The organism is Kitasatospora sp. NPDC092286 (genome assembly GCF_044755565.1).
In the GTDB taxonomy this organism is placed as follows: Bacteria; Actinomycetota; Actinomycetes; order Streptomycetales; family Streptomycetaceae; genus Kitasatospora.
Map to the genome: position 1 here is coordinate 1 of NZ_JBIVRD010000022.1, position 57,671 is coordinate 57,671.

37 protein-coding genes and 1 rRNA gene (1 of these 38 running past the window's edge) are annotated in these 57,671 nt (G+C 74.6%); 14 read left to right on the top strand and 24 right to left on the bottom strand.

Annotated elements, in window-relative coordinates; all coding sequences use genetic code 11:
• The 4 genes from rrf to ACIQIB_RS22425 form a co-directional block, all read left to right on the top strand.
• Positions 1–92: ribosomal RNA gene (gene rrf / locus ACIQIB_RS22410) — 5S ribosomal RNA — on the top strand; the annotation flags it as partial.
• A gap of 119 nt (positions 93–211) precedes the next feature.
• A complete protein-coding gene (locus tag ACIQIB_RS22415; protein ID WP_363604207.1) occupies positions 212–631 on the top strand; it encodes a helix-turn-helix transcriptional regulator in 420 nt (139 codons plus the stop codon).
• A gap of 10 nt (positions 632–641) precedes the next feature.
• Entirely contained in the window at positions 642–1,058 is a 417-nt protein-coding gene (locus ACIQIB_RS22420; protein WP_363604209.1) for a VOC family protein, read from the top strand.
• Between the two features lie 325 nt (positions 1,059–1,383).
• Positions 1,384–3,804 carry an ATP-binding cassette domain-containing protein gene (locus tag ACIQIB_RS22425; protein WP_400760009.1) on the top strand — a complete coding sequence of 807 codons (2,421 nt, stop codon included), beginning with the start codon at positions 1,384–1,386 and terminating at the stop codon, positions 3,802–3,804.
• A 328-nt stretch (positions 3,805–4,132) separates the two neighbouring features.
• On the opposite strand, the gene ACIQIB_RS22430 is transcribed toward ACIQIB_RS22425, so the two are convergent.
• The 3 genes from ACIQIB_RS22430 to ACIQIB_RS22440 are packed head-to-tail and all read right to left on the bottom strand — an operon-like array spanning position 4,133 to position 7,094.
• Complete coding sequence (locus tag ACIQIB_RS22430) at positions 4,133–5,014, bottom strand: ABC transporter ATP-binding protein (protein WP_363604212.1); 882 nt, start codon at positions 5,012–5,014, stop codon at positions 4,133–4,135.
• Complete coding sequence (locus tag ACIQIB_RS22435) at positions 5,011–6,099, bottom strand: iron ABC transporter permease (protein ID WP_363604214.1); 1,089 nt, start codon at positions 6,097–6,099, stop codon at positions 5,011–5,013. The genes ACIQIB_RS22430 and ACIQIB_RS22435 overlap by 4 nt, the downstream gene beginning before the upstream one ends.
• On the bottom strand, positions 6,096–7,094 hold the full coding sequence (locus ACIQIB_RS22440) for an iron ABC transporter permease (RefSeq protein WP_363604216.1): 999 nt from the start codon (positions 7,092–7,094) through the stop codon (positions 6,096–6,098). Before ACIQIB_RS22440 ends, ACIQIB_RS22435 begins: the two co-directional genes overlap by 4 nt.
• A gap of 88 nt (positions 7,095–7,182) precedes the next feature.
• On the opposite strand from ACIQIB_RS22440, the gene ACIQIB_RS22445 reads away from it, so the two are divergent.
• From ACIQIB_RS22445 to ACIQIB_RS22455, 3 genes are all read left to right on the top strand, one after another.
• Positions 7,183–8,133, top strand: coding sequence for an ABC transporter substrate-binding protein (locus ACIQIB_RS22445; RefSeq protein ID WP_363604217.1), 951 nt, complete (start codon positions 7,183–7,185; stop codon positions 8,131–8,133).
• A gap of 734 nt (positions 8,134–8,867) precedes the next feature.
• Positions 8,868–10,556 carry a cellulose synthase catalytic subunit gene (locus ACIQIB_RS22450; RefSeq protein ID WP_363604218.1) on the top strand — a complete coding sequence of 563 codons (1,689 nt, stop codon included), beginning with the start codon at positions 8,868–8,870 and terminating at the stop codon, positions 10,554–10,556.
• Positions 10,557–10,571: 15 nt separating this feature from the next.
• A complete protein-coding gene (locus ACIQIB_RS22455; protein ID WP_400760012.1) occupies positions 10,572–13,595 on the top strand; it encodes an acyltransferase family protein in 3,024 nt (1,007 codons plus the stop codon).
• Between the two features lie 94 nt (positions 13,596–13,689).
• Here the strand turns inward: ACIQIB_RS22455 and ACIQIB_RS22460 are convergent, their stop codons facing one another.
• Positions 13,690–13,917: a hypothetical protein gene (locus ACIQIB_RS22460; protein WP_363604221.1), complete on the bottom strand. Its 228-nt coding sequence runs from the start codon at positions 13,915–13,917 to the stop codon at positions 13,690–13,692.
• A gap of 415 nt (positions 13,918–14,332) precedes the next feature.
• Here ACIQIB_RS22460 and ACIQIB_RS22465 point away from each other — a divergent pair, with 415 nt between their 5' ends.
• Complete coding sequence (locus ACIQIB_RS22465; protein WP_363604223.1) at positions 14,333–14,536, top strand: cold-shock protein; 204 nt, start codon at positions 14,333–14,335, stop codon at positions 14,534–14,536.
• A gap of 62 nt (positions 14,537–14,598) precedes the next feature.
• On the opposite strand, the gene ACIQIB_RS22470 is transcribed toward ACIQIB_RS22465, so the two are convergent.
• From ACIQIB_RS22470 to ACIQIB_RS22530, 13 genes are all read right to left on the bottom strand, one after another.
• Positions 14,599–16,518: an APC family permease gene (locus ACIQIB_RS22470; RefSeq protein ID WP_400650345.1), complete on the bottom strand. Its 1,920-nt coding sequence runs from the start codon at positions 16,516–16,518 to the stop codon at positions 14,599–14,601.
• A 981-nt stretch (positions 16,519–17,499) separates the two neighbouring features.
• Positions 17,500–19,068: a S8 family peptidase gene (locus ACIQIB_RS22475; RefSeq protein ID WP_400760015.1), complete on the bottom strand. Its 1,569-nt coding sequence runs from the start codon at positions 19,066–19,068 to the stop codon at positions 17,500–17,502.
• Positions 19,069–19,232: 164 nt separating this feature from the next.
• A complete protein-coding gene (locus ACIQIB_RS22480) occupies positions 19,233–19,892 on the bottom strand; it encodes a DUF5825 family protein (protein WP_400760017.1) in 660 nt (219 codons plus the stop codon).
• Positions 19,873–21,852 carry a RiPP maturation radical SAM C-methyltransferase gene (locus ACIQIB_RS22485; RefSeq protein ID WP_400760019.1) on the bottom strand — a complete coding sequence of 660 codons (1,980 nt, stop codon included), beginning with the start codon at positions 21,850–21,852 and terminating at the stop codon, positions 19,873–19,875. The genes ACIQIB_RS22480 and ACIQIB_RS22485 overlap by 20 nt, the downstream gene beginning before the upstream one ends.
• 500 nt (positions 21,853–22,352) lie before the next feature.
• Positions 22,353–23,744, bottom strand: a complete 1,392-nt coding sequence (locus tag ACIQIB_RS22490) for a DHA2 family efflux MFS transporter permease subunit (protein WP_400760021.1) — start codon at positions 23,742–23,744, stop codon at positions 22,353–22,355.
• On the bottom strand, positions 23,741–24,898 hold the full coding sequence (locus ACIQIB_RS22495; RefSeq protein WP_400760023.1) for an AMP-binding protein: 1,158 nt from the start codon (positions 24,896–24,898) through the stop codon (positions 23,741–23,743). Before ACIQIB_RS22495 ends, ACIQIB_RS22490 begins: the two co-directional genes overlap by 4 nt.
• Entirely contained in the window at positions 24,895–25,881 is a 987-nt protein-coding gene (locus ACIQIB_RS22500) for a hypothetical protein (RefSeq protein ID WP_363604230.1), read from the bottom strand. The genes ACIQIB_RS22495 and ACIQIB_RS22500 overlap by 4 nt, the downstream gene beginning before the upstream one ends.
• Complete coding sequence (locus ACIQIB_RS22505; protein WP_400760025.1) at positions 25,874–26,653, bottom strand: alpha/beta fold hydrolase; 780 nt, start codon at positions 26,651–26,653, stop codon at positions 25,874–25,876. Before ACIQIB_RS22505 ends, ACIQIB_RS22500 begins: the two co-directional genes overlap by 8 nt.
• The gene (locus ACIQIB_RS22510) at positions 26,650–28,140 is read right to left on the bottom strand and encodes a class I adenylate-forming enzyme family protein (protein ID WP_400760028.1); all 1,491 of its coding nucleotides are present in this window, start codon (positions 28,138–28,140) and stop codon (positions 26,650–26,652) included. Before ACIQIB_RS22510 ends, ACIQIB_RS22505 begins: the two co-directional genes overlap by 4 nt.
• Positions 28,137–28,817: a class I SAM-dependent methyltransferase gene (locus tag ACIQIB_RS22515; protein WP_400760031.1), complete on the bottom strand. Its 681-nt coding sequence runs from the start codon at positions 28,815–28,817 to the stop codon at positions 28,137–28,139. The genes ACIQIB_RS22510 and ACIQIB_RS22515 overlap by 4 nt, the downstream gene beginning before the upstream one ends.
• A 270-nt stretch (positions 28,818–29,087) precedes the next feature.
• Complete coding sequence (gene ddaH / locus ACIQIB_RS22520; protein WP_400760034.1) at positions 29,088–29,945, bottom strand: dimethylargininase; 858 nt, start codon at positions 29,943–29,945, stop codon at positions 29,088–29,090.
• Positions 29,946–29,985: 40 nt separating this feature from the next.
• Positions 29,986–30,609 carry a response regulator transcription factor gene (locus ACIQIB_RS22525; RefSeq protein WP_400760036.1) on the bottom strand — a complete coding sequence of 208 codons (624 nt, stop codon included), beginning with the start codon at positions 30,607–30,609 and terminating at the stop codon, positions 29,986–29,988.
• Positions 30,606–31,244, bottom strand: coding sequence for a LuxR C-terminal-related transcriptional regulator (locus ACIQIB_RS22530; protein ID WP_400760039.1), 639 nt, complete (start codon positions 31,242–31,244; stop codon positions 30,606–30,608). The genes ACIQIB_RS22525 and ACIQIB_RS22530 overlap by 4 nt, the downstream gene beginning before the upstream one ends.
• A 445-nt stretch (positions 31,245–31,689) precedes the next feature.
• On the opposite strand from ACIQIB_RS22530, the gene ACIQIB_RS22535 reads away from it, so the two are divergent.
• The 6 genes from ACIQIB_RS22535 to ACIQIB_RS22560 all read left to right on the top strand — a co-directional run bounded on the left by ACIQIB_RS22535 (position 31,690) and on the right by ACIQIB_RS22560 (position 40,301).
• Entirely contained in the window at positions 31,690–34,974 is a 3,285-nt protein-coding gene (locus ACIQIB_RS22535) for a type 2 lanthipeptide synthetase LanM family protein (RefSeq protein ID WP_400760042.1), read from the top strand.
• A gap of 77 nt (positions 34,975–35,051) precedes the next feature.
• A complete protein-coding gene (locus ACIQIB_RS22540) occupies positions 35,052–35,267 on the top strand; it encodes a hypothetical protein (RefSeq protein WP_400760044.1) in 216 nt (71 codons plus the stop codon).
• Between the two features lie 146 nt (positions 35,268–35,413).
• The gene (locus tag ACIQIB_RS22545; RefSeq protein WP_400760047.1) at positions 35,414–38,335 is read left to right on the top strand and encodes an AAA family ATPase; all 2,922 of its coding nucleotides are present in this window, start codon (positions 35,414–35,416) and stop codon (positions 38,333–38,335) included.
• 214 nt (positions 38,336–38,549) lie between these two features.
• The gene (locus ACIQIB_RS22550) at positions 38,550–39,089 is read left to right on the top strand and encodes a hypothetical protein (protein ID WP_363604249.1); all 540 of its coding nucleotides are present in this window, start codon (positions 38,550–38,552) and stop codon (positions 39,087–39,089) included.
• Positions 39,090–39,091: 2 nt separating this feature from the next.
• Positions 39,092–39,472 carry a tail fiber domain-containing protein gene (locus ACIQIB_RS22555; protein WP_363604251.1) on the top strand — a complete coding sequence of 127 codons (381 nt, stop codon included), beginning with the start codon at positions 39,092–39,094 and terminating at the stop codon, positions 39,470–39,472.
• Positions 39,473–39,551: 79 nt separating this feature from the next.
• A complete protein-coding gene (locus tag ACIQIB_RS22560; RefSeq protein WP_400760048.1) occupies positions 39,552–40,301 on the top strand; it encodes a 2OG-Fe(II) oxygenase in 750 nt (249 codons plus the stop codon).
• Positions 40,302–40,464: 163 nt separating this feature from the next.
• Here ACIQIB_RS22560 and ACIQIB_RS22565 read toward each other — a convergent pair whose 3' ends face one another.
• The 7 genes from ACIQIB_RS22565 to ACIQIB_RS22595 all read right to left on the bottom strand — a co-directional run.
• On the bottom strand, positions 40,465–41,649 hold the full coding sequence (locus tag ACIQIB_RS22565; protein WP_400760051.1) for a cytochrome P450: 1,185 nt from the start codon (positions 41,647–41,649) through the stop codon (positions 40,465–40,467).
• Between the two features lie 31 nt (positions 41,650–41,680).
• Positions 41,681–43,054, bottom strand: a complete 1,374-nt coding sequence (locus ACIQIB_RS22570) for an NAD(P)/FAD-dependent oxidoreductase (RefSeq protein ID WP_400760054.1) — start codon at positions 43,052–43,054, stop codon at positions 41,681–41,683.
• Complete coding sequence (locus ACIQIB_RS22575; RefSeq protein WP_363604257.1) at positions 43,044–43,253, bottom strand: ferredoxin; 210 nt, start codon at positions 43,251–43,253, stop codon at positions 43,044–43,046. Before ACIQIB_RS22575 ends, ACIQIB_RS22570 begins: the two co-directional genes overlap by 11 nt.
• Before the next feature lie 270 nt (positions 43,254–43,523).
• A complete protein-coding gene (locus ACIQIB_RS22580) occupies positions 43,524–44,804 on the bottom strand; it encodes an MFS transporter (RefSeq protein ID WP_363604259.1) in 1,281 nt (426 codons plus the stop codon).
• 151 nt (positions 44,805–44,955) lie between these two features.
• On the bottom strand, positions 44,956–46,182 hold the full coding sequence (locus ACIQIB_RS22585) for a cytochrome P450 (RefSeq protein ID WP_363604260.1): 1,227 nt from the start codon (positions 46,180–46,182) through the stop codon (positions 44,956–44,958).
• Positions 46,179–53,534: an amino acid adenylation domain-containing protein gene (locus tag ACIQIB_RS22590; protein ID WP_400760055.1), complete on the bottom strand. Its 7,356-nt coding sequence runs from the start codon at positions 53,532–53,534 to the stop codon at positions 46,179–46,181. Before ACIQIB_RS22590 ends, ACIQIB_RS22585 begins: the two co-directional genes overlap by 4 nt.
• A gap of 18 nt (positions 53,535–53,552) precedes the next feature.
• Positions 53,553–57,671, bottom strand: the 3' portion of a protein-coding gene (locus tag ACIQIB_RS22595; protein WP_400760057.1) for an amino acid adenylation domain-containing protein. Its footprint extends 2,175 nt past the window's final position; only the last 4,119 of its 6,294 coding nucleotides appear in the window; the start codon falls outside the window, past its right edge — the gene reads right to left on this strand; the stop codon is at positions 53,553–53,555.

A 57,671-nucleotide genomic window follows, 5' to 3' on the forward strand; every position in this document is an offset into this window, starting at 1 on the left:
CGCCCGGTTACATTCCGAACCCGGAAGCTAAGCCTCACAGCGCCGATGGTACTGCAGGGGGGACCCTGTGGGAGAGTAGGACGCCGCCGAACAATTATTCCAGAGAACCCCCACCCGATTCCGGGTGGGGGTTCTCTGCGTTTACGGCCGTGTATTGCTGTGTATTTACGGCATCACGCGCAGGGCACGGCCGCTGTGGGATGGTGGGTGTGTGACGTTGGAGGACCTTGTCCGGTTGCGCCGGGCCCGTGACCTGATCGACCGTGACTACGCGGAGCCGCTCGACGTTCCGGCGCTGGCGCGTACCGCCCTCATGTCGCCGGGCCATTTCTCCCGCAGCTTCCGCGCCGCCTTCGGGGAGACGCCGTACAGCTACCTGATGACGCGCCGGATCGAGCGGGCCAAGGCGCTGCTGCGGCGCGGCGACCTGTCGGTGACGGAGGTCTGCTTCGCGGTCGGCTGTACATCGCTGGGGTCGTTCAGCTCGCGGTTCACCGAGTTGGTCGGCGAGAGCCCGAGCTCGTACCGGGCCCGCAGCCATGACGAGGGCGCCGCCATCCCGGCCTGCATCGCCAAGATCCACACACGACCGGTCAGGAATGGAGAAGCGAAACGCGTGCCCCGCCCGTAGCGTGAAGCGCATGAACATCAGACTTTCACAGTGCTTCATCGCCGTTGACGACCACGACCGGGCGCTCGCCTTCTACCGGGACGTTCTCGGCCTGGAGGTGCGCAACGACGTCAAGTTCGAGGGGATGCGCTGGGTGACCGTCGGCGCGCCGTCGCAGCCCGATGTGGACATCGTCCTCGAACCGCCCCTCGCGAACCCGAACGCCTCGTCCGCCGACAAGGCCGTCATGGCGGAGCTGCTGGCGAAGGGCCTGCTGCGCGGCGTCATCTTCAGCACCGACGACTGCGACGCCACCTTCGAGCGCATCAGCGCCGCGGGCGGCGAGGTGCTGCAGGAGCCGATCGACCAGCCGTACGGCGTCCGCGACTGCGCCTTCCGCGACCCTTCCGGTAACATGCTCCGCTTCAGCCAGCCGCGCAAGCAGTAGGCTCCGGCCCCGGGAACCGGGCGTTACCCTTGCGGCGGACCCCGCGCCGCGTGGTCGGCGCCGGAGGGGCCACGGACCGAAGGCGTGGATGCCCTGGTTCTTGTGCTGGGAGCGACCCCGGCCGGCGTCAGCCGACCGGGGTCGCGCCACCCCTGGCCGACCCCGCCGGCCGCCACCGCCGATCGGACCGCCGGCGGACCGCCGCCGCGACCGCGCCGCCGGGGGAGAAGAACGTACTGCGCGAAGCCGGCCGGATCGAGCCGGGCGACGCCGACGGAGCCGCGAAGGCGGCCTCGCGCAAGAGAGCGTAAGAGAGGGAGAGACGATGAGCAGGGCCACGAGGACGGACCCGCAGTCGCCTGTGCTGCACGGTGCCGACAGCCACGATCTGATCCGCGTGCACGGTGCGCGCGAGAACAACCTCAAGGACCTCAGCGTCGAGCTCCCGAAGCGCCGGCTGACGGTGTTCACCGGCGTCTCCGGCTCGGGCAAGAGCTCCCTGGTGTTCGACACGATCGCCGCGGAGTCGCAGCGGCTGATCAACGAGACCTACAGCACCTTCGTGCAGGGCTTCATGCCGACGCTGGCGCGGCCCGAGGTCGACGTGCTCGAAGGGCTGACCACCGCGATCATCGTCGACCAGCAGCGGATGGGCGCCGACCCCCGCTCCACGGTCGGCACCGCCACCGATGCCAACGCGATGCTGCGCATCCTCTTCAGCCGGCTCGGGCAGCCGCACATCGGCTCGCCCGGCGCGTTCGCCTTCAACGTCCCCTCGGTCCGGGCGAGCGGTGCGATCACGGTCGAACGCGGGGCCGCCAAGACCGTGAAGCAGACCTTCACCCGCACCGGCGGCATGTGTCCGCGCTGCGAAGGCCGGGGCACCGTCTCCGACATCGACCTCACCCAGCTCTTCGACGACTCCAAGTCGCTCGCCGAGGGCGCGATCACCGTCCCCGGCTACACCACGGACGGCCACTGGACCGTGCGGATCTTCACCGAGTCGGGCTTCCTCGACCCGAAGAAGCCGATCCGCGACTACACCGAGACCGAGCTGCGGGACTTCCTCCACCGCGAGCCGACCAAGGTGAAGGTCAACGGCATCAACCTCACCTACGAGGGGCTGATACCCAAGATCCAGAAGTCATTCCTCGCCAAGGACCGGGAGGCGATGCAGCCGCACATCCGGGCGTTCGTGGACCGGGCGGTCACCTTCACGGCCTGCCCCGAGTGCGGCGGCACCCGGCTCAGCGAGGCGGCCCGGTCGTCGCTGATCGGCGGGGTCGGCATCGCCGACGCGTGCGCGATGCAGATCAGCGACCTCGCCACCTGGGTCCGCGGCCTCGACGAGCCGTCGGTGGCGCCGCTGCTCGCCACCTTGCAGCAGACCCTCGACTCGTTCGTGGAGATCGGGCTGGGTTACCTCTCGCTGGACCGGCCGTCGGGCACGCTGTCGGGCGGCGAGGCGCAGCGCGTCAAGATGATCCGCCACCTCGGCTCCTCGCTGACCGATGTGACCTACGTCTTCGACGAGCCCACCACGGGCCTGCACCCCCATGACATCCAGCGGATGAACGCCCTGCTGCTGCGGCTGCGGGACAAGGGCAACACGGTGCTCGTCGTGGAGCACAAACCGGAGACGATCGCGATCGCCGACCATGTCGTCGACCTCGGTCCCGGCGCCGGTGCGGCGGGCGGCTCCGTCTGCTTCGAGGGCACCGTGGAGGGGCTGCGGGCCAGCGGCACCCTCACCGGCCGCCATCTCGACGACCGGGCCGTCTTCAAGGAGACGGTGCGCAAGCCCACCGGCACGCTGGAGATCCGCGGCGCGACGACGCACAACCTGCGCGACGTCGACGTCGACATACCGCTCGGGGTGCTTGTCGTGGTGACCGGTGTCGCCGGCTCCGGCAAGAGCTCGCTCGTGCACGGGTCGCTGGCCAATGGGTCGCCGGCCAGCGGTTCGGGGCCGGCCGGCGCGGGTGTGGTGTCGGTCGACCAGGGCGCGATCCGCGGCTCGCGGCGGAGCAACCCGGCGACGTACACCGGGCTGCTCGACCCGATCCGCAAGGCGTTCGCGAAGGCCAACGGTGTGAAGCCGGCCCTGTTCAGCGCCAACTCCGCCGGTGCCTGCCCCAGTTGCAACGGCGCCGGTGTCATCTACACCGACCTGGCCATGATGGCCGGCGTCGCCACCGTCTGCGAGGAGTGCGAGGGGAAGCGGTTCCAGGCGTCGGTGCTGGACCACCACCTCGGGGGCCGCGACATCAGCGAGGTGCTCGCGATGTCGGTGACCGAGGCCGAGGAGTTCTTCGGCGCCGGCGAGGCGCGCACGCCGGCCGCGCACACCATCCTCGGCCGGCTCGCCGACGTCGGGCTCGGCTACCTCAGCCTCGGCCAGCCGCTCACCACGCTGTCCGGCGGCGAGCGGCAGCGGCTCAAGCTGGCCACCCACATGACCGAGAGGGGCGGCGTCTACGTCCTCGACGAGCCGACCACCGGCCTCCACCTGGCCGACGTCGAGCAGCTGCTCGGTCTGCTCGACCGGCTCGTCGACTCCGGCAAGTCGGTCATCGTCATCGAGCACCACCAGGCGGTCATGGCGCACGCCGACTGGATCGTCGACCTCGGCCCCGGCGCCGGTCACGACGGCGGCCGGATCGTCTTCGAGGGCACACCCGCCGACCTCGTCGCCGCCCGTTCCACCCTCACCGGCGAGCACCTCGCGGCCTACGTCGGCGCCTGACCGGGGCCCGCACCGCGAGTGCGCGTCGCCCCGCTCCGCAGGGCCCGGGCGCGCCGGACACGGGCAAGAGGGCGGGAGCCGGCAAGAGGAGGGAGAGGGGCCCGGTGGGGGACGGCCGCCTCTCCCTCCTCGCCCGAGGGGCCTGCCCACCGCTCCGGGCACGCCGGCTCAGCCACGGCCTGCGGGCGGGGCGGCCTTGCGATGCACGCACCCCAACGCCGCACGCTGATCCGCCGAGAATTGCCAGACACGCCCTGGTGCCCCCGCACAGCCCGGGCAAGATCGCCAGGGCTGTGCGGGGAGCGGGCCGGCGCCGCCGGACGGGCCCTCAGCCGGTCGGGGCGGTGGGGCGGGAGGCCAGGCCGACGGGGCAGACGACGGGTGTGCCGTGGACCGGGTCGGTGAGGATCGCGCTCTCCACCCCGTACAGCTCGCGCACCAGGTCGGGGGTGACGATGTCGCGGGGCGCGCCCTGGGCCGCGACCCGGCCGTCGCGCATGGCGACCATGTGGTCGGCGTAGCGGCAGGCGGTGGTGAGGTCGTGCAGGACGAGGATGACGGTGCGGCCGCGGTCGGCCAGACCGCGCACCATCTCCAGCACCTCCAGGGCGTGGCCCATGTCCAGGGCCGAGGTGGGTTCGTCCAGCATCAGGATGTCGGTGTCCTGGGCGACGGCCATGGCGATCCAGGCGCGCTGCCGCTGCCCGCCGGAGAGGGTGTCCAGCGGGCGGTCGGCCAGGTCGTGCAGGTCGGCGGCGGTCAGGGCGCGCTCCACCGCCTCGGCGTCGCCGGCGGACCACTGCCGCAGCAGCCCCTGGTGCGGCTGGCGGCCGTAGCGGACCAGGTCCCGGACGGTCAGCCCGTCCGGGGCGGTGGCGGACTGCGGCAGCAGGCCGATGATGCGGGCGATCGCGCGGGTGGACAGCGAGGGCAGGGGCTTGCCGTCCAGCAGGACGGCGCCGGAGCGGGGGGCGAGGGTGCGGGCCAGGCCACTGAGCAGGGTGGACTTGCCGCAGCCGTTGGGGCCGACGATGACGGTCACCTGCCGGGACGGCAGCCGGAGGTCGAGTTCGTGCACCACGGTGGTGCGGTCGTGGCCCAGGGTGAGCGCGCTGGCCTCCAGCCGGGGGGCGGTGCCGCTGTCGGTGCTGCCCGGAGCACCCGGAGCACCCGGAGCGGCAGCGGCGTCGGTGGCGGTGGGGGCGGTCATGCGGTCCTCCGGGTACGGGTGGTGAGCAGCAGCCACAGCAGGTAGGGGCCGCCCACGACGGCGGTGACCAGGCCGACCGGCACCTCCAGCGGCGCCAGGGCGGTGCGGCCGATCAGGTCGGCGAGCAGCACGAGGACGGCGCCCGCGGCGGCCGAGGTGAGGACCGGGACCGCGCAGCGCGGTCCGGCGATCCGGCGGGCGGCCTCGGGGGCGGCCAGGGCGATCATGCCGAGCGGTCCGGCGACGGCCACGGCCAGCCCCGCGCAGACCACGGCGGTGAGCAGGACGGCGATCCGCAGGCCGCGGACCCGGACGCCCAGCCCGGTGGCGACGGCCTCGGAGAACCGGAGCAGGGCCAGCCGGCGGCCGAGCAGCACGGCCACCGGCAGGCAGACCAGCAGGCCGATGCCCAGGTAGCCGACGGCGTCGGCGTCGCGGCTGTTGAGGGTGCCCACCGTCCAGGCGAAGGCGGCGTTGGCGGAGTCGATCGCGGCCCGGGAGAGCATCAGGTCGGTGACGGCGCCGAAGACCGCGCCGATCCCGAGACCGACCACCAGGAAGCGGTAGCCGTTGCGGCCCGCGCCGCCGCCGAGCGCGAGGGCGAGCACCGCGGCGGTGGTGGCGCCGGTGAGGGCGGCGGCGGAGGGCAGCAGCTGGGTGGCGGTGCCGGTGACCGAGGCGACGGCGAAGGCGGTGGCGCCGTCGTTGAGGCCGATGGTGTCCGGGGTGGCCAGCCGGTTCTGGGCGAGGCTCTGCAGCAGACAGCCCGCGGCGCCGAGGGCGGCGCCGACGGCCAGTCCGGCCTCGGCGCGGGGCAGCCGCAGCTTCTCCACCACCAGCACGTCGCGGGGGGAGCCGTTGCCGAAGGCCGCGCGCAGGGCGTCCAGCGGGTTGAGGACGGTCTCACCGACCGCCAGATAGACGGCGGTGACGGCGACGGCGACGGCCAGCAGCGCGGTGCAGCCGAGCAGCGCGCGGACGGGGACGAGGACCGAGTGGCCGCGCACCCCGATCAGCCGGGTGCCGGGGGGTGGCGCGGACACGGCGGCCGGCCGGGGGGCGGCCGGGGCGGGGAGCGTCTTCACAGCGAGGGCAATCTGTGCGAGCGGACGACGGCGACCAGGACGGGTGCGCCGAACAGGGCGGTCATCACGCCGAGGGGCATCTCGTAGGGGCGGGCGACCAGCCGGGAGGCGACGTCGGCGGCCAGCACCACGGCCGGTCCCAGCAGGACGGACACCGCGAGCAGGCGGCGCAGGTCGGGGCCGACCAGGGCACGGGCGGCGAAGGGCACGACCAGACCGACGAAGGAGACCGGGCCGGCCACCGCGGTGGCGGCGCCGACCAGCAGGGCGACGGCGGTCATCGCGAGGGCGCGGGCCCGCCGGGGCCGGTGGCCCAGGCCGGTGGCGACGTCGTCCCCGAGGCTGAGGGCGGTCAGGGACGGGCTGACGGCCGCGGCCAGGACCAGACCGAGCAGCAGGATCGGCAGCACGGAGAGGAGTTGGTCGGTGCCGCGGCCGGCGACCGAGCCGATGGTCCAGAAGCGGATCTCGTCGGCGGCCCGCGCGTCGGCCAGCAGCAGGACGGAGGAGCCGGCGGTCAGCAGTCCGCTGAAGGCGGCGCCGGCCAGGACCAGCCGGACCGGGTCGTCGCCGGTGCCGCGCAGCCGGGCGGCGCCCAGGGCCAGCAGACAGCCGGCGGCGGCGCCGAGCACCGCGACGTACGGGCCGACGGTGGCCGCGCTGGCGCCCGACACGATGGCCACCACCACGGCGAAGGAGGCGCCGGTGCTCACCCCGAGCAGGCCCGGTTCGGCCAGCGGGTTGCGGGCGGCGGCCTGGAGGACGGCGCCCGCTACGCCGAGGGCGGCGCCGACGGCGAGGGCCACGGCGGTGCGGGGCAGTCGCAGGTCGAACACGGTGAAGCGGGAGTCCGGGTCGCCGCCGCCGAGCAGGGCGGCGGCGGCCCGGGACGGTCCGACATCGCCGGCGCCGAGCAGCAGGCTCGCCAGAACGGCGGCCAGCAGTATCGCTCCGGCCGGCAGCAGACCGCGCAGCAGGATTGATCGGAATGTCACACCGGGCCTCCCCGTCAGGGCCTGATCTATGGTTAGGCTAACCTCACAAGTGATTCGTCCATAAACTATCATTGCTCGGAGATCGCTCATGCTTGGCACCCGCTTTACGAAGTCCCTCCTCGGCGCGGCCGTGATCGGCGCCCTCTCCCTGGGCCTGACCGCGTGCGGCTCCTCAGGGTCGGGGGACTCCGCGGGTGGCAGTGGCGACTCGGCCAAGGACGGCCGCCGCTCCGTCACCACCGCCTTCGGCGCGGTGGAGGTGCCCGCCGAGCCCAAGCGGGTCGTCGCCCTCGGCGACACCCCCCTGGACACCGCGCTCTCCCTGGGTGTCACCCCCGTGGGCACCAGCGCCAGCCGCGGCGGCAACACCGCGCCCGCCTACCTGGACGCCGCGAGCATCCCGCTGGTCGCCACGGTGAAGGAGCCCAACATCGAGGCCATCCTGAACACCAAGCCGGACCTGATCCTGACCGCCGCCGGGATCGAGAAGTCCCAGTACGACCAGCTCTCCGCGGTGGCGCCCACCGTCGTGCCCAAGGCCGGCGACTGGCGGGCGGTGCTCGATGTCTACGGCGAGGCGCTGGGCCACAAGGCCGACCTGGACACCAAGCTCGACGCCCTGGACAAGCGCGCCGAGAAGGCCGGCGAGGGGAAGACCGGCTCCGCCGTGGTCATGCGATGGATGCCGAACGGCCCGATCGTGATGAACTCGGCCAACATGCCGGGTGCCATGCTCAAGAAGGCCGGCGCCACCACCCTGCCGATCGCCGACGGCCTGGGCGCCCAGCCGCACTCCGACCCGCTGTCGCTGGAGAACCTGGGCAAGGCCGACGCCGACCGCATCTTCGTCGCCACCCTCAACGCCGAGGGCGAGAAGGCCCTGGAGGCCGCCCGCAAGCAGGACGCCTTCACCCGGCTGAAGGCCGTCGGGAACGGCCAGGTCGCGGGCGTGGACGGCCAGGTGTGGAGCAGCAGCTCCGGCCCGATCGCGGTCGAGAAGGTCGTCCAGGACATCGAGAAGGCCTTCGCGGCGAAGTGACCGTGTGCGGGCGCGACCGCCCGCGCACGTACGGCGGCCCCGGCCCGACGGTCCCCGGAATCCGGGACCGTCGGGCCGGGGCCGTCGTACGTGTGGTCTCACGCGGCCCCGTCCTCGAACGGCTCAGGCCGCTTCGAGGACGATCGACATGCAGCTGCCGTGCGTGCCGTAGCTCTCCGGGAGCACGACCTCGGGGCGGGAGGTGCCCCCCCCCTCGGGTCGGCAGCGTGGGGCTGCTGCCGACGGCCACCACGGAGTCCGCTCGAACCGCTGCTCCCGGGCCCGCCCGCTCGCCTCCGTCAGCGGGCCGCCCGGCCGAATTCCCCGGCGCGGGAGATCCCGGCACCCGGATCGGGGACCCGTCGGTGCGTTCTGCCGCCCGGTCGCCGCCGCCCGGCCGGTCCGTGCCGGGCATGCCGGTCCGCCACGCCGTCCTCGGCCCGCCTCCCCCCGGACGAACCCGCTTTGACGACTTGTCCGCTCATTACCGAGCGTCAGGTCCCGGCCCCGCCGCTGCGGCCCGCAGGGCGGCCCCGCAGGGAAGTTGGACGACTGTTAACCCCCGCGCGACCTGCTGATTCCCGCCGGGCACCGGTCCGGACGGTGAAATGATCACGGAGTGTGGGCGGTCGCGGTGCCGGGGACTTCCGGCCCTGGTCCATGGTCCAATGGTCTATACCAATTGCGGTACGGTGGCCCCAGGATGCTGTCAGACACGCGGCTGTGGGGGCCCCATGACTATCCATCACCTTCCTCAACCACCTTCCGACCGGGAGCTCTACTGGTATTTCGGGCCACAGCGCCGCTGGGTGCTGATCTGCACGTCGCTCGCCTTCGTGTTCACCGCGGCGACCATGCTCACCTTCTCGCTGCGGACCCCGGCCCTGTGGGCCTTTCTCGCCGTCCTCGTGCTCAACCTCGTCGCGCTCGCGCTGTCCTCGGTCAACAGCCTGCGCCAGCGCCGGCTCACCCGGCAGTCGCACGAGGTGCTGGTCAACGCCTGGGAACCGGCGGAACTGCCGACCGTCGACCTCTATCTGCCGACCTGCGGTGAGCCGCTCGACGTCCTGGAGAACGCCTACCGCGCGGTCTCGGCCGTCGACTGGCCCGGCGCGCTGACCGTCTGGGTCCTGGACGACGCCGACCGCACCGAGGTCGCCGGACTGGCGGCCGCGCACGGCTTCGAGTACGTCGTCCGCCCCGACCGCGGACACCTCAAGAAGGCCGGCAACCTCAACCACGCGCTCACCCGGAGCAAGGCCGAGTACATCGCCATCCTGGACGCCGACTTCGCGCCCCGGCCGGACTTCCTGCGCCACCTGGTGCCGTACTTCGCCGACCCCAGGATCGGCATCGTGCAGAGCCCGCAGTGCTTCGACACCGACGAGACGATGGGCTGGATCCAGCGCGCCGCCGGTTCGGCCCAGGAGTGGTTCTTCCGCTGGATCCAGCCCTCCCGGGACGCCAGCGACGCCGCCATCTGCTGCGGCAGCAACGCCGTCTACCGGCGCTCCGCGATCGACGCCGCCGGCGGCTTCGCCAAACTCGACCACAGCGAGGACCTGTTCACCGGGCTCTCCCTCTACGAGCAGGGGTTCCGCACCCTCTACGTGCCGGTCCTGGTCGCCAAGGGCACCTCGCCCGACAACCTCGCGTCCTTCGTCAACCAGCAGTACCGCTGGGCGATGGGCAACCTGCACCTGCTCGGCACGCCCGTCCTCAAGCGGATCCGCGCGCCCTGGCGGATGCGGTTCTGCTTCTACGAGGGCGTCGTCGGCTACCTGACCACCGCCGTCAACATCTTCGCGGCCCCGCTGCCGCCGCTGGTGATGATGTTCTGGTACCCGGACCAGATCCGGCCCTGGCACGTCCTCCCGCTGCTCGCCCCGCTCTGGCTCTGGCACGTCCTGCTGCCCCGGATCAGCCGGACCCGCTGGCGGGTCGAGGTGATCCGCTCCAACGTCCTCATGAGCGTGGCCGCCGGCGCCGCCTTCTGGCACACCCTGCGCGGCCGCAGCGCCGCCTGGGTGCCCACCGGCGCGGGCCGCGCCAAGCCCGGCGGCCTGGCCCGCCAGGTCGTCCTGGTCTCGCTCGGCTGGCTCTGCGTCTCCGTGGGCGCCGCCGCCGTCGGGCTCGCCCTGGCCGTCGCCCGCAACGGCTGGCTGCCCAACTGGGGCCTCGGGCTGTACCTCGCGGTGCAGTGCCAGATCAGCCTCCCGCTGATCCGCGACCTGGTCGCCGAACTGCGCCCCGCCGACCCGGCCCGGGCCGCGGCACGCGCCGACGCGCGGGCCGCCCGCCAGGCCCGTCGCGGCATGCTGCCCAGGCGCTGGCCCGAAGCGCTGGCCGCCACCGTCACTCTCGTGCTCACCGCCCTGCTCGCCTCCGGCTGGGTCAGCCCGATGCTGCCCTGGCTGGGTTGAAAGGTCGTCACACCGATGGACTCGACCGTGGCTCCGGAGATCCGTCCGGAGACCTACACCATTCCCGGCCGCCCGCCCGGCGGTTCCGGCTCCCGGGGCTCCGATACCCCGGGCGCCGGCTCCCCGGGCCGGACGCCCCGCTCCGCGGGCTTCCGCCCCGACATCGAAGGCCTGCGCGCGGTGGCGGTGCTCGCGGTGCTCGCCTTCCACGCCTCCCTCCCCGGCCTGGCCGGCGGATTCGTCGGCGTGGACATCTTCTTCGTCATATCCGGTTATCTGATCACCGGCCTGCTGCTGCGCGAGGCGGTCACCACCGGACGGATCCGGCTGGGGGAGTTCTTCTCCCGCCGGGCCCGCCGCCTGCTGCCCTCCGCCGCCGTGGTGCTCGCCGCCGTCGCGCTGGCCGGCGCCTGGCTCACCGTCCCGCTGCGCCGCACCGACCTGGAGTACGACGTCCTCGCGGCGGCGCTGTCCGCCGCCAACTGGCGCTTCGTCGCCCAGCAGACCGACTACCTGGCGGCCGGGCGGGACCCGAGCCCGCTGCTGCACTTCTGGTCGCTGGCCGTGGAGGAGCAGTTCTACCTCTTCTGGGGCCCGCTGCTGGCCCTGGTCGTGTTCCTCGCGGTCCGGGCGGTCCGCCGCGAGCGGGCCGTCCGGCTCGCGCTGACCGCCGTCGCCGTGCTGCTGACCGTCGGCTCCTTCGCCCTGTCGCTGCACTGGACGCACGGCTCCGTCTCGCTGGCGTACCTCGGCACGCCGTCCCGGGGCTGGCAGTTCGGGGTGGGGGCGCTGCTCGCGCTGCTGCCCTGGCACCGGCTGCGCGGACCGCGCCCGCTGCGCCTGCTCTGCGGCTGGGCCGGAGCGCTGGCGATCGTCTGGTGCGTCGTCCGGTACGACGCCACCACCCCCTACCCGGGATACGCGGCGCTGGTCCCGACCCTCGCCACCGCCCTGGTCGTCCTGGCGGGCACGCCCGACCGCGACGGCGCCCCCGCCGCGAACGGCGGCGGCTTCGGGGTGGCCCGGCTGCTCGGCACCCGGGCCCCGCGCGCCGTCGGCCGCCTCTCCTACAACCTCTACCTGTGGCACTGGCCGGTGCTCGTGCTCGCCGAGGCCCGGCTCGGGACGCTCGGCTGGCCGGCCAGGACCGCGCTGACCGTGGCGGCCGCGCTGCCCGCGATGGCGGCGCTGCGCTGGATCGAGCAGCCGCTGCGCCGTAACCGCACCGTCTCCGAACTCCCCAGGCGGGGCCTCTCGCTGGGCCTCGCGGCGGTCGTCATCCCGGTGGTGCTGGCGCTGGTCGTCGGCACCGGGACGCTCCGGCTGCTCGGGCCGGCCGCCCCGGTCGACCTGCAGGGCCTGCCGCCCGGCTCGCCCGACGGCACCTCCCTGCTGGCCAGGACCGCAGGGCCGCTCAAGGGCGGTCCGGTCGTCCCGGACGCCGTCCAGGCCCGCAAGGACTTCCCGCCGGACGGCGAGTGCGAGGTCGCCCCGGAGAGCACCACCAGCCCGGCCTGCCTGTTCGGCGTGACCAGCAGCCCGGACCGGATCGTCCTGCTCGGCGACTCGCACGCCGGCCAGTGGTTCTCCCCGATGCTGGCCATCGCGGCAGAACGCCACTGGGCGCTGGAGGAGTTGGTCAAGCAGGGCTGCCCGCTGCCGGAACTGACCGTGGTCAACCCGCAGTTGGGTCGGACGTACCGGGAGTGCGACACCTGGCGGGCGAACAGCCTGGCCCGGCTGCAGAACGGCCCCAAGCCCAAGCTGATCGCGGTGGCCTCGCTCAACCGCTACACCGACGACCAGCAACTGCTGCTGGAGGCCTGGGAGAAGACGCTGACGCCGCTGCGCGCGCTCGGCGTGCCGATCGTCTACCTCCAGGACACCCCGATCCCCGGAACGGACATCCCGGCCTGCGTCTCCGGACACACCGACCACCCGGCCGCCTGCGAGTTCGACCGCGGCCGAGCCCAGTGGCCGGACCCGCTCGCCGGGGCGATCGCGGCCGGCCGGCTGCCCGGCGTGCGGACGGTCGAGGTGAACTCGGTCATCTGCCCCGGCTCGGGCCGCAGCTGCCCGGCCGTCCTGGAGCGCATCCTGCTGTACCGCGACGACGCGCACCTGACCAACGTCGCGGCCGTCGTCCTCACCCCCCGGCTGGAGCGGCTGCTCACCGAGGCCGGGGCGGTGCCCGCGCGCACCGCGCCGGGCGCCGACGGCTGGACCACGGTCCTGCGGGACGACTTCGACGGCCCGGCGGGCAGCCGCCCCTCGGCCGAGAACTGGCAGTACGACCTGGGCACCTGCTACCCGGGCTGCCCGGCGGCCCAGTGGGGCACCGGCGAGATCGAGACGATGACGGACTCGACCGCCAATGTCCGCCTCGACGGCAAGGGCGTTCTGGAGATCGTCCCCACCCTGGAGAACGGTCAGTGGAGCTCCGGCCGGATCGAGTCCCGCCGGGCCGACCTCAAGCCGCCGCCCGGAGGGGTGATGCGGGTCGAGGCCTCGATCGCCCTGCCCGACGTCACCGGGCCCGCGGCGGCGGGCTACTGGCCGGCCTTCTGGACCCTCGGCGGCGCGCTGCGCGACGGCTACACCGGCTGGCCGGCGATCGGCGAGCTGGACATCATGGAGGCCGTCAACGGCCGTGACTCCGTCTTCGGGACGATGCACTGCGGCACGCTCGACGGCGGGCCCTGCAAGGAGCCGCAGGGGCTCGGTTCAGGGGACCAGCCGTGCCCCGACTGCCGGACGGGATTCCACTCGTACGCGGTGGAGGCCGACTTGACGGCCGGCGCGGAACAGGTGCGCTGGTACCTCGACGGGCGCGAGTTCCACCGGGTGACGGCCACCCAGATGGACGCGGCCACCTGGGACCGCGCGGTGAACCACGGCCTGTTCCTGATCCTGAACGTGGCGATCGGCGGCCACCTGCCCGCCGCGCTCGGCGGGACCGCGGGACCGGCCACGGAGCCCGGTCACCCGATGCGGGTGCAGTACGTCGCCGTCTCGACCCGGGGAGGAGCCCACTCCTGAGGCCCGGTCGGGCCGGGACCCCGGAAGCGCCGTGTGCGCTCCCGGGGCCCCGGCCGTTCACGACGACCTCGGCACCCCTGCCGTAGCAGGCGCCTTAGAGCTTGAAGAGCTTGGAGTAGGGCTGGGTGATGCGCTGCTGGTGCGAGCCGAAGTCGACGAGGACGGCGGTCTGGCCGTCGCCCTCGACGGCGATGGTCCGGCCCAGGCCGAACTGGTCATGGGAGACCCGGTCTCCGACGGCGAACTCTTTGAGTGGCTCCGGAGGGGTTGGGCGGAAGGGACTGGTGGGTAGGGGGCGCCGGGGTGAGGTTGATTTCGTCATCCTGGCCAGTATGCGCCCAACTTCGGGGTTCTGGACCGTGTCTGGGCATCGATTTTCGGCGGCTCGGCGTGTCTTCGGCACCCGGTGGGGGCGGTCGTGGCCCGCACCGGCACCGGCGGCGGGCCCCGCGGAGGTCCGCCGGCAGCCCGGTGGCGGTCCGGCGGAGGTCCGTGACGGTCCGTGGCGGTCGAACCCGCGTCCTACCCGGCCGGCGCACGAAAAACGCCGTTCGGGCCCGAACCCTGCTACAGTCGTGGTAGTTGCAGTTTTGGTTCCCATGAACTCTGTGTGCGCCTGCTGATGCCTCGCAGGCGCATTTTTGTTTCCCGGTCGTTTCCCGGGACGGGTCCTCATCGCGGCGACTCGATATCCGCACAGTGCGGATTTCGAACAGTCCTTTGAAGGAGAAATTATTATGGCTACTGGCACCGTGAAGTGGTTCAACGCGGAAAAGGGCTTCGGCTTCATCGAGCAGGACGGCGGCGGCGCCGACGTCTTCGCCCACTACTCGAACATCGCTGCGAGCGGTTTCCGCGAGCTGCTTGAGGGCCAGAAGGTCGAGTTCGACCTCACCCAGGGCCAGAAGGGCCCGCAGGCCGAGAACATCCGCCCGCTGTAGTCTTTTCGGCAGCGAGCTTTCCACCGGGCCACCCGCCCGGCGGCGAGGGGCCCGTACCGCGTTCACGCGCGGTGCGGGCCCCTCGGCATGTGCGGCCCCGGCCGGACAGACCGGGGCCGCACATGGAAGGGGACGGTGGTGACCACGACCTTCGGGAGATTCCGCAGCGCCCGGCGCAGCCGCCCGGCGAGCTGGTTGTGCAGGACGCGGTGCCACCAGTGCCGGACGACGAGCTCCGGGAGGATGACGGTCAGGGTGACGTCGGGGCGCTGGCGGTGCAGGGCCTCCAGGTAGTTGACGAGCGGTGCGACGATCGCGCGGTACGGGGAGAGCATGACCTCCAGCGGCAGGTGGTCGCCCCACAGCCGCCAGTACCCGCGGAAGCGCTCGGCCTCCTCCTCGGTGGGACTGACGTGGACGGCCAGGACGGGCTGCTGGAGGGAGGCGGCGTAGGCCAGGGCGCGCATGCCGGGGAGGTCCAGGGCGGCGACCGGCACGACGGCCAGGTGGCGGATCTCCTCGGGCGCCTCCTCGTCCTCCGCCGCCCTGTTCTCCTCCTCGCCCTCCGCCGCCGGGCCGGCTCCGCGCGGCGGGCCCGGTTCGGCCGGCTGCCCGCCGGCCTGCGGGGCGAGGGTCCGCCCGGGCACCTCTACGGCGTGCGGATGCAGCGCGACGGCCTCGGCGACCTGCTCGTAGTGGTGCCGGATGCGCAGGGCGACGAACAGGAAGAGCCCGACGGCGAGCACGGCGACCCAGGCGCCCTCGGTGAACTTGGTGACCCCCGCGGTGATGAAGACGACCGCCGACAGCAGACAGCCGGTGGCGTTGAAGAACAGGCTCTTGCGCCAGTGCCGGTCGCGCAGGCGCCACCAGTGCACCACCATGCCGGCCTGCGACAGCGTGAAGGCGAGGAAGACCCCGACGGCGAACAGCGGGATCAGCGGTGCCGTCCGGCCGCCGAACGCGACGAAGATCAGCGTCGCCGCGGCCGAGAGCAGAAGGATCCCGTTGCTGAAGGCGAGGCGGTCGCCGAGCCGGAGGAAGAGCCGCGGCGCGTGGTGGTCGCGGGCCAGCAGGAACAGCACCCGGGGGAAGTCGTTGTAGGCGGTGTTCGCCGCGAGCAGCAGGATCGCCGCGGTCGCCGCCTGCGTGAGCACGTACAGGACCCCGTTCCCGAAGCTGCGGTGGGCGAGTTGGGAGAGGACCGTCTCGGTGCCGCTGGGCACGATGCCGTCGAGCCGGATCAGCGCGATGATGCCCGCGAACATGGCGATCAGCAGGCCGACCATCCAGGTCAGCGTGGTCCGGGCGTTGCGCCAGGTGACGGGGGTGAAGGCCGGGACGGCGTTGGAGATCGCCTCGATGCCGGTCATCGCGGTGGAGCCGGAGGCGAACGACCGGAGCACCAGCAGCACGCCGAGGCCCTCGGTCGCCGTCAGCGCGGGCGTCGGCGTCGGGTGGAAGCCACGCCCGCCGGCGTCGTAGAGGCCGACGCAGACCAGGGCGAGGACGGCGGCGATGAAGGCGTAGGTGGGGGCCGCGAAGAGCACGCCCGCCTGCCGGATGCCGCGCAGGTTGCCGGCGAGCAGCAGGGCGATCACCCCGACACCGATCGGGACGATGTCGGGGGTGAGGGACGGGATCGCGGAGGTGATCGCCTCGACGCCCGCGGCGATCGAGACGGCGACGGTCAGGATGTAGTCGGTCATCAGCCCGGCGGCGGCCACCAGCCCCGGCAGCCGGCCGAGGTTGTCGCCGGCGACGACGTACGAGCCGCCGCCGTGCGGATAGGCGCGGATCGTCTGACGGTACGACACTCCCACCGCCAGCATCAGGAAGGCGATGGTCGCGGCGACCGGCAGGGCGTAGCGCAGCCCGGCCGCGCCGCCGAGGACGAGGACCGCCAGCATCGCCTCCGGGCCGTAGGCGACGGAGGACAGCGCGTCGGCGGAGAGCACCGGCAGCGCCACCAGTTTGCGCATCCGCTCGTGGGCGATCGCGGTGCTCCTGAGCGGAGCCCCGAACAGCACGCGCCGCAGCCGGGAGCCGGCCCGGCCGAGCGGCGAGAACGGGACGGCATCGGCGTCCTCGGTCGCCTCGACGGCGGTGGCCGGCCCGCCGTCGAGCGGGGGGATCGGCACGAACCGGCCGAACCTGGCCGGCCGGACCTCGGTGGGGTAGCGGCCCAGGTCCGGGTCGACCGGCAGGGCGCGCTGCCATGCCTCGGGATCGCCCGCCACCCGGTCCCACTGCTCGCCGACCCGGCGCAGCACCCGCAACTGCTCCTCGTCCAGGGTCGGCAGCAGCGCGGACGGGCTGGGCGCGCCGCTCTCCCGCTCGCCGCCGTGGTTGTCGCCCCGCTGTGTATCCGTCACATCGCTCATTGTGATCGACGGGTCCCGTGCCGGAGGGATGGCGGGTTCGCGGGTCGTCGGTGGGCCGCCGGGGCCGGGTGCCCGTTGTCGGGCGCCTTTCCGGATCGCGCGGAGGAATTGTGGCGGGTGGGCCGTTTTCTGTACGTTGCGCACAGCGGAGTGTGCGCGGTGGAGTTGTGCGCGGTGCCCGCCGGAAAGGCCGACCGAATGGCGGCCGCGCGGAGTATCCTGGATTGTGCCGGGATCAATAGCCGGCAGGTCGACCGGGCGGAGGTGGATATGGGGCTACTTGAAGCAGGAGACCCGATTTCGCGGCTCGCGATCGTGAAGCCCTCACCCGGCCCTCAGGGCGGGAAGGACACAGGGACCGCCCGGGCGAGGAGCGGTGGGGGTGTGGGGTCGCCGTCTCGACCGGTGTTCGCACGGGTCTGAGGTCGTTTCCGCCGAGAGCGGTGGAAGCGGCCTTTCTGCGTTTTTTGGCGACTTTTCGCCGCCGCCCGTCTTCGGCGCGGCGGTTTTCGCATTCGGTCGGAGTGTCGCGAGGGCGCGGTCCCGCCCGGCCCCGGGTGTCGGGGCCGGGCGGGACCGTCAGAACCGCAGGGACCAGCTGTCGATGAAGCCGGGGAAGTAGCCGTAGCGGTCGGTCGCCCGCAGCTTCCACACCCCGTTGGCCGTCCGGGCGGAGGCGTCCACGCCGTAGAGGGCGGTGAGGTCCGGGCGGCCGTCCGCGATGTCCTCGTCCCGCAGCCGGTACGCCGTGCCGTCCGGGGCGATCAGGTCGATCGTGAGGTCCCCGCGCCAGCCGTGCTTGATGGCGAGGCGGACGTCCAGGTCGGCGGGCGCGTGCCCGGGCACTCCGGTGACGGTGATCGCGGACTCGACGGTGCCGTCGATGGCGACGTCGGTGCCGTTGGTGAAGAGCGGCCCGGGCGCCCGCACCGGCGCGGTGCCGGTGTAGAGCAGCCGGTCGGGCGAGCCGGGGCCCGCGTCCTGGACCGAGCCGGTGGTCGCCGCGGCGGTGAGCGCCGCCGCCACCTGGGCCGGGGTGGCGGCCGGGTGGGCGGCGAGGTGGAGCGCGGCCGCGGCGGTCACATGCGGGGTGGCCATCGAGGTGCCCGACATGGTGGTGCCGATCCCGCCGACGTCGACCCAGCTCAGGGCCGAGACGATGTCCACGCCGGGTGCGAAGAGGTCCACCAGCGGGCCGTAGTTGGAGAAGGACGCGCGGACGTCGTCCTGGTCGGTGGCCCCGACCGTCAGGGCGGTGGGCACCCGGGCGGGGGAGTGCTGGGAGGCGTCCGTGCCGTCGTTCCCGGCGGCCACGGCGTAGGTGAGGCCCGAGGCGATCGAGTTGCGTACCGCCGCGTCCAGGACTTCGTCCGGCTCGCCGCCCAGGCTCAGGTTGACCACCGCCGGCTTGACGGCGTGCCCGGTCACCCAGTCGATCCCGGCGACGACCTGCTCGGTGGTGCCGTATCCGCTGTCGTCGAGGACCCGGACGGCGACGATGGACGCGGCCTTCGCGGCCCCGAAGGTGCTGCCCGCCACCGTTCCGGCCACATGGGTGCCGTGGCCGTGCTCGTCCTGCGCCACGTTGTCCCCGTCGATGGCGTCGAAGCCGTTGGAGGCCCGGCCCTCGAACTCCTCCTGGGTGACCCGGACGCCGGTGTCGACGATGTACGCGGTCACGCCCCGGCCCGCCGTGGCCGGGTAGTCGTACCGCCGGTCGAGCGGGAGCCGCCGGTGGTCGATCCGGTCCAGCCCCCAGGACTCCGGATCGGGCTGGGTGTCGTCGGCCCGCACCCGGCGGTTCTGCGAGACCAGGGCGACCGACGGGTCCGCCGCCAGCCGGCGGGCCTGCCGCGCGGAGAGGTCGGCGGCGAACCCGTGCAGCGCCGCGTCGTACGTCCGCCGGACCGTTCCGCCGTACGAGCGGGCGAGCGCCTGGGCCGCGCTCCGGAGCGAACCGCCCGCTCCGGCCTGCTCCTTGAGGACGACCAGGTAGCTGCCCGGGACGGCGTTCGGCGACCCGGCGCCCCGGACGACACCCTCCGGGCCGGCGGCCGAGGCGGGGAACACCCCACCGGCGCCGATCGACAGGGCGGTGGCCAGGCCGAGAACGGCGCAGGCGTGGCGAAGACGACGGCCTGGACTCATCTGTTCGGTTCCCCCTCCGGTGGTGCCCCCTTCCCCTGAGCCTGATGCATCGTCAAGTCAAGTGCAAGCAAAAGGAGTTGAGGATCTTCGCGGGTCGGGGTGTCCGGGTCGGGTGGCGAAGCCTGGACTGACGGCGCAGGGCCGGGCGGGCCTGCGCGCCGGGGTCAGAGGCCGAGCGAGCCGAGGGGCCAGCGGTAGGGGCGGGTCGGCAGCCACCAGAGCCGGCCGGCGTGTTCGGCGATCAGCCGGGCGTCGGCGAGCTCCGCGCGGACGTCGTCGGGCACGGTGCCGGTGGGTGATCCCTCCAGCAACCCGGCCACGGCGGTGAGGAAGTGGGGCTCGTCGATGGTGAACAGGTCGAGCGGGCCGAAGCGGCGGTCCCTGACCTCGATGAAGCCAGGCCCGTGCCGGTAGACGCACCTGGCCGGGAAGTACCCGGCGCGCCAGGCCCCGGCGGCCTGCGGCGGCGCGCCCTCGATCCGGCTCGGCGGGTAGAGGTGGCCGAGGGCGCCGTCCGCCGCGCAGCCGTCGGCGCAGCGGGCGACCCAGTCCACCGCGAGGCCGCGGCCGGTCAGTTCGCGCAGCAGCAGGAGGGCCCGCGCGGACTCCGGGCCCGCCGTCGCGGCGCACAGGTCGACGGGGTGCGGGAGGCGGACGTGCCGCGCACCCGCGCGGTACAGGCGTTCGGCGTCCGGCCGGGCGGCGTCGGCCAGCTCCAGCCGGCCCAGCGCCATGCCGGGCAGGGTCCGGGCGGCCGGGTCGTGGTCGCGCCAGGCCTCGACGGTGATGGCCGGGCTCGGCGGTTCAGCCAACTGCGAGGGCATGGCGTGCCTCCTGCTGCTCGTTCTGCTCTGCGGACTTCTCCTCGCCGGGCCGGGCGTCGTCCAGCCGGAACAGCACCTGGCTGCCGGCCTCGACGGCCACCTGGATGAAGGTGTCGTTCTCCTGGAAGACCAGGCCCCGCCGGATCCAGTCGTCCAGCACCGCCCGTACGGTGGGCTCGTCGGTGCCCGCCCTGGCGGTCAGTGTCGCGAGGCCGCGGGGCTGGTCGAGCAGGCGGAACAGGACGAGCCGCTCGGGCGAGGACAGTTCGAGGACCGTCCAGTCGTAGGCCTGCCGGCGGCTGACCAGCACGATCCGGGTGCCCAGGTCCTGGTAGGTGAGGCGGCTCGCCGGGTACCGCTGGTGCCAGGTGTCGATCGCCGCCGACAGCTCGGCGGCCAGCGGCTCGTCGATGCCCTGCGGCGCGGCGGAGAACAGATAGGCCAGGTCGGTGAGTTCGTTCTCCGGCAGCCGGTAGATCTCGGCGTACTGCTGGGCCGGTCGCAGGTCGGGGAAGCCGAGTTCGGGCTTGTCGAAGTACGGGCTGAACCGCTCGATCGCGATCCGGGACGCCCCGGCCGGCGGTTCGAGGTGGTGCAGCAGCGGGATCTGGCGGATGACCGCCCGGTAGTCCTGGTCCGCCTCGCCGGGGAAGCCGTACAGGTAGTTCCAGCAGGAGCTGACCCCGGCGCTCTGCGCGTCGCGCAGCGCGCGGACGTTCTGGCAGCCGGTCACGCCCTTGTCCATCAGCCGCAGCACCGGGGTGCTGAGGCTCTCGATCCCCGGCTGCACCATCACCGCGCCCGCCTCGCCGAGCAGCTGGAACTGGTGGCGGCGCAGGTTGGACTTCACCTCGAAGTGCAGCCGGATGTCGTGGTCCGACTCGGCCAGCCGGCGCAGCACGGTGTCGAAGTAGCCCATGTCCAGGATGTTGTCGACCACCACGAAGTCCAGCACCTGGTGGCGCTCGGCCAGCCCGGTCACCTCGTCGTAGAAGCGGTCGGGGCTCTTGCTGCGGAACTCCATGAACGAGCCGTTGAGCCCGCAGAAGGTGCAGTGGTGCTTCTCGCCCCACCAGCAGCCGCGGGAGCCCTCGACGAGCAGCTTCGGCTGCACCCAGCGCGCCGCCGGGGAGGCGTCCAGCCGTTCGAAGAAGCCGTCGTAGGCGGGGGCCAGGATCTGGCCGGGCGCCAGCGGGCGGCGGGACATCGGGTTCGCCCGGGAGGTGCCGGAGCCGTCCCGCCAGCAGAGTCCGGGGATGCCCGCGAGCGTGTCGTCCCCGGAAGCCGCGGAAGTCCTGGAAGTCCTGGAAGTCCTGGAAGTCCTGGAAGCCCCGGCGGTCCCCGGGTCGTCCTCGGCGAGGGCGGCCAGCAGGGCCGGGAACGCCGTCTCCCCCTCGCCCCGGACGACGTGGTCGACGAACGGGAAGCTCCGGTGCAGCGCCGCGCCCATCTCGCCGTCGCAGTTGGCGCCGCCGAACACGATGCGGGTGCCCGGCGACAGCCGCTTGAGCAGCCGGGCGGCGGCCAGGCTCGCGGTGTTCTGCTGGAAGGTGGTGGTGAAGCCGACGACGTCCGGCCGTTCCCCGGCCAGGTCGGTGGCGAGCCGGGCCGTGAACTCCGGCGCGAGCCCGTGCAGGGCGGTGGTCATGGCGATCTCCGCCGCCCCGGCGCCGTTGGCGGCGAGGAAGGCCGAGAAGGCGTCGACGTCGCCGGGCCGGTCGTACAGGGCGCTGGAGAAGACCCAGTCGCCGGCGCCCTGGAAGTACGAGGAGGTCGAGTAGTAGGTGTAGTCGCCGAGGCCGAACGCCGTCCGCCCGACGACCCAGTCGACGAAGTCCAGGTTCGCGTGCCGGACCTGGACCTCGTGGCCACCGGACTCGGCGGCCGTGCGCAGGATCCCCAGCGCGAGGGAGGGGACCTCGATCGACCCCCACGGCATGTTCACGAGCAGGATCTTCATCGCCTGTTCCTCCAGGTCGAGTCGGCGCCGCTCCCGGGGCCCGGCACGGCTCCGGGCCCCGGGAAGCGACATCCGGTTCGTTCGTGTCATCGCTGGGCGGCCGGGGCCGCGTGGATCATCCAGCGGCCGCTCTCGGCGGTGCTGTCGTTCTGGACGGTGCGCTTCTTCATGGTGTTCACCTCCTTTCCGGGGATCCGCCGCGGACCGGGGCCGGCGGCGTGGTGCGGGTGGCCGGGCCTTGCCGGTGTCACCGCTGGGCGGCCGGGGCGGCCATGATCATCCAGCGGCCGCTCTCGGCGGTGCTGTCGTCGCTCTGGACGGTGCGCTTCTTCATCGGATTCACCCCCTCTCCGGGGATCCGCCGCGGACCGGGACCCGCGGCGTGGTGCGGGTGGCCGGGCCTTGCCGGTCTCACCGCTGGGCGGCCGGGGCCGCGTGGATCATCCAGCGGCCGCTCTCGGCGGTGCTGTCGTTCTGGACGGTGCGCTTCTTCATGGTGTTCACCCCCTCTCCGGGGATCCGCTGCCGACGAGGACCCGCGGCGTCGTCCGGGCGGCCAGGAAGGCCAGCCCGCCGACGGACGCCGCGGAGGCGAGGAGGACCAGCGCGAGCCGTACCGAACCGGCGGACGGCGTGGTCCGGACGAGCGGTCCGACGACGGCGGCGCCGGCCATCGAACCGACCTGCATGGCCGTGCCGAGCACCCCGGAGGCGGCTCCGCTCAGCCGGGCGGGCACGTCGTGCAGTGCGGCGGTCACCAGCGGCGTGAGCAGGAAGGCGTTGCCGGCCCCGATCACGCACATCGGTGCCACGAACTCCGGCCACCGCGCGCCGGTGCGCATCGCGGCGGCGGCCCACAGCATGCCCGCCACGGTCGCGCCGAGCCCGCCGAGCACCAGCAGCCTGCCCTCGACCCTGCCCGAGAGCCGGCCGGCCACCGGATTGAGGAGCATCGAACAGGCCGAGGCCGGCACCAGGACCAGCCCGGCCAGCAGCGCGCCGTAGCCCGCCACCGACTGGAAGTAGATCGACAGCAGCACCACCAGCCCGGTCACCGTGGTGGCGACGACCGCCCCGCAGGCGGTCATCCGGGTGAAGGCCCGGTCGGCGAAGAGCGCGAACGGCACCAGGGGCGCGTGCTCCTGCCGTCGCCGCTGCTGCGCCACGAAGCCGGCCGACAGCGCGGCCCCGGCCGCGAACAGCGCCCAGATCCAGCCGCTCCACCGGTACTGCGCGCCCTGGGTGACCGCGAAGCTCAGGCAGAGCAGCGCGGCCGCCGCGAGCGCCGCCCCCGGCAGGTCCGGCCGCTGCCCGCCGGTCGGCCGGGCGTCCGGGATCGCCAGCCGCCCCAGCACCATCGCGGCCACCCCGACCGGGACGTTCACCAGGAAGACCCACCGCCAGTCGAGCGCGCCGACCAGCACGCCGCCCACCACCGGTGCCGCCACCGCGGCGACGCCGCCGACCGCGCCCCGGACCCCGAAGGCCGTACCGCGGCGCTCGGCCGGGAAGTGCCGCACCAGCATCGCCATGGTCTGCGGGGAGAACAGGGCCGCGCCGACGCCCTGGAGCACCCGGGCCGCGATCAGCTGGCCCGGCGACCGGGCCGCCCCGCAGGCCAGGCTGGCGACGGTGAAGACCGCCAGCCCGGTCAGGAAGACCCGGCGGTGCCCGAACTGGTCGCCCAGCCGCCCGCCGGTGATCAGCCCGGCGGCCAGCGCGAGGAGGTAGCCGCTGAGCGCCCAGACCGCCTCGCCGAGCGAGGCGCCGAGCTGCTCGCGGATCCGCGGGATCGCGACGGTGACCACCAGCGCGTCCAGCTGCGCCAGGAAGAAGGCCACCGAGACCACGGTCAGGACGGCCCAGGGCCGGCCCCGGACGGCGGTCGTCACGGCTGCCGCCAGATCATCGGCGGCACCTTGCCGGTGCGCTCGACCCGGGTCAGCCGGTCGACGCGGGCGACCGCCAGCGCCTCCGGGTGGTGCAGGGCGATGCCGAACAGCCGGGCGGACCCGTCCAGCAGGTGCTGCCGCAGCGCGGCCGGCTCGGCGGTGCCGGTGAAGTGCACCGCCAGCCGGCGCACCCCGTGCCAGGACTCCTCCTCGCGGACCAGTTCGAGCTGGGCCTGCGCCACCCCGGGCAGCGCCGTGGCCAGTTCGATCAGGTCGCCGATGGCCAGCAGGCTGCCGTGCAGCTTGAACGTGTCGTCGGCGCGGCCGAGCACCCGCAGGCCGTCGGGCCGCCCGCACCGGCAGTGTGCCGGGGCCAGCCGGTCGCCCAGCCGGTAGCGGGTCACCGGGACCGTCCAGCCCTCGCCGGCCCGGCTCAACAGGGCTCCCTCGTCGTCGGGTTCGATGATCTGATCCGGCATCAGATGGAGCGTCCGCAGGTCGCAGGCCGGTGTGTTGGTGGCGATCACATAGGTCTCCACCGCGCCGTAGTTGCCCCAGAACCCGGCCTCGGGGAAGGCGGCGCGCACCGTCTTCTCCGCGGCCTCCGTCCACGGCTCCGCCATCCAGATCACGGTGCGCAGCGGCAGGCTCCGGCCCGCGTCGAGCACGGCCTGCGCCAGGTCGGTCAGCGCGCTCGGCGTGGCCGCCACCGCGTCCACCCCGAGGCTCTCGAACGCGTCGAGCCAGTAGGCGAGTTCACCCGCCTCCAGCGGTCCGCTGGGCACCACCCGGCAGCCACTGCGCTCGGCGAGGGCCTGCATGTAGTAGTGCGAGGCCCACATCCGGCCCGGGGTGAACAGGTTCAGCAGGACGCTCTCGGGCCGCAGCGGACGCCACTCGCGGAGCAGCCGGCCGACCGCCTGGTCGTACGACACATAGGTGATCTTGGGCGGGCCGGTGGTGCCGCCGCTGGACAGGACGATCGATCCGGTGGGCGCGGTCAGCCGGCGGGAGACCTCGAAGATCTCGGCCGGGCCGGTCACCACGAGGTCCGCCAGGCTCCCGGCGGTCGCCGGCACCGGCGCCCCGCCGTGCTGCTCCAGCTCGCGGGCCTGGTCCAGCACCCGCTCCCAGGGCAGCTCGCCGATGGTCACGACGCCACCGCCGTCCTGGCCGCGTGGCCCGCGAGGTAGGCCCGGAACCGGTCCTCGACCATCTCGGCGGCGACCCGGTCCGACTCCTCGTCCAGGCCGAACGCGGCCCCGCCGTCGAACTCGACCTCGGAGAGCCACTCCCGCTCGCCGTCGGAGATGAAGTCCACCGTGAAGTACGGGGTCGGCAGCCGCTCGGCGACATACGCGATGGTGCTCAGCATCCGCTCCGGCAGCTCCGCGTAGGCCCACTGGCGCTTGGCGCCGATGGTCCGGTTGACCATCCCGCAGTAGCCCTCCTTCCACCCGCTCAGGACGGCGCGGACCTGCCCCTCGACCACGTAGACCCTGGTCTCGCGCGGGTTCGCGATGTACGGCTGGGCGACCAGCGCGGTCTCCGAGCCGCCGGCCAGGCCGATCACCCCGCGCAGGTCGTGCACGTTGTGCACGACGGAGACGCCCAGCCCCATCGCCCAGTTCGCCGGTTTGACGAGCACCGGGAAGTCCAGCGCGTCCAACGCGGGGTCGTAGTGGCCGGTCATCGCGTCCCGGCCGGTGCCGATCTTCACGGTGGGCATCGGCGGGATCGGGCTGCCGGCCAGGTGCAGCACGGTGGCCATCTTGTCCGCGACGATGTAGCTCAGCCGTGGCGGCATCGGCAGGTAGAAGCCGAGCCGCTCCAGGACGGTGTAGAGGAAGAGCTGGTTGGCCACGTCCTGGGTCTGGTGCGGCAGCGACCACAGCATGGTGACGAAGACCGTGTCCTCGGGCGTGACCCGCTCGCCCTTCAGGTAGACCTTCGGCCGGGCCGGGTCGGTGGCGTCCACCGAGACGTCCTCGGGCTTGTGCAGGCTCAGCTCCAGTGACAGGTTCTTGGCCAGCGACCGCAGGGTGTCCCAGACCGCGCGGTCCTCGTAGGCGCGCTGGTGGGCGCTGGCGCGTTCGGGGTAGATCCAGCAGACGCGGCGCACGGTGCTCTCAGGCATGGCTGACACTCCTCGCGATGAAGTCGGTGACCGTGCGGACGAAGTCGTCCGGCTGCTCGACGAAGGGCAGGTGGCCGCTGTCGGCGAAGACCCGCAGCTCGGCCCCGGGGACGGTGCCGGCCAGCCACCGGCCGACGTCCGTGGGGTAGACCCGGCTCCGCGCGCCGTGGACCAGCAGGGTCGGGACGGTGACGGCGGCGAGCCCGGCCCGGAAGTCCAGCCCGGCCGCGTCGGCGAACAGGGTGGCGCAGGCCTCCGGGCTCCAGCGCAGCGCCTCGGCGGTCAGCTCGGCGACCAGCGCCTCGTCCGGTTCGGTGCCGGCCGCGAACGAGCCCCGGACCAGGCTGTCGGCGAAGGCGGCCGGGTCGGTCAGGGCGGTCGTCCGCAGCCGCTCGACACCGGCCGGGTCCAGCCCGCCGAAGGCCGCGTGCGGCCAGCCGGGCCCGACCGTCAGCCGGGGCGACTGCTCGACCGAGACCAGCGCGGAGATCCGCCCGGCGCCGAAGCGGTCCAGGTACTCGTAGGCGACGGTGGCGCCGAGCGACCAGCCGAGCAGCACCGCCCCGCGCAGGTCGAGCCGGTCGACCACGTCGGCCAGCTCCTGGGCCGCCCGCCGGACGGTGGCCGGCCCGTGCCGGGGCAGCTCGACCGTCACCACCCGGTGCCCGGCGGCCAGTTCCCCGGCGACCGGGGCGAAGAACCGCCCGGTGGCGGCCAGTCCGGGGACGAGGACCAGCGGGGTCCCCGTGCCGTGCGGCTCGTACCCGGTCATGTCAGCCCCAGCCGCGCGCGCAGGGACGGCTTGTCGACCTTGCCGACCTCGGTCCGCGGCACCGCGTCGACCGGCTCGACGCGGCCGTGCAGACCGTGCCGGCGCAGCACCGCGCGGGCGGCGGTGGAGGCCTCGGCCACGCTGCCGCGCGGCCGGACCGCGACCAGCACCTCGTTCCGGTAGGCGCCGGGGTGCAGCGGCAGGCTCACCGCCTCGGCGACGGCCCCGGTGGCCTCGATCTCCTCGTCCAGCACCGGCGCGAGCACCGGGCCGGCCGGGGTGGCCAGGGCGTCGGTCAGCCGGCCGAGGATCCGGTAGCGGCCGTCGGCGGTGCGGTGCGCCATGTCGCCGGTCCAGAACTCGGGGGCGCGGAACGTCCGGGCGTTGGCCGCGTCCTGCTCCAGATAGCCCTCGCTGGTGCAGTCCGAGCGGAGCACCAGCTCGCCGGTGTCGGGTGTGCCGCTCGTGCCGGGGGCGCCGGGCAGCGGGGCGATCCGGACGCCGACCCTGGCCACCGGGGCGAGACCGTCGCCCGCCGGGCCGTCCGCCATGTCGCCCAGCGCGAGGCCGAACTCGGTGGAGCCGTAGATCTCGCGGATCCTCAGCCCCAGGGTCTCCCTGGCCCGTCGGGTCACGGCCGGGCTCAGATACGCCCCGCCGCAGAGCGCCCGCCGGATCCCGGCCAGGTCCGTGCCGGGGGCGGCGGCGTCCGCCAGCTCCTCGTAGTGCCGGGGGAGCGCGCTCATCACGGTGGCCCGGTACCGCACGAGCTGGTGCAGCAGCACCCTGGGCGGGGCGTCCGGGTCGGCGAGCACCAGCCGGGCGCCGGAGAGCAGCGCGGCGAAGACATGCAGGTCGGTGGCGTGGGCGACGTCCAGGGTGTGTCGGCAGAAGACCACGTCGGTGTCCCGGATCGCGGTGTCGGCGATCCAGCGCCGCCGCTCCCGGACGAACGTGTCCTGGCGCCAGGCGATCCCCTTGGGGAAGCCGGTGGAGCCGGAGGACCAGAGCACCCGGAAGACTCCGGTGTGGGCGGGGGTGTCGTCCGCGAGCGGTTCGGCGGACGCCAGCCGGTCGAGCGGGACGGCGGCCGGGGCGTCCGCCGGAACGGCGCGGCGGGCGGGGGCGGTGGTGTCGGCAGGGGTGGCGGGGTCGGTGACCAGGAGGACCGGCCGGGTGAGCCGCAGTGCCTCCTTGGCCTCCGGCTCGGAGAAGCCGGTCAGCAGCGGGACGTAGTGGGCGCCCAGCCGGGCGGTGGCCAGGATCAGCGCCACGTAGCCGATGCCGCCGCGCAGCGCGTAGGCCACGCAGTCGCCGGCCCGGACGCCGCGCTCGGCCAGCCCGCCGGCGATCCGGTCGGCCAGGCCGAGGAGTTCGGCGTAGCCGGCCGTACCGCCGTCGGTCCGCTGGATCGCGCACGCGTCGGGACGGCGGTCCGCGACGGCGCGCACGGCCTGGTAGAGGCCCTCGGGCCCGGCGGCGGTCACAGTGCCCGCCAGCCCGCGTAGGTGGCGAACCGCCAGTCCTTGGCCAGGCAGTCGACCTGCTGGAACCCGGCCTCCCGCAGCCACGTCAGCTGCGAGTCCAGATCGGCGCAGATGTCGTACGCCATCCGCCGGCGCCCCGCGGCCCACTCCTCCGCCGGGGTGCCCGACGCGTGCACATGGGCCTCGTGCCGGTGGTCGTACATCGGCTCCAGGCGCGGACTCGGCGCGAGCAGCTGCTCCACGTTGACGAACACCCCGCCGGGCGCCAGCACCCGGTGGATCCGGGCGAAGAGGTCCCGTTTCTCCTCGTGCGGGAGGTGGTGGATCGCCAGGCCCGAGACGACGGCGTCGAACGGCCCGTCCGGCAGCGCGGCGGTCAACTCTCCGACCAGGGTGGCGATCCGCGGGTTGCCGCGGAACCGGTCGACCGCCTGGCCGAGCATCCCGGCCGAGTGGTCCACCAGCAGCAGCTCGGCACCGGGGATCCGGTCGAGCACGGCCGCGCTGAGCAGTCCGGTGCCCGCGCCGAGGTCCAGGATCCGGGGCCGTTCGGCGACGGTCAGCGCGACCGCGCCGGCCGCGCTGCCGTACAGCAGGTCGAAGGACGGGATCAGCCGGCGGCGCAGCGCGTCGAACGTCGTCGGGTCCCAGAGCTCGGGAAGAGTGGTGGTCCGCATGGTCGTTTCCTCCCGGGGTCAGACGTGCGCGGTGGACCGGCGGAGACCGAGCGGGCGCCGCCGCGGCCGCGTGTGCCGCGCGTCGCAGTGCCCCTGCCGGGTCGAGTGCCTCGGCTCGCCGCCGCGCACCGCGCGGTGACCTCTCTCGTCGGTCATCTCCGGTCCTCCGTACGCTTGTTGGCGTTCTGTTCGAGTACCTCGATGGTGCCCGCCGGGGCCGCCGCCGGGCAGAGAAGGAAGCGCAGCGACACCGGCAGTGCGCGGCACCCGTCAGGGGCGCAGCTCCAAGGTGCAGCACTTGATGCTGCCGCCGCCCTTGAGGAGTTCGGAGAGGTCGACCGGGCGGGGGCGGAAGCCGCGGGCGCGCAGCCGGGCGGCGAGGTGGTGGGCGGGTTCGGGGAGGTAGACGTTGCGGCCGTCGCTGAAGGCGTTGAGGCCGAAGACGGCGGCGTCCTCGGGGGTGGCGAGGAGGGCGTCGGGGAAGGTGCGGTCCAGCAGGGCCCGGGCGGCGGGGGAGAAGGCGGCCGGATTGTACATGATCTCGTCGCCGTCGAGGACGGCGAGGGCGGTGTCGAGATGGTAGTAGCGGGGGTCGGTGAGCTCCAGGCCGAGGACCGGGCGGCCGAAGAACTCCTGGGCCTCGCGGTGGGATTCGGGGGAGCTGCGGAAGCCGTGGCCGGCCAGGATCCAGCTGTCGGTGGCGAGGAAGTCGCCCGCGCCCTCGTTGACGTGTCTCGGGTCGCGGGTCTCGGTGAAGCCGCGGTCGCGGAACCAGTCGAGGTAGGCGGGGCCCTCGGCGGCGCGTTCGGGGTTGCGGAACCGGGCACCGAGGACCTTGCCGTCGATGACGGTGGCGCCGTTCGCCGCGTAGACCATGTCGGGCAGGCCGGGGACCGGGTCGATCAGCTCCACGGTGTGGCCGGCCTCGGTGTAGAGGGCGCGCAGGCGCTCCCACTGGGCCGTCGCGAGGTCGGTGTCGACCGGCCGGTCGGGGTTCATCCAGGGGTTGATCGCATAGCTCACCTCGAAGAACTCGGGGCGGCACATCAGGATGCGGCGCGGGCGCGAGGTCCGCGGGCGGGTGGGAGCGGCGGCGGGGGAGCCGAGGGCGAGGGCGGGGGCGGTCATGGGGGGCTCCGGGGAGAGGATCGGGATCGGCTGGATCGGGTCAGATCAGGCCGAGGCGGACGGCGTGGGCGACCGCGTGGGCGCGGTTGCGGGCCTGGAGCCGGGCCATCAGTTCGTAGATGACGTTCTTGACGGTGTGTTCGGAGCAGCGGAGCGTCCGGGCGATCACCGCGTTGCCGTGGCCCTCGGCCATCAGGTCGAGCACCGCGGTCTGGCGCGCGGTGAGCGGGGCCGGCGCGGCCGGCGGGGCCGCGGGCCGGACGGCGGGGGAGACGGCGTCGGTGAGCAGCTGGGCGAGGGCCGCGTACGGCATCCGGCCGTCGCCGTGGTGGGCGCCGTGCACGGCGGCGGCGAGGTGGGGCGGGGTGAGGCCGGCCGAGCGCAGGACGGCGGCGACGCCGACGTGCAGGGCCAGCCGCAGGCCGGCGGGCGTCACCGTGTCGCAGACCAGCAGCTGCGGGCGGTCGGTGGCCGCGCCGGTCCGGACGGCCTCCTCGACGCTGGGCGCGGCGGCCACCGTGACGGTGCCGCTGCCCGGGTGCGGGGAGGTGGCGATCCCGGCGTGGCCGAGCATCGAGGTGAGCCGGGGCGCGGCCGGGCCGGCGAGCACATGGGCGCGCGGGGCCGGGGCCTGCGGGGCACGTTCGGCGAGGAAGGCGCTCACAGCAGGCCCGCCCGCAGCGCGTAGGCGACCGCGTGGGCACGGTTGCGCAGCCGGAACCGCTGGGTGATGTCGTGCACGACGGTGGTCACGGTTCTCTGGGAGTAGGCGAGTCGCTGGGCGATCTCGCTGGTCTCGTGGCCGTCGGCGACCATGCTCAGCACGGAGCGCTCGCGCTCGGACAGGCCCGCCGCCGCCCACCCGGGGGCGTCACCGGCGGCGCCGGAGCGGTTGAGCAACTGGTCGAGCAGGTCCGGGGGGAGGGCGCAGTCGCCGCGGGCGGCGGCCAGCACCGCGCGGGACAGCCGGGGCGCGTCGGCCTCCCGGCGGCGCAGCAGGGCACGGGCCCCGGCGGCCAGCGCGTGCAGCGCGTCACCGGACGTCAGATCGCTGGCCACCAGGACGACGGCGGGCCGGCCGGCGGTGTCGCGGGTGGCGCGCAGCATGTCCAGCTCGGCCCGGGCGAACCGGTCCACGATCATGACCACCACCCGCGGCTCCGCGGCCGGGCCGCCGGGGGCGCCCGGGGTGTCCGGTTCCGTCACGGTCACGTCCGGGCAGGCGTACAGGGTGCTCTTGGTGCCGGCTTCCAGCACCGGGTCGAGGGCGACGACGCTGACAGGTACGGGTTCTCCCACCGGGTCCTCCGAAGGTCATCCGCCCGGTCGGGGCGGTGCGCGGGACAGGTACGGGCTGAGCGGGGCAGGGGTGCTGCGCAACAGCTGGTGGTACTGGACAGAGACTGCGGGCCGGCGGGTGGGGGTGGCATCGGGAGCGGCCCCCCAGCTTTGCCCGCGGCCGGGGCGCGGGGTGCGGACCGGACGGCGGCGGACCCCGGCGACCGGGTGCTCCGGGCCTGGTGACGGCGGGTCGGCCCCGGTGACGGCGGGCCGGGCCGGGCGGGGGCGGGCGGCGCCGCCCGGCCGCGCCGCCCGGTGGCCCGGCGCTCCCGCCCTGGTGGGGGCGGTCCCCGGGAGGCCGGTGCCCCGGGTGGGCGAAACCTGGGGGCTCCTGGGTAGTGGCGGGAGAATATGGGGAACCGGCCCCCATGTGGGGGGTGGGGGGCTCTGGGACGTTGGTCCTGTGACTGACACCGCCACTCCCCCCGACACCCGGACCCCGACCCTGCCGCGCTGGTGGTGGGCCCGCGGGCTGACCCTGCGCGAGCGGCTCGCCACGCCGGGCCTCCCGGTGGCCGGGCCGGCCGCGGCCCCGGGCCGCGGCCCCGGGCCGTGGTCCGCCGGGGACCGCGCCGGGTTCGCCGCCCGGCTGGCGAGCCTGGGCCTCGGCGACGGGCAGGCCTTCGCGCTCGGGGACGAACTGCCCGACCGCCTGGCCGCCCGGTCGGCCAAGCCGCGGTGGGCGCGGTACGTGGAGCGGACGGTGGCCGGTGCCCCGGCGGCCGCGGGGGCGCCCGAACAGACGCACGGCGAGGGCGTCGAGGTCTTCCTGCCGGTGCTGCGCCCGCTGATCACCCAGGCCTGGGCCGGGGTGGCCGCGCGGCTGCCCCTGCCCGAGGGCGAACACGCCGCCGTCCGGGCCGCGTTCGAGCAGCGGCTCGGCCACCAGCTGGTCCGGCGGGCGGCCCGGACGCTGGTCCGCGAGCTGAGCGAGGCCCGCGCCGAGGGCCGGCTCACCGGGGCCACCGGGCCGGAGCGGTTCGCCGCGTTCACCGCCGAACTCGGCACCGGGCCGGGGCTGTCCCGGCTCTTCACCCGCTACCCGGTGCTGGCCCGGATCCTCGGCGGGACGGCCGCCGACGCGGCCGAGGCCGTGCTGGAACTGGCGGAGCGCCTCCACACCGACCGCGCCGCGCTGGTCGCCGGACTCTTCCGGGGCGAGGACCCGGGCGCGCTGGTCCGGCTGGAGCTCGGCCGCGGCGACGCCCACCAGGGCAACCGCTCCGTCGCGCTGCTGCACTTCGCGGACGGCGGCGCCGTCGTCTACAAGCCGCGGCCGCTGGGGCAGCACGCGCTGCTGGACGAGGCGGTCGGCTGGCTCAACGGCAAGGTGGCCGGGCTGGGCCTGCGCACCCCCCGGTCGGTGCGCGGCGCCGGGTACGGCTGGCTGGAGTTCGTCGAGCACCACTGGTGCGGCTCGGTCACCGCGGCGGACCGCTTCTACCGGCGCCAGGGCGCGCTGCTCGCCCTGCTGTACGCGGTGGACGGCGCCGACATGCACTACGAGAACGTCATCGCCTCCGGCGACCAGCCGGTGCTGGTGGACGCCGAGACCCTGTTCCACACCGGCCTGCCGGCCGCCACCACCGCGGGCGCCGACCCGGCGGCCGGGGCACTGGAGGCCTCGGTGCACCGGACCTGCCTGCTGCCGAACCTGCTGATCGGCGAGAACGGCGCGCTGGACATCTCCGCCCTCGGCCGCGCCGACAGCGGCGCGTACCCGAGCGACGGGCTGCGCTGGGAGGACGCCGGGACGGACACCATGCGGGCCGTCCGCGGACCGGTGGAGAGCCCGGCCGGGCAGAACCAACCGCTGCCGCAGGGCCGGACGGCCGGGCACGCCGACCACCGCGCCGCGCTGCTGGAGGGGTTCCGGGCCGGCTACGACGCGATCACCGCGCACCGCGCCGAACTCCTCGGCACGGACGGCCTGCTCTGCACGGACGGGCTGCCGGGCGCGGCCGGCGCGCTGGGCACGGACGGGCTGCTGGGCCGCTGGGCGCACACGCCCGCCCGGCTGCTCGTCCGCTCGACCCGGCTCTACACGACCCTGCTGGACGAGTCCACCCACCCCGACCTGCTGCACGACGCGCTGGCCCGGGACTCGGTGTTCGCCGTGCTCTGGACGGAGTCCGCCGACGACCCGGCCCGGCAGCGGCTGATCGAGCACGAGATCGCCGAACTCTGGCGCGGGGACGTGCCGCTGTTCTTCCACCGCCCGGGGCGCACGGCGGTCTGGACCGGCCGTGACGTCCGGGTGGACGGGATCCTGCCCGTGCCCAGCCTGGTCGCCGTCCAGGGGAAGATCGCCGCGATGGACGAGGTGGACCGCCACGACCAGGAGTGGGTCATCTCCGCGACCCTCGCCGTCTCCAGCGCCAACTCGCCTGACGCCGGGCCCCGTTCGGAGCTGGCCCCGGTCCGGGTACCGGCCGTCGTGCCCGAGTCGCCCCGGCTGCTCGCCGCCGCCTGCGGGATCGCCGACGAGATCACCGCCCGGGCCGTGCACGGCGACGGCCGGGCCAACTGGCTGGGCCTGGAACGGGTGGCCGGGGCGCACTGGGCGGTGCTGCCGATGGGCGGCGGACTCGCCCAGGGCTACTGCGGGGTGGCGCTCTTCCTGGCCCAGACCGGCGCGCTCGCCGGGGCCCCGCGCTACACCGCGCTGGCCCGGGAGGCGGTCCGGCCGCTGCCGACGCTGCTCTCCGCGCTGGTCACGGACCCGGAGCTGAGCGCCGCCGTCGGGCCCGGCGCCCTGAACGGGCTGGGCGGCATCGTCCACACACTGCTGCGGCTCACCGAACTGCTGGGCGGCGAAGGCGACCGCGACGGCGTCCGGGCCGAGCTCGACGGCTGCCTCTCCGACGCGCTGACCGCCCTCGCCCACGCCGCCGACGCCCTGCCCGACGGGCCCGGTGCCACCGGACCCGTCACCGGTCTGGCCGACGGCCTCGCCGGCGCGCTCGCCGCCGTGCTGCCCCTCTGCCGGACGACCGGCGACCGGCGGGTGGCCGAGCGGGCGGCCGAGCAGGCCCGGCGCCTCGCCGACCGGCTGCTCGCCCTCACCGGGGCGGGCTCCGGGGCGACCGGCCTCGCCCACGGCGACGCGGGCACCGGCTGGGCGCTGCTGAGGTACGCCGCCGTCCGGGGTGAGGCGGGCGCGGACGGGCGGCCGTACGCCACCGCCGGGGCCGCGCTGCTGCGCCCCGCGCTGGACGCCGCGGTGCGGGCCGGGGCGGGCGGCGACCTCTCCTGGTACTCCGGCCTCGCCGGCGTCGCGCTCGCCGCGGCGGACACCCTGACCGACGCCGCGGTGGCCGACGACGCCCTGGCCGACGGGTTCGACCACTGCGTCCGCCTGCTCTCCGCCCCCGGCGGGAGCGACGACCTGAGCCTCGGCCACGGCACCCTCGGCGCGCTGGAGGCGCTGACCGTCCTCGCGGAACGCGGCCACCCCGGCGCCCGGGACGCGCTCACCCACCGCACCGGCGAGGTGCTCGGCCTGATCGAGCAGCAGGGCCACCGCTGCGCGACCCCCGACCACGTGCCGTCCCCCGGGCTGCTCACCGGCCTCTCCGGCATCGGCTACGCCCTGCTCCGGCTGGGCTTCCCCGGGACCGTGCCCTCCGTCCTGCTGCTCGACCACGCCCCCCGGGCGACGAGCGGCCCGCACCGCACCACCCGCTGAACCTTCCGCCGCACCGCCGCACCTCCCCCGATCCGCTCCCCGTACCCGCGCAAGGCCACCAGAAGGGATCCACCCTCATGAACAAGCCGACCGCCACCGCCGCCACCGCCGCCACCGCTGCCGCCGCCGAGCAGGTCCAGGGCCAGGAGCAGGACCCGGCCGGCGGGATCCGCCTCTCGGGCCGCAACCGCGCCTGCGCCCGCGCCCGCGTCCTCGCCGGCATGGTGCTGACCAGCGGCATCGTGATCACCCTCAGCAGCCTGGACACCACGGTCTCCGCGCCGCACATCTGAGCACCCCGACGGATCGTCACGACGGATCGTCACGACGGCGGTGCGGGTCCGCGCAGGCAGCGGGCCCGCACCGCCGCGTCCGCGTCCCTGCCGGGGCGGCACGCGGTCTGACGTTGAGCGGCCCGCATCAACTATGCTCACCGGTCATGCGTTCCCATGCGCCGTATGTCGTCGGACGTGACTCACAGTTGCGTTCCCTCCAGCAGGCGCTGTCCGACGCGCGGCAGGGGCGCGGCGGCGTCGTCTTCCTGGTCGGGGAGGCGGGTATCGGCAAGTCCCGCCTCGCGGCCGAGGCCGTGGGCACCGCCTTCGACTCCGGCATGCGCGTCCTGCGCGGCCGCAGCAGCACCACCGGGCCCACCGTGCCGTTCCGGCCGCTCACCGAGGCCCTGATGTCGCTGTTCCGCAGCGGGGAACCGGTGGACGACCTGGCCCTCGGCCCCTACCGGCCGGTGCTCGGCCGGCTCATACCCGACTGGAACACCGGCGACCACGAGAACAGCTCGATGGTCATCCTCGGCGAGGCCGTCCTGCGGCTGCTCATCGGCGCCGCCAAGGGCCGCGGCCAACTGCTGCTGCTGGAGGACCTGCACGACGCCGACCCCGAGACGCTCGCCGTGGTCGAGTACCTGGTGGACAACCTGGAGTACACGCCCGTGCTGCTCCTGGCCACCATCCGCACCGAGTTCTGCGACGCCCTCGACCTGGCCGGCTCGGCCCGCCGACGCGGCGTCGGCACCCTCATCGAACTCCCCCCGCTCACCCGCCCGCAGGTCCGCGACATGATCGCCGCCCAGCTGGGCACCGAGCCGGACGGCGTCCCGGAGACGGTGCTGGACCGGCTCTGCGACGACAGCACCGGCAGCCCGTTCCTGATCGAGGAACTGCTCCAGTCGATGATCAGCGGCGGCGCGCTGGTCCAGGGCACCGACGGCTGGCGGGTCGTCGGCGACCTGCGCAGCGACGTCTCCACCGCCCTCGCCCGCGGCATCCTGCGGCGGATCGACCGGCTCGGCCCGCAGGGCCAGACCCTGCTCTCCGCCGCCGCCGTGCTCGGCCGGCGCTTCCCGCTGACCGTGCTCCAGCGGATGACCGGCATCGACGACCGCAGCCTGCTCAGCCATCTGCACGCCGGGGTCGCCGCCCAGCTGGTCGTCCCCGACGAACCCGCCCCGGACTGGTACGCCTTCCGCCACCCGCTCACCGTGGAGGCGCTGTTCACCCAGCTCACCCCCGGCACCCGGGCCGAACTGGCCGGCCGGGCCGCCGACGCCGTCCAGGCCCTGCACCCCGAACTCACCGGCGAATGGTGCCCGCTGGTCGCCGGGCTGCGCGCCGAGGCCGGCGAACGCGCCGAGGCGGGCCGGCTGTTCGCGGAGGCCGGCCGACGGGCCCTGGCGGACGGCGCGATCGGCTCCGCCATCACCCTGCTGGACCGCGCCGAACGGCTGCTGGCCGGCAGCGCCGACCCCGCCCGCCGGGCCGAGGTCCTGGAGTCGCTGCTGCCCGCGCTCGCCGAGGCCGGGGACTTCACCCGCGCCTTCGACCTCGCCGAACACCTGCACGCGCTCGGCGGCGCCGGCCTGAGCGCCCCCCGGCTCGCCGCGCTGCACACCCGGCTCGCCAAGGTCGCCCACACCGCGGGCCGTTGGGCCGACGGCAACCGGCAGATCGCCCGGGCCCGGGCCGTCCTCGGCCCGTCCCCCGACGAGGCAGCCTCGGCGCCGGTCGACGTCGCCGCCGCCTACCTCGCGCTGGACACCCCGGGCCCCGACCGCACCCAGCAGGCCGAGAAGCTGGCCCGTTCGGCCGTCGAGGCGGCCCAGCGGCACGACCTGCCCACCGTCGTCTGCCAGGCCTGGGAACTGCTCGCCTCGGTCGCCCGCGAACGCGACCCCGCCGAGGCCCACGCCATGCTGGAACGGGCCCTGACCACCGCCGAACGCCACCGGCTGCCGCTCCAGCGGATGTACGCGCTCACCCGGATCGGCGGCAACGGCTGGCTCGCCGACGGCGACGCCACCGGACTGGCCACGGCCCGCGACGAGGCCCTGCGGCTCGGCTCGGCCACCATCGTCTACACCATCGACGGCATCCTGATCCTCGACTCCGTCCTGCGCGGCGAGTTCGCCGCCGCCCGGGCCGCCGCCGAGGAGTGCCTGACCGTCGTCCGGCGCCTGCGGCTCGCCCCCGCCGTCCGCTACGTCCTGATGGCGCGGGCGACCCTCGCCGCCCACCTCGGCGACCGGGCGGGGATGGACGAGGCGCTCGCCGCGTTCGCCGCCTGGGACGGCGCCGGCTCCCAGGAGGAACCGCTGACCCTCGGCCTCGCCCGGACGTTCTGCGCGCTCATGGAGGAGGACCGCGAGACCGCCCGGCGCGAACTGCACGCCGTCGGCGAACTCGAACGGGACAACCCCTCCACCTACTACCTCAGCGGCCGGCACGGGATCGGCCTGCTGCTCGACGTCCTGGACGGCCTGGACGGCCGGGCCGGCCGCGCCCGGCACGACGAGGCCGCCGCCACCGCGCCCGGCCGGATGCGCTGGAACCGCCAGTTCGTACTGTTCGCCGACGCCGTCCTGCTCGGCCGCGAGGGCCGCCCCCAGGAGGCGGCGGCCGCCGTCGCCGAGGCCCTGCGCGCCGCCGAGCCCTACCCCACCACCCTCCACCTCGGCCTGCGGCTGGTCGCCGACGCCGCCCACGCCGACGGCTGGGGCGAGCCGGTGGCCTGGCTGCGCCGGGCCGAGCACCACTTCCACCAGCACGACGTCGCCGCCGTCGCCAACGCCTGCCGCGCCGCCCTGCGCCGCCTCGGCGCACCCGTCCACCAGCACCGCACCGGCACCAGCCGCATCCCCGAGGACCTGCGCGCCCTCGGCGTCACCGTCCGCGAGTACGAGGTCTTCGTCCTGCTCGCCGAGCGCCTGAGCAACAAGGACATCGCCGACCGCCTCTACATCTCCCCGCGCACCGTGGAGAAGCACATCGCCAGCCTGATCACCAAGACCGACGAGCCCAACCGCACCGCCCTCTGCGCCCGTTCGGCCGCCGCCGGGCCGGGATAGGTTCTGCGCTCATTGGTTCGCGTTCGTCGATCGCGTTCGTCACCGTTCTGGTGGCGGTTCATCAGATCGCGCGAACTCGTGGTTGTTCGCCGGTTGGGCCAGGTGGGCGTGGATACGCTCGGTCGCGTCGTCCGAATGGGGGCGGCAGCCCGTCGTCCCGGCCGTCGTGCGTTGGTGCGGAGTTCACGCCCGGGCAGTTCCCGTGGGAGTGGACATGAGTTCTGCAGGTCGTAAGACCATCGCGGTGATGGCCGCGGCTCTGGCGTCGCTGGGCGCGGGGAGCGGTGTCACCGCGTCCGCGGCCACCCCGGCGGCCGCGCCGTGCAGCGGGGAGGAGTGCCCCAGCCTGAAGCCGACCAGGCTGACGGCCAGTCAGGCGAGCCTGAACATCACCCAGATGCAGCTGGAGAACATCTACGCGATGGCCAGCGACGCGGTGACCGGGCAGCCCATCCGCGGTGCGCGGATCGTGTTCGCCACCGTCGGCGGCCGGACGCTGGGCGCGGCCTACACCGACTACGACGGCGTGGCCGCGATCACCGCCCCGGAGAACCTGGGCCCCGGAACGCTCCAGGAGCTGCTGGGCGGTTACGAAGCCGCGATGGTCGGCGACGGCGTCCACGCCCCGGCCGGGGCCCACGGAGCCATCACCATCGGTACCGACCAGGGCCCCGGTGTCCCGGGCTCCCCGTGCGCCGTCTGCAGTGACCGCGGGCTCAAGCAGGACGTGGTCCCGGTCGACTGGAGCCGGTAGGGATGCGGCTCTTCCGCCGGCCGTCCCGGGCGGCCGACCACACCGTCCCGGCCCGTCGTCCGGCCGGGGCACAGGAGAACGGCGGGGTGGCCCCGGTCGGTGCGGTCAACGGCCACGCCGTCCTGGAGACCGTGGCCGCGCTGCCCGTCAGCACCTGGCGCTACCTCTGGGAGCCCGAAGACGTGCGCCACCTCGGGCCGATGGCCCAGGACTGGCACGCCGCCTTCGGCTTCAACCGGGACGACACCACCATCCCCGTCGTCGACGGCCTCGGCGTCGCCCTGGTGTGCGTCCAGGCACTGCACCGCCGCGTGGAAGAACTCACGGCCGAAGTGGACCGGCTGCGAGCAGCCGCGGGCGTGCACACGCCCGGGGCCGCGTGACGGCGGCGCCCAATCCCTGGGCGACTCGGGGGAGTCGGCCCCCGCGGAACCCTCGTCGCGATCCGGAAGGCAGGAAACCTTGGCACCACACGACACCGTGACGGGACCGTCCGAGGCGGTGGATCAGCGGTCGCCGGTGTGTACGGACGCGATCTGGCGGCTTCCGGTGACGGTCTGTCGCATCACCCAGTTCCTGGGCGAGCGGACGGCCGGCGCCCTCCTGGAGCGCGCCATCGCCTCCGCCGGCGACACGTTGAAGCCCTCCATGATCCGGGACCGGGAGGTGGTCCCCGACTTTCGCCGCTCCCGGTCGTGCCAGGACTTCGCCGCGCCCGAGTTGATGGCGGCCATCGACGAGGTCCTGGAGGCGGTCGAGCACACGCTGGGAGTCTCCTGCCGGAACACCGAACCCAGCTACAGCCTCAACGTGCACAACGACGGCGACTTCTACCGGCCGCACCAGGACACCAGCGCCGAGTTCTCCCCCCGGCGGCTGCTCACGTTCGTCTATTACCTGCATCGCACGCCCCGGCCTTTCGACGGGGGCGAGCTGCGGGTGTTCGACGCCGCCCTGCCGCTGTACACCGGGACGACCGGAAAGTGGGAGGAGCGCACCTGGCGGGACTGGGAGCCCGAGCACGACAGCATCGTGTTCTTCCGCCCCACCGCCTGGCACGAGGTCCGGCCGGTCGGCTGCCCGAGCAGGCAGCACGCGGACAGCCGCTTCGCCGTCAACGGCTGGCTGTGCAGCCCCGACCCCGCACGCGCGGAACGACGGCCGCAGCCACCGCGGCCACGGCCGGCAGGAGGTGGTGGGCCGGCCGGGTGAGCACGACGGACACCACGCCGGGATCGAAGTCGTCGTCCCGCTCGAAGTCCGGTCCAGCCTTGATGCCGTTGCCTGGCTCTCCGGGTTCCGCTGGAAGGTCGGCGCACCTGGCGGCGCACCCGCGGAACAGAGCCCGATCGCCGGCACGCCCCGCCAGGCGGCCTCAGAGTTGGACGGGCAGGTGGCGGGGGCCGCGGAGCATGGCGTTCTGCCGGTAGGGGGGCGGGTCCTGGACCAGGCGTGCTGTGCCGAGGCGGGAGATCAGCGCACCGAGCGCGGCCTCGGCTTCGATGCGGGCGAGTGGTGCGCCGTAGCACAGGTGAATACCGCTGCCGAAGCCGAGGTGCTGGTTGTCCGGGCGGGCGGGGTCGAACCGGTCGGGCTCGTGGAACCGCTTGGGGTCGCGGTTGCCCGAGGCCAGCGCGAGCACGACGGAGGTGCCTTCGGGGATGGTGGTGCCGGCGACGTCGATGTCGGCGAGGGGGACGCGTTCGCGCATGTGGACCGGGGGTTCGTAGCGCAGCAGTTCCTCCACCGCTCGCGGCAGCAGGTCCGGTTCGCGACGCAGCTGATCCAGATGTTCGGGCCGGCGCAGCAGGGTGAGCACCCCGTTGGTGATCAGGTTCACCGTGGTCTCGTGTCCCGCGATGAGCAGCAGCACGGCGGTTTCCGCGAGTTCTTCCCGGGTGAGCCGCAGGGCCGGGTCCGGCTCGTTGACGAAGGCGGAGAGCATGTCGTCGCCTGGACTGCCACGGCGCTTCTCGGCGAGGTCCACCAGGTACCGGCCCATCTCGCCCCGCGCCTGGTCGCCCTCCTTGTCCCGCTCGGTGGAGTCCTCTTCGGGCCTGACGTCGGCGGACGCGACGATCGCGTCGGACCACGCCCGGAAGAGCGGCTCGTCCTCACGTGGCACGCCGAGCAGGCGGCAGATCACCGTGACGGGCAGTGGGTAGGCGAAGTCGTCGACGATGTCGATCCGGCGGCCCGCCTGGAAGGGCTCCAGCAGTTCCTCGGTGAGCCGGGCGATCTCGTCGCGCATGGTATCGACCCGGTGCGGGCTGTGCGGGGGGCCGAACGGCCGCATGGCCAGGGTGCGCAGTCTGTGATGCTCCGGGTCGTCGAGCCGCAGGAACGGCGGCTTGTGCGTCGTCTCGCCACGGGTGCGGGGATCGACACTCATCCGTGGATCGTGGAGCAGGGCGGCGATCTCGTGGTAGGTGCCGATCAGGTAGCTGCCGTCCGCCTGCCGTACAACGGGACCGGCCTCGCGGAGTTCCGCGTACAGCGGGTAGGGGTTGGGGCGGTTCGCGTAGTCGGTGATCCGGGCCAGCAAGGTGTCGGAGTCCATGGTGGCTCCTCGTCGTTGGGCGGGACGTGGGTCAGCCGTTGGGCCGCACCACGGTCAGTCGGCGGTCGGGCAGATATCCGGTGAGCGCCACGGTGGGGCCGTGGGACAGCCTCTTCGGATCCGGCACGTCGGACGGGACCGGGATGTCCGCCGCGAGCGCGCGGTCCGCCGCGCCGGGCGGGGGCGGGAACGGAGCAGCCGTCTCGATCAGGTGCCGGTAGTAGTCGAGCGACTTGGCCATGTCGACGGTGACCGCCGCGGTGACCCGCCCCTGGTAGCCGTAGACCATCGCCAGACGGCGCGCCTCCAAAGAACCCTGGGCGATGACCACGTGGTCGGAGAAGGTGGGCACGCCCACCGACTTGATGTTGAGCCCGAACTGGGTCGACCAGAACGTCGGGAGGGCAAGGTGCGGGCGCCGCAGGGGCCCTGGGCTGACCATGTTGTGGGCCGCCACCCCGGCCTGCTCGACCGCGTTTCCCCAGTGTTCGAGGGAGAGCATCTGGTAACCGAACAGCGGGTGGGGGAAGCGGGAGACGTCGCCGGCGACGAAGAGGTCGTCAGTGACGATTCCGTACATGTTGAAGGCGCGGCACCCGGCGTCGCAGGCGATTCCGCGCGGGCCCGCCGCCAGTCCGGAGTCCGCCAGCCACTCGACGTTGCGGACCGCCCCCAACGCCACGACGCACACGTCCGCCTCGACGCGGCTGCCGTCGGACAGCTCCGCGCCGGTGAAGCGGCCGCTGTCGTCCCCGCGCAGGGCGGTGACCGTCACTCCGGTGCGCAGGTCCACACCGTGGTTGCGCTGCATGGCGGCCGCGAGTTTCGACAGGGTGCCGCCGAGCGCGCCCACCAGAGGTGCGGGACCGCGTTCGGCGACGGTGACGTCCAGTCCGCGTTCCCGGCAGGCCGAGGCGATCTCCGAGCCGGTGAAGCCGCCGCCGATCACCAGCACCCGCCGTGGCCCTGCGGCCAACCGCTCGGCCAAGCCGCCGGCGTCCTCGCGGGTACGCAGGGTGAACACCCCGTCCAGAGCGGCCTCCCGCGGGTTGGGCCAGGGCCGCGCCCTGGTCCCGGTGGCGATCAACAACCGGTCGTACGGCAGCGACTCGCCGTCGGCCAGCATCACCCGCTTCCCAAGGGGGTCCAGGCCGGTGGCGCGTACGCCCAGCCGCCACTCGGCGTCCGGATCCCGGCGCATCGGCAGCCCCGTGGTGTCCGCCGCCGCCAGGCCGAGCAGCACCTGCTTGGACAGCGGCGGCCGGTCGTAGGGCGGATGGGGCTCGTCGCCGACCACAGTCAGTGAGCCGGTGAAGCCCTCCTCCCGCAAGGCCTCCGCGGCCCGCAACCCGGCCAGCGACGCGCCGACGACGACGATCCGGCCCTCTTTCAGGTCACCGGTCATCGGCGCTCACCTCCTCACCGAGGAGGATGGCCTGGACCGGGCACGCCGCCGCGGCCTGGCGCACGCGCCCGACCTGGTCGTCGGGGACGGCCGGGGCGTACAGCAGTCCCTCCTCACCGTGCAGCTGGTACACCCCCGGCGCGAGGAAAACGCACTGTGCGTAGCCCTGGCAACGCGTGAGGTCCACAACGGTTCGCATCCCCATCCCCACCACTCCCTCTGCCGCCGCACCCCCCTCTCTCCCAGCATGGGACGAGAACCGGACGCTCGCACGGCGGCTGCCCGGGGACGCCGCCGCCGCCGCGGCGGCCGCCGAGCCGACCGCCCCGCCCACCAGTGCAGCGGTGGCCCGGCCCGCCGCGGTGCAGGCCGCCGCTCCCCGTGACGAGTGTGTGGAGCTCCTTCCCCGCCCGGGGCTTCCGGAGGGGAAGGCCGGCACCGACCCGGCGAACCTGTGCGGTCGGAGCAGCTAGCGCATCTCGCGGACGCGGCGGGAGGCGAGGACGGCGAGGCCGGTGAGGGTCAGGACGAGGGCGACGCCGGTGAACATCGCGCCGGTGCCGATCTGGGCCAGGGCGCCGCAGACGATCAGGGAGAGCGGCGCGGCCGCGTAGCCGAGGACCATGTCCACCGAGATCACCCGGCTGAGCACCTCCTGGGGGATGGTGCGCTGGATCCAGCTCAGGCCGAAGACGCCCTGGAAGCCGATGCCGAAGCCCATCGCCAGCACCGTGGCGACCGCGGCGGGCAGGCTGTCGAGCGCGCCGAGCAGGCCCATGCCGACGGCCAGCCAGCCGACCAGGGCGGCGATCAGCAGGCCCACCCGGGGGCGGCCGCCGACCGTGCCGCCGACCAGGGTGCCGAGCATCGCGCCGCCGGCCAGGGCGCCGTTGAGCAGGCCGAGGGTGGTCGAGCCGCCGTGCAGGGCCTCCTTGGCGAGGGTGGCGAAACCGACCGTGAACGGCCCGGCGTAGCAGAAGTTGACGGCGGTGTCGACGGCCAGCACGGTGCGCAGCCGCGGGTCCTCCCAGGTGTAGCGCAGGCCGACCCGGATCCGGGACCGGAGCGAGTCCTCGGCGGCCGGGGCGGCGGGCGCTTCGGGTACGTCGGCAGGGTCGCCAGGGTCGGCCGCCGGGCGGCGCGGGAGGGTGCGGACGCGGGAGACGCAGAGGCCGCAGAGGGCGAAGCAGACGCCGTCCACGACGAAGGCGACCGGCGCGTCCGAGACGGCGACCACCAGGCCGCCGACGGCCGGGCCGAGCACGGCGGAGACCCGGGTGCCCACGCCGAGCAGCGCGTTGGCCGGGGTGATCAGCTCCTTCTCCACCACCGACGGCAGGATGGAGACCCGGGCGGGCTGGAAGAAGGCGTCGACCACGCCGAAGGCGGCGGCCGCGGCGCAGAGCATCCAGACCGTCAGGGTGCCGCTCAGCCCGGCCAGTCCGACCGCCGCCATCAGGGCGGCGCGGGCCCAGCTGGAGGACATCATCAGGGTGCGGGTGGACCACTTGTCGCTGAGCGAGCCGCCGACCAGGGTGAGCAGTGCCCGGGGGACGGCCTGGAAGGTGAGCACATAGCCGAGGGCGAGGGTGGAGTGGGTGAGGCTCAGGGTGATCCAGGAGAACGCGATGTAGCTGAAGCCGTCGCCGAGCAGGGAGAGGGACTGGCCCAGCCAGAGCAGCCGGAAGGAGGGCAGCCGGGCGGGTGCCCAGAGCCGTGGGCCGGCGCCTGCCAGCGTGGTCGTCGCCATGGTCGGACCTTTCGTCGGGCGCGTGGAGGGCGGGAGGAGGGCGGGAGGAGGAGTGGGAGAAGGAGCGGGAGGGAGGAAGGTGCGGCAGCGCCGTCGGGGCGGGTCGGGGCCCGCCCCGACGGCGGGACCGGCAGCGGTTTGCCGGGGGCGCTCAGTACCGGACGGGCAGTGCGGTCAGGCTCCGGTTGAGCAGTGACAGCTGCCAGTTGAGCCGTTGCCCGTCCAGGGCCAGGCCCGGGTAGTCGCGCAGCAGGGTGGCGACCACCACGCCGGCCACCAGCCGGGCGAGCGCGGCGCCGATGCAGAAGTGCGCGCCGAAGCCGAAGCCCAGGTGGGTGGTGACCTCGCGGTGCAGGTCGAACCGGTCCGGGTCGGGGAACCGCCCGGGGTCGCGGTTGGCGGCGGCGGTGACCAGGAAGATCCGGTCCCCGGCGCGGATGGTCCGGCCGTCCAGCTCGAAGTCGCGGGCGGCGTTGCGGATCGACATCTTGGACGGGCCGTCCAGCCGCAGCGTCTCCTCCACGGCCGCCGCCACCAGCTCCGGTTCGGCGCGGACGGCGGCCAGCTGCTCCGGCTGCCCGAGCAGCGCGAGCAGGGTGTTGGCGATGAGGTTGCTGGTGGTCTCCCCGCCGGCGAAGGCCATCTGGGTGAGCATCCCGACGAACTCCTCCTCGCTGACCGAGTCGCCGATCCGGCCGCCCGCGAGGACGGAGCTGATCAGGTCGTCCTTCGGTTCGGCGCGGCGCTCGGTGACCAGCCCGCCCAGGTACTCCTCCAGGCTGACCAGGGACTGCAGCGAGGTGCGGTACTCGCGCTCCTCCTGGGCGGCGCCGAGCACGAGGTCGGCGACCCGGGCGTTCCAGTACCAGAACGACGGGCTGTGCGACTGCGGGACGCCCAGCCAGCGGGCGAAGACCAGGGCCGGCAGCGGCTTGGCGATGTCGGCGGCGAGGTCGCCGGTGCGGCCGGGGGCGGCCCGGCGGGTGAGCATGGCGCCGGTGGCCCGTTCGGTGAAGCCGCGGTAGCGGGCCACCGCGCGGGCGGCGAACTGCTCCTGGAACACCTGGCGCAGCCGGCGGTGGGTCGGCGGGTCGTTGAACACCATCCAGCGGGAGAGGATGCCGAACGCGCGCTCGGCGTCCTCGCGGGCGCCCTGCGGGACGGCGTCCATCAGCGGCCGGACCCGGTCGGCGGAGACCGCCGGGTCGCGCAGGCACTGCATCACCGGCTCGTAGCCGGTGACCAGCCAGGCCCGGTGCATGGCGCTCCAGTACACCGGCCGGTGGTCGCGGAGCGTGTTGAGGTACTCGTACGGGTCCGCGTTGACGGCGGGGTCGAGCAGGTACCGCTCGGTGAAGCGGACGGTGGTGAGGGTCATCGCCGGGCCTCCGCGCCGGTCGTGGCCGAGCCCGTGCCGCTCGCGCCGGTGGTGTCGCTTGTGCTGTTCATGCTGCTCGTGCCGTTCGTGCCGTTCGTGCCGATGGTGTCGAGCAGGGCCGCGAGGCCGCGGACCAGGGGCTCGGCGAGCATGGACATGTGGTCGCCCTCGCTGATGTGGACGGTGAGCCCGCCGAGCGCCAGTTCGCGCCAGTGGTCCACGTACGCCCGGTAGTCGACGTCGAGCCCGGGCATCGGCTCGCCGGCCGGCAGCCCGGCGGCCTGGGTGCCGACCACCAGGTGCACATGGCCGGGGTAGGGGCGGACCTCGTAGTCGGCGAGGGCGGTGAGCAGCGAGTGCCAGACCTCGATCGGGGCCTGCTCGACCAGGGCCGCCTCGCCGGGGCTCATGCCCGCGCCGAGCAGCAGGGCGGTGAGTTCGGCCGCCGCGGTGTCGCGCCCGGGGGTCGGCGGCAGGGCGCGCAGCCGGTCGCGCATCCGCAGCGCGTCCCGCATGTCGCGGCCGACGCCGGCGAGGCGGGCCCGGGCCGCCGGGTTGGGCAGATAGGGCTCGATCAGCACCAGCGGCTCGACGGTGTGGCCGGCCTCGTGCAGCTGGGTGGCCATCTCCAGGGCGATGTTGGCGCCCATCGACCAGCCGAGCAGGTCGTGCGGGCCGTGCCCGCCGTGGTCGGCGATCTCCCCGGCGTAGTTGGCCGCGATGCCCGCGATGGTGCTCGGGTCCACCCCGCCCAGCAGGCCGCGGGCCTGGAAGGCGTGCACCGGGCGGCCGGGCGGGAGCTCCCGGGCGAGCGGTACGAACCAGGCGGCGCTGCCACCGCTGGGGTGGACGCACCAGAGCGGGGCGCCCTCGCCTTCGCGCAGCCGGACCTCCGAGGTGACCGCCACGGGGGCGGCGTCCGGGGCGGTCGCCTCGGCGCGGGCGGCGAGCCGGGCGAGGGTGGGCCGTTCGATCAGATCCCGGACGGAGACGGTCAGTCCGCGCTCGGCCGCCATCGCGGCCACCCGGACGGTGGAGAGCGAACTCCCGCCGATCCGGAAGAAGTCGTCGTGCACCCCGATCAGGGAGAGGCCGAGCACCTCCCGCCAGATCTCGGCCAGCACCTTCTCGGTGGCGGTGGCGGGGGCGACGTACGCCGTGTCGGTGCTGGCCCGTTCGGCCGGGGGCAGCGGCAGCGCCCGCTTGTCGATCTTCCCGCTGCGGTTGACCGGGAGCTCGTCCAGGAAGACGAACCGGCCCGGCACCATGTAGGCGGGCATGGTGGTGCGCAGCGCGCCTGTGAAGCGCTCGACCGTCGGCTTGGTGCCGCCCCGGGCGACCACGTAGGCGACCAGGGCCGGTTCGCCGGGCAGGTCGGTCCGGTGCAGCACCACCGCCTGGCGCACGTCGGGCAGTTGCCGCAGCGCGTGCTCGATCTCGCCCAGTTCGATCCGGAAGCCGCGGAGCTTGACCTGGGTGTCCCGGCGGCCGAACACCTCCACCGCGCCGTCGGGCCGGACGGTGCCGAGGTCGCCGGTGCGGCAGAGCCGCTCGCCGGGGGCGCCGTACGGGTCGGGCACGAAGGTGGCGGCGGTCAGCGCGGGCCGGTTCAGGTAGCACCGGGCGATGGCCTGGCCGCCCAGGTAGACCTCACCGGTCACCCCGACCGGGACGGGCCGCAGGTCCTCGTCGAGGACCAGCACCCGGGTGTTGCGGATCGGCGTGCCGATCGACGGGCGCCCCTGGCCCGGGGAGAGTTCGGTGGCGACGGACCACACGGCCGTCTCGGTGAGGCCGTAGGCGTTGTGGAAGCGCCGGCCGCGCGACCAGGTGTCCGCGAGCTCCGCCGGGCAGCCCTCGCCCGCGACCTGGAGCACCTCGATCGCGGGGAAGCGGTCCTCGCCCAGCACGGTGAGCGCGCTCGGCGGGAACATGGCCCGGTTGACGCCGTGGGCGAGCAGGGTGCGGGCCAGGTCGGGGCCCGGCCGCAGGTCGTCCTTGGACGCGGTGACCAGCCGGCCGCCGTTGGCCAGGGCCCAGGTCAGCTCCATGACGGAGACGTCGAAGCCGAAGGAGGCGAACTGGAGCACCCGGTCGTCCGGGCCCGGCTGGACCAGGTCGCGCTGGCCCTCCAGCATGTTGGTCAGGCCGCGGTGCGGGACGGCGACGCCCTTGGGCGTGCCGGTGGAACCCGAGGTGTAGATGACGTACGCCATGGTGTCCGGGCCCGGGGCGAAGGCCGGCCGCGCCGGGGGGCGGCCGGTGGACGCGGTCCAGGTGGCGGGGTCGTCCAGGAGCAGGACCGGGCCGTCGAAGGGCACGGTGCCGGCCAGCGAGGTCTGGGTGAGCAGCACCCGCATCCCGCTGTCCGAGGCCATGAACGCGAGCCGGTCGGCGGGGTGTTGCGGGTCCAGCGGCAGGAACGCGCCGCCCGCCTTCAGCACGCCGAGGGCGGCGCACACCTGGTCGGGCCCGCGGTCGGTGCAGATGCCGACCGGGGTCTCCGGGCCGACGCCGAGCGTGCGCAGCCGCTCCGCCAGCCGCCCGGCCGCCCCGTCCAGCTCGCGGTAGGTCACCTGCCGGTCGCCGTGCTCGACGGCCACCGCGTCCGGGGTGCGCGCGGCGTGTGCGGCGACGTGCTCGTGGAACATCAGCGGGCTGTTCTCCCGGGCCGGCCCGTTGCCCCGGGCCAGCGCCGTGTCGAGGGCGGCGCCGGTCAGTGCGGGCGGGGTGACCCTGCCGTGCGGGTCGGCGACCATCGTCGCGAGCAGGGTGTGGAGCACGTCCGCGAGCTGCTCCGCGGTGGCCGGGGAGACGTACTCCGGGTCCACGTCGATGGTGAAGGCGCCCACGCTCGCGTTGATCATCAGCGGGAACATGGTGCGGGCGATCTCCAGGGACTCGTCCCAGGTGTCGTGGGAGAGCCGGTGGAAGTTGACGTAGTTGAAGACGGCCTCGACCATGTTCGGCTCGCCGGGGCGCAGTTGGGCCATCCGCGCCAGCGGCATCCGGCGGTGCGGCAGCATCTCCTGTTCGGCCGCGAACACCGCGCGCAGGTACTCCAGCCAGCTGCCGCGCGGACGCGCCACGCCGAACGGCACGGTGTTGAGGAACAGCCCGCGCATCCGGTCCGCGCCCGGTACCTCGGGCCGGCCGTTGGTGACCAGGCCGATCGAGTGGCCGGCCGCGTCCTCGTCGCGTTCCGCGAACAGGCTCATCACGTGGTGGAAGGCGGTGGCCAGCACGGTGCGCCGGGGCACCCCGGCCGACTGGGCGAGGCGCCCGATCGGCTCGGCGAGCGCGTCGTAGGAGCGCCGCACCTCGTGGACGGGCGCGTCGTCGGGGGCGGGGGCGCCGCGCCGGGCGAAGCGGACCGGGCGCAGCTCGGCCAGGGAGGAGCGCCAGAACTCCAGCGCCTCCTCGCTGTGCAGGGTGGCCCGTTCGAGGGCGACGTACTCGGCGAAGGCGGGGGCCGCGGGCGGCGCCGGGGGCCGGCCGTGCGCGACCGCCCGCCGGTGCAGGTCGAGCAGGTCGGCGATGAGCGAGGTCAGGCTCCAGCCGTCCAGCACGACATGGCAGTCGGTGAGCACCAGCCGCAGCTCGTGGTCGGTCAGGTGGTGCAGGTGGATGCGGACCAGCGGCGGGGCCGCCAGGTCGAAGCGGCGGGCGAACTCCTCGTCGACGAAGCGCCGCAGGGCGGCCCGCTGCTCCTCCCTCGGCAGCTCCCGCAGATCGGTGTAGCCGACCGGCAGCGCGGCCTCGGTGTGCACCAGTTGGAGCGGCTCGCGGTAGGAGACCAGGTCGATCGAGGAGCGCAGGATGCTGTGGCCGCGGACCACCGCGTCCACCGCGGCCTGGAAGGCGTCCAGGTCGAAGCCCTCCGGGGTGGTGATCTTGAGGTCGGTGACGTTGTGGTACGCGCCGCGCCGGGGGTCGGCGAGCATCTCGTGCAGCATGCCGGCCTGGAGCATGGTCAGCGGGTAGGCGTCGTCGAGGCCGTCCGGCAGCCGGGCCGCGTCGGCCGGGTCCAGCTGGGAGAACGGCGCGACCGGGTCGGGGGCCTCGACGGCCTCGGTGGTCAGCCGGGCGAGGTCGGCCAGGGTGCGGGCCCGGAACAGGTCGGCCACGGTCAGCCCGAGGCCGGCCGGGCGGGCCAGGCCGATCACCCGCAGCGCCAGGATGGAGTCGCCGCCGAGGTCGAAGAAGTTCGCCGTCCGGCTGACCCGTTCGGTGCCCAGCACCTCGGCCCAGATCCGGGCCAGCGCGATCTCGGTCGCCCCGGCCGGCGGGACGTGGCCGCCGGCCGCGGCGGTGCCGTCGCCGGCCACCGCCGTCAGCGCCCTGCGGTCCACCTTGCCGTTGGCGGTGATCGGCAGCCGTGGGTGGCGGACGAACAGCGCCGGCACCATGTACTCGGGCAGGGTGAGCCGCAGCCGCTCGCGCAGCGCCGCCGCGTCCAGCGGCCGGCCCTCGGTCATCACCACATGGGCGACCAGCCGGGCGCCGCCGTGCGGTTCGGAGCGGGCCACCACGGCGGCGTCGGCCACCCCGGGCTGGCCGCGCAGCGCGGTCTCGATCTCGCCGGGCTCGATCCGGTAGCCGCGGATCTTCACCTGGTGGTCGGCCCGGCCGACGTACGCCAACTGGCCGTCGGGCAGCACCCGGACGAGGTCCCCGGTGCGGTACATCCGGGCGCCGGGCGGGCCGAACGGGTCGCTGGGGAAGCGCTCCGCGGAGAGCTCCGGCCGGTTGCGGTAGCCGCGGGCGACGCCGCCGCCGGTGACGTACAGCTCGCCGGCCGTGCCCTGCGGGACCAGCCGGCCGGCGGCGTCGAGCACGTAGCCGTGCTGGCCGGCGAGCGGCCGGCCGATCGGGGAGCGGACCTCGCCCGCCACGTCCTCGGCGGTGATCAGGCGGTACGTCACATGCACGGTGGTCTCGGTGATCCCGTACATGTTGACCAGCGCGGGCCGCCGCCGCTCGGGGGCGGCGAACCAGTCGCGGTAGTCGCGGACGTCGAAGGCGTCGCCGCCGAAGACCACCGTGCGCAGCGCCAGGTCGGCGAAGTCGGCGCCCTGCTGGGCGAGATGGGCGCGCAGGCCCTTGAACGCGGCGGGCGTCTGGTTGAGCACGGTGACCCGCTGCTCGCGCAGGACGGCGTGCACGGCGGCCGGGTCGCGGACCTCGTCCTCGGTGAGCACCACGACCCGCCCACCGCTGCTCAGCGGCCCCCACAGCTCCCAGACGGAGAAGTCGAAGGCGGGGGAGTGCACCAGCGTCCAGACGTCCGCGGGGCCGAACGCGAAGTGCTGGTCGGCGGCGCCGAGCAGCCAGGCCAGGTTGGCGTGGGTGATCTCGACGCCCTTCGGCCTGCCGGTGGAGCCGGAGGTGTAGATGACATAGGCGAGGTCGCGCGGCGCGGGCCGCGCGTCCCCGGTGTCCGGGCCCTCTTTGGTGTCCGGGCCCTCGGCCGCCGGTCCGGCGCCGTCCAGCGGGATCACCCCGACCGGCAGGCCCTCGACGGCGGCGCGGCCGGCCTCGTCGACGACCACCCAGGAGACCCCGGCGTCGGCGACGGTGAACTCCCGGCGGGCCCGGGGGTGGGCCGGGTCCAGCGGCAGATAGGCGGCGCCGGCCCGCCAGACGCCGAGCAGCGCCACGGCCAGGTCCACCGAGCGGCCCAGGCAGACCCCGACCAGCGACTCGCGGCCGATGCCGGCCGCGCGCAGCCGCCGGGCCAGCGCGGAGGCGGCGGCGTCCAGCTGGGCGTAGGTGAGCGTCCGGCCGCCGCCGCTGACGGCCACCGCGTGCGGGGTGCGGGCGATGTGCCCGGCCAGCCGCTCGGGTGCGGTGCGCGGGGCGGGCCCCGCGCCGGTGTCCGGGTTGGCCGGGCCAGCGGGGCCCAGCAGCCGGGCCCGCTCCTCGGCGGTCAGCGGGTCGACCGTGCCGAGCGGGGCGTCCGGCGCCTCGGTGAAGGCGCGCAGCAGCGCCACGGTGTGCGCGGCCAGGGCGGCCACCGAGGAGGCCTCGAACAGGTCGGGCCGGTGGACGAAGACCAGCTCCAGGGCGCCGCCGCTCTCGCGCAGCTCCAGCGCGAGGTCGAACTTGGCGGTGGTGAGGTCGATCGGGAACGCCCGGCCGGTGGCCCCGCCGAGGACGAGGGAGCCGCGCTCCACCGCGGCGTGCGTGAACAGCACCTGGAACAGCGGGTTGCGGGTGAGGTCGCGCTCCGGGCTCAGCTCGTCCACCACCCGCTCGAACGGCAGGGTCTGGTGCGAGAGCGCCCCCAGGACGCTCTCCCGGGTGCGGGCCAGCAGGGCCGCCGGGGTCGGGTCGTCGGACAGGTCGGCGCGCAGCACCAGCGTGTTGACGAAGAACCCGGCCAGCTGCTCGGTCTCGGGCCGGTCCCGGTTGGCGACCACGGTGCCGATGGCGATGTCGCTCTGCCCGCTGTGGAAGGCCAGCGCGGCCTGGAACGCCGCCATCACCGTCATGTACGGGGTGGTGTCGGTCCGCCGGCCGAGGGCGGCGAGCGCCTCCGACAGCTCCGCCGGCAGGACGGTGGTGTGCACCGCGCCGGTGTGGCAGGGGGTGGCCGGGCGGGGGTGGTCGGTGGGCAGGTCGAGCGGGGTCAGCCCGGCCAGCCGGGTGCGCCAGTAGGCGAGGTCGGCGCTCTCGTCGGCGCCGCGCAGCCAGACCGCGTAGTCGGTGTACTCGATCGGCAGCTCGGGCAGCCGGGGGGCGTCGCCCGCCGTCCTGGCCCGGTAGAGCTCGCGCAGGTCGCGCACCAGCAGGTCCAGCGACCAGCCGTCCGAGACGATGTGGTGCATGGCCAGCACCAGGACGTGGTCCTCCTCGGCGGCCTTCAGCAGGGTGGCCCGGAAGGCGGGCTCGGCGGCGAGGTCGAAGGGGCGGACGGCGGCCGCCCGCACGGCCTCGGCGAGGTCGTGCTCCGCGGCGCCGGTCAGGTCCACCAGGTCCAGGCCGGCCCCGTCGGCCGGGTGCACCCGCTGGGCGGGCACGCCGTCCTGGGCCGGGAAGGTCGTCCGCAGCTGCTCGTGCCGGGCGACCAGGTCGCCGACCGCCGCGTCCAGCGCCGCCAGGTCGAGCGGGCCGCTGAACCGCCAGGCGGCGGGCAGCAGATAGGTGGTGGCGCCGGGGTCGAGCTGGTCGAGGAAGTAGAGGCGCTGCTGCGCGGCGGACAGCGGGGCGTACTCGGGGCGGGGGTCGAGCCGGGGGATCCCGGCCGGCGCGGCGGCGGTCAGTCCGCGCAGCCGCTGCTCCAGCAGCCGCCGGGCGGCCGGGGACAGTCCCGCGCGAGCGGTCTCGGGCTGCATCTCCGAAGTGGTCATGGCGCGTTCCGTCCAATCTCAGTCTTGGTAGTCCACCGTCAGGGAGAGGTCGATCTCGTCCTCGCTCATCGCGGAGATCAGTTCGACGAGCTGCCGCTCCACCTCGGCGGCGAGCAGCTCGACGGTGGGGTGCTCGAACAGGTCGCGCACCTGGATGGGGCAGTCGAAGGCGGCCCGCAGGCGGGACGCGGCGGCCACGGCGCGCAGCGAGTGCCCGCCGAGGGCGAAGAAGTCGTCGTGGACGCCGACCCGGGCGATGCCGAGGACCTCGGCCCAGATCTGCGCCGTCACCGTCTCGGTGGGCGTCCGCGGCGGTACGAAGACCGCGGGGGCGGGGAGTTCGGGCTCGGGCAGGGCGGCGGTGTCGAGTTTGCCCTGGACGGTCAGCGGCAGCGCGTCGAGCAGGACGAACGCGCTCGGCACCAGGTAGCCGGGGAGTTCGGAGCGGCAGTGCGCGGCCAGTGCGTCGGCGGCCAGTCCGCTGCCCGCGACATAGCCCACCAGGGCGTGCTCGCCGCGCAGTTCGCGGACCAGCACGGCAGCGGAGTGGACGCCAGGGTGGCGGCGCAGCACCGCCTCGGCCTCGCCCGGTTCGACCCGGAAGCCGCGGATCTTCACCTGGTTGTCGCTGCGGCCGACGAACTCCAGGTCGCCCGAGGCGAGTCGGCGCACCACGTCGCCGGTGCGGTAGAGCCGGTCGCCCTCCTCGCCGAACGGGTCGGGGACGAACCGCTCGGCGGTCAGGCCCGGCCTGCCCAGGTATCCGCGCGCCAACTCCGGCCCGCCGACGAGCAGTTCGCCGGGGACGCCGATCGGCACCAGGGCGCCGTGCGGGTCCGCCACGTACGCGCGGCGCGAGCCCAGCGGGCGGCCGATCGGCACCCGGCCCTCGACCGGGTCGGTGAGCCGGTACGCGGTGGCCGAGATGACCGACTCGGTCGGGCCGTAGGTGTTGACCACCGGCACCCCGGGCAGATGGGCGAACCAGCGCTCCAGCGGCCCGGCGGGCAGCACCTCGCCGCCGGTGACCAGCAGCCGCAGGCTCGCGAGGTCGGCGGCGACCACGTCCAGCCGGGCCACCACCTCCTCCCAGTAGGAGGGCGTGAGTTCCATGACGGTGACGCCCTCGGCGCGCACCCGGGCGGCCAGTTCCTCCACCGACCAGATCTCGTCCGGGCGGATCACCACCCGGGCGCCGGTGCCCAGCGCGGGCAGGATCTGCTCCAGCGAGGCGTCGAAGGAGAGCGAGGCGAAGGTCAGCACCCGGTCCCCGGCGGTGATCCCGAACAGCTCGCGGGCGGCGGCGACATGGGCGGCCAGGGCGTGGTGCTCGACCCCGACGGCCTTGGGCCGGCCGGTGGAGCCGGAGGTGAAGATGGTGTAGGCGAGATCCCCCGGGTCGGGGGTGTGCCGGGGGCCGTCCGGGGCGGGCCGCACCTCCTCGACCGGGACCAGCGTCACCCCGAGCGGGGCCAGCGCGGGGGCGGTCGCGGCGTCCGCCACCACGTGGCCGACCCCGGCCTCGTCCAGCATGAACCGCAGCCGCTCGGCGGGCAGGCCGGCGTCCAGCGGGACGTAGACGCCGCCGGCCCGCCAGATCGCGGCCAGCGCGGCCACCGACCACGTCCCGCGCCGTACACAGACACCCACCGGGCTGCCCGGGCGCACCCCGGCGGCGGCCAGCCCGGCGGCCAGCCCGCCGGTCAGGCCGTCCAGTTCGCCGTAGCGCAGGGAGCGGCCCTCGCAGACCAGCGCCACCGCGTCCGGCTCGCCGGCCACCGTGAACGGCGGCACCGCGACGGCCGGTCCGTCCGTCGCCGGTCCGGCCAGTTCGGCGCGCTCGGCCGGGGAGAGCAGGTCCACCCGGTCCACCGGCGTGCCCGGGTCGGCCAGGACGGCCGCCAGCACCCGGCCCACGTGCCCGGCGAAGCGGCTCGCCGTCGAGGCGTCGAACAGGTCGGCCGCGTACTCGACGTTGAGCGCGAAGCGGTCCGGGTACAGCAGGAAGGTGGTGGTCAGGTCGAACTTGGCCGAGCCCCACGGCAGGGTGAAGTCGGCGGCCTCCAGGCCCTCGATCCCGGGCCCGCCGGTGGCGCTCTCCTGGACGTCCACCATCACCTGGAACAGCGGGTTGCGGGACAGGTCGCGCTCCGGCCGCAGCCGCTCCACCACCCGCTCGAACGGCACGTCCTGGTGGTCGAAGGCGCTCAGCACCGTCCCCCGGACGCGGTCCAGCAGCTCGGTGAAGGTCGGCCCGCCGGACAGGTCGCCGCGCAGCACCACGGTGTTGACGAAGAAGCCGATCAGCCGCTCCAGCTCCACCCGGCCGCGCCCCGCCACCGGGGTGCCCACCGGCACGTCCTGCTGCCCCGACCAGCGGGCCAGCACGATCTGCACCACCGCCAGCAGCACCATGAACCTGGTCGCCCCGTGCTCCCTGGCGAAGGCGTCCAGCCGGGCGGCGAGCCCGGGCGGCAGCGCCAGGTCCACCGCGCCGCCGCGCCCCGACCAGCCCGCCGGGCGCGGCCGGTCGGCCGGCAGCTCCAGCACCGGGACGCCGGCCAGGGCCGTCTCCCAGTAGTCCAGCTGCCGGTCCAGCCCGCCGCCCTCGGCCCGGTCGCGCTGCCAGACCGCGAAGTCGCCGTACTGCACCGGGACGGGCGGCAGCACGGCCGCCCGCCCGGTCAGCCGGGCCCGGTAGTAGGCCGTCAGCTCCTCGATGAAGACGTCCTTGGACCAGCCGTCGGTCGCCACGTGGTGGAAGACCAGGACGGCGACGTGGTCGTCCGGGGCCAGCTCCCAGACCCCGGCCCGCAGCATCGGCGGGCGGTCCAGGTCGAAGCGGCGGGTGGCCAGCGCCGAGGCCCGCTCCCGGACCGCGGCCAGCCGGGCCGCCTCGCTCGCGCCCTCCGGGGCGCGGTGCCACTCCAACGGCACGCCCATCGGGTCGCAGACCTGCTGCGCGGGGCGGCCGTCCACCTCGACCAGGGCCGTGCGCAGCACCTCGTGCCGGGCCGTCATGTCGTCGAGCGCGCCCTGCCAGGCCGCGCGGTCCAGGCCGCCGCGCAGCCGCCAGGAGAACCAGAGCACGTACTCGTCGCCGACGTCCGAGGTGCGGTCCAGGAACCAGAGGCGCTCCTGGGCGAAGGAGAGCGGCAGCGGGCCGGAGCGGTCCACCGGGACGACCGCGCCGCCGGCGGCCTGCCGGGCGGCGGCCACCCGGGGGCCGAACGCGCGGACGGTGGGGTTCTCGAACAGGGTGCGCAGCTCGATGTCGCGGCCGAGCCGTTCGGCGACCCGGGAGACCGCCATGGTGGCGAGCAGTGAGTGGCCGCCCAGGTCGAAGAAGCCGTCGTCGAGGCCGACCCGGTCCACGCCGAGCACATCGGCCCAGATCGCGGCGATGATCCGCTCGTCGTCGGTGCGCGGCGCGGTGTAGGCGGCGCCGCTCGCGGACCGGTCCGGGCGGGTGTCCGGCAGGGCGGCCCGGTCCAGCTTCCCGGAGGCGCCGACCGGCAGCGCGTCCAGCGTCAGGAAGTCCGAGGGCACGGCGTACCGCGGCAGCCGCTCGGCGCACCAGGCCCGCAGCGCGGACGGTTCGAACGGTCCGCCGACGACGTAGCCCGACAGGCTCTGCCCGGTGGCGGTGTCCGGCCGGACGGCCGCGGCGACCACCCCGGGGTACTCGCGCAGCACCGCCTCGACCTCGCCGAGCTCGATCCGGAAGCCGCGGATCTTGACCTGGTCGTCCCGGCGGCCGACGAACTCCAGCTCGCCGGAGGGCAGCCACTGGACGAGGTCGCCGGTGCGGTAGAGCCGGCCGCCGTCACCGCCGAACGGGTCGGGGACGAACCGCTCGGCGGTCAGCGCGGGCCGTCCGAGATAGCCGCGGGCCACCTCGGGGCCGCCGATCAGCAGCTCGCCGGGGACGCCGACGGGGACGGGTTCGTCGTCCTCGTCCACCACGTACACCCGGCGTCCGCCGAGCGGGCGGCCGATCGGCACCCGGCCCTCCAGCGGGCCGTGGGCCTCGTAGGTGGCCGAGGTGACGGTGGTCTCGGTCGGGCCGTAGGCGTTGACCACCCGGACCTCGGGCACCGCGGCCCGCCAGGCGGCCAGCGCGCCCACCGGGACGGA

Excerpts from the sequence above, each read along its gene's own strand:
- ACIQIB_RS22420 (WP_363604209.1), top strand. The coding sequence starts at position 642 with ATGAACATCAGACTTTCACAGTGCTTCATCGCCGTTGACGACCACGAC.
- ACIQIB_RS22425 (WP_400760009.1), top strand. The coding sequence starts at position 1,384 with ATGAGCAGGGCCACGAGGACGGACCCGCAGTCGCCTGTGCTGCACGGT.
- ACIQIB_RS22430 (WP_363604212.1), bottom strand. The coding sequence starts at position 5,014 with ATGACCGCCCCCACCGCCACCGACGCCGCTGCCGCTCCGGGTGCTCCG.
- ACIQIB_RS22445 (WP_363604217.1), top strand. The coding sequence starts at position 7,183 with ATGCTTGGCACCCGCTTTACGAAGTCCCTCCTCGGCGCGGCCGTGATC.
- ACIQIB_RS22450 (WP_363604218.1), top strand. The coding sequence starts at position 8,868 with ATGACTATCCATCACCTTCCTCAACCACCTTCCGACCGGGAGCTCTAC.
- ACIQIB_RS22455 (WP_400760012.1), top strand. The coding sequence starts at position 10,572 with ATGGACTCGACCGTGGCTCCGGAGATCCGTCCGGAGACCTACACCATT.
- ACIQIB_RS22460 (WP_363604221.1), bottom strand. The coding sequence starts at position 13,917 with ATGACGAAATCAACCTCACCCCGGCGCCCCCTACCCACCAGTCCCTTC.
- ACIQIB_RS22465 (WP_363604223.1), top strand. The coding sequence starts at position 14,333 with ATGGCTACTGGCACCGTGAAGTGGTTCAACGCGGAAAAGGGCTTCGGC.
- ACIQIB_RS22470 (WP_400650345.1), bottom strand. The coding sequence starts at position 16,518 with ATGCGCAAACTGGTGGCGCTGCCGGTGCTCTCCGCCGACGCGCTGTCC.
- ACIQIB_RS22475 (WP_400760015.1), bottom strand. The coding sequence starts at position 19,068 with ATGAGTCCAGGCCGTCGTCTTCGCCACGCCTGCGCCGTTCTCGGCCTG.
- ACIQIB_RS22480 (WP_400760017.1), bottom strand. The coding sequence starts at position 19,892 with ATGCCCTCGCAGTTGGCTGAACCGCCGAGCCCGGCCATCACCGTCGAG.
- ACIQIB_RS22485 (WP_400760019.1), bottom strand. The coding sequence starts at position 21,852 with ATGAAGATCCTGCTCGTGAACATGCCGTGGGGGTCGATCGAGGTCCCC.
- ACIQIB_RS22500 (WP_363604230.1), bottom strand. The coding sequence starts at position 25,881 with ATGCCTGAGAGCACCGTGCGCCGCGTCTGCTGGATCTACCCCGAACGC.
- ACIQIB_RS22505 (WP_400760025.1), bottom strand. The coding sequence starts at position 26,653 with ATGACCGGGTACGAGCCGCACGGCACGGGGACCCCGCTGGTCCTCGTC.
- ACIQIB_RS22515 (WP_400760031.1), bottom strand. The coding sequence starts at position 28,817 with ATGCGGACCACCACTCTTCCCGAGCTCTGGGACCCGACGACGTTCGAC.
- ddaH (WP_400760034.1), bottom strand. The coding sequence starts at position 29,945 with ATGACCGCCCCCGCCCTCGCCCTCGGCTCCCCCGCCGCCGCTCCCACC.
- ACIQIB_RS22540 (WP_400760044.1), top strand. The coding sequence starts at position 35,052 with ATGAACAAGCCGACCGCCACCGCCGCCACCGCCGCCACCGCTGCCGCC.
- ACIQIB_RS22545 (WP_400760047.1), top strand. The coding sequence starts at position 35,414 with ATGCGTTCCCATGCGCCGTATGTCGTCGGACGTGACTCACAGTTGCGT.
- ACIQIB_RS22550 (WP_363604249.1), top strand. The coding sequence starts at position 38,550 with ATGAGTTCTGCAGGTCGTAAGACCATCGCGGTGATGGCCGCGGCTCTG.
- ACIQIB_RS22555 (WP_363604251.1), top strand. The coding sequence starts at position 39,092 with ATGCGGCTCTTCCGCCGGCCGTCCCGGGCGGCCGACCACACCGTCCCG.
- ACIQIB_RS22565 (WP_400760051.1), bottom strand. The coding sequence starts at position 41,649 with ATGGACTCCGACACCTTGCTGGCCCGGATCACCGACTACGCGAACCGC.
- ACIQIB_RS22570 (WP_400760054.1), bottom strand. The coding sequence starts at position 43,054 with ATGACCGGTGACCTGAAAGAGGGCCGGATCGTCGTCGTCGGCGCGTCG.
- ACIQIB_RS22575 (WP_363604257.1), bottom strand. The coding sequence starts at position 43,253 with ATGCGAACCGTTGTGGACCTCACGCGTTGCCAGGGCTACGCACAGTGC.
- ACIQIB_RS22580 (WP_363604259.1), bottom strand. The coding sequence starts at position 44,804 with ATGGCGACGACCACGCTGGCAGGCGCCGGCCCACGGCTCTGGGCACCC.
- ACIQIB_RS22585 (WP_363604260.1), bottom strand. The coding sequence starts at position 46,182 with ATGACCCTCACCACCGTCCGCTTCACCGAGCGGTACCTGCTCGACCCC.
- ACIQIB_RS22590 (WP_400760055.1), bottom strand. The coding sequence starts at position 53,534 with ATGACCACTTCGGAGATGCAGCCCGAGACCGCTCGCGCGGGACTGTCC.